Source organism: Vallitalea guaymasensis (assembly GCF_018141425.1).
In the GTDB taxonomy this organism is placed as follows: domain Bacteria; phylum Bacillota; class Clostridia; order Lachnospirales; family Vallitaleaceae; genus Vallitalea; species Vallitalea guaymasensis.
The window spans coordinates 1,038,087-1,095,757 of the sequence record NZ_CP058561.1 but is presented as its reverse complement, the minus strand read 5'-3'; the positions used below and the strand labels follow the sequence as shown (position 1 = coordinate 1,095,757).

Annotated in this window: 58 protein-coding genes and 1 pseudogene (2 of these 59 cut by a window edge); 29 read left to right on the top strand and 30 right to left on the bottom strand. The window is 29.2% G+C overall.

Going from position 1 to position 57,671, the window contains the following annotated elements; genetic code table 11:
* From HYG85_RS05005 to HYG85_RS04980, 6 genes are all read left to right on the top strand, one after another.
* Window positions 1-1,167: the 3' portion of a spore germination protein gene (locus HYG85_RS05005; protein WP_212692559.1), read on the top strand. 309 nt of this gene lie to the left of the window's left edge; 1,167 of the gene's 1,476 nt are visible here — the last part of the coding sequence; its start codon lies beyond the left edge, outside the window; it ends in the stop codon at window positions 1,165-1,167.
* 17 nt (window positions 1,168-1,184) lie between these two features.
* Window positions 1,185-2,354: a Ger(x)C family spore germination protein gene (locus tag HYG85_RS05000; RefSeq protein WP_212692558.1), complete on the top strand. Its 1,170-nt coding sequence runs from the start codon at window positions 1,185-1,187 to the stop codon at window positions 2,352-2,354.
* 221 nt (window positions 2,355-2,575) lie between these two features.
* The gene (locus HYG85_RS04995) at window positions 2,576-3,703 is read left to right on the top strand and encodes a GerAB/ArcD/ProY family transporter (RefSeq protein WP_212692557.1); all 1,128 of its coding nucleotides are present in this window, start codon (window positions 2,576-2,578) and stop codon (window positions 3,701-3,703) included.
* Window positions 3,704-3,739: 36 nt separating this feature from the next.
* Window positions 3,740-3,994, top strand: a complete 255-nt coding sequence (locus tag HYG85_RS04990) for a DUF6870 family protein (protein ID WP_212692556.1) — start codon at window positions 3,740-3,742, stop codon at window positions 3,992-3,994.
* Window positions 3,995-4,030: 36 nt separating this feature from the next.
* Entirely contained in the window at window positions 4,031-5,671 is a 1,641-nt protein-coding gene (locus HYG85_RS04985) for a recombinase family protein (RefSeq protein ID WP_212692555.1), read from the top strand.
* An 11-nt stretch (window positions 5,672-5,682) separates the two neighbouring features.
* Window positions 5,683-6,063, top strand: a complete 381-nt coding sequence (locus HYG85_RS04980; protein ID WP_212692554.1) for a polysaccharide deacetylase family protein — start codon at window positions 5,683-5,685, stop codon at window positions 6,061-6,063.
* Between the two features lie 11 nt (window positions 6,064-6,074).
* Here the strand turns inward: HYG85_RS04980 and HYG85_RS04975 are convergent, their stop codons facing one another.
* The 3 genes from HYG85_RS04975 to HYG85_RS04965 all read right to left on the bottom strand — a co-directional run bounded on the left by HYG85_RS04975 (window position 6,075) and on the right by HYG85_RS04965 (window position 10,221).
* The gene (locus tag HYG85_RS04975; protein ID WP_212692553.1) at window positions 6,075-7,577 is read right to left on the bottom strand and encodes a recombinase family protein; all 1,503 of its coding nucleotides are present in this window, start codon (window positions 7,575-7,577) and stop codon (window positions 6,075-6,077) included.
* A gap of 116 nt (window positions 7,578-7,693) precedes the next feature.
* The gene (locus HYG85_RS04970; RefSeq protein ID WP_212692552.1) at window positions 7,694-8,812 is read right to left on the bottom strand and encodes a hypothetical protein; all 1,119 of its coding nucleotides are present in this window, start codon (window positions 8,810-8,812) and stop codon (window positions 7,694-7,696) included.
* 236 nt (window positions 8,813-9,048) lie between these two features.
* Window positions 9,049-10,221, bottom strand: coding sequence for an IS110 family RNA-guided transposase (locus tag HYG85_RS04965; RefSeq protein ID WP_113671495.1), 1,173 nt, complete (start codon window positions 10,219-10,221; stop codon window positions 9,049-9,051).
* A gap of 273 nt (window positions 10,222-10,494) precedes the next feature.
* Here HYG85_RS04965 and HYG85_RS04960 point away from each other — a divergent pair, with 273 nt between their 5' ends.
* Window positions 10,495-11,562, top strand: a complete 1,068-nt coding sequence (locus HYG85_RS04960; protein WP_212692551.1) for a hypothetical protein — start codon at window positions 10,495-10,497, stop codon at window positions 11,560-11,562.
* 78 nt (window positions 11,563-11,640) lie between these two features.
* Here the strand turns inward: HYG85_RS04960 and HYG85_RS04955 are convergent, their stop codons facing one another.
* The 6 genes from HYG85_RS04955 to HYG85_RS04930 all read right to left on the bottom strand — a co-directional run bounded on the left by HYG85_RS04955 (window position 11,641) and on the right by HYG85_RS04930 (window position 18,122).
* A complete protein-coding gene (locus HYG85_RS04955; RefSeq protein ID WP_212692550.1) occupies window positions 11,641-13,488 on the bottom strand; it encodes a DUF262 domain-containing protein in 1,848 nt (615 codons plus the stop codon).
* Window positions 13,488-15,302 (bottom strand): AIPR family protein, encoded by a 1,815-nt coding sequence (locus tag HYG85_RS04950; protein ID WP_212692549.1) that lies wholly within the window; start codon window positions 15,300-15,302, stop codon window positions 13,488-13,490. Before HYG85_RS04950 ends, HYG85_RS04955 begins: the two co-directional genes overlap by 1 nt.
* Before the next feature lie 111 nt (window positions 15,303-15,413).
* Window positions 15,414-15,848, bottom strand: coding sequence for an ImmA/IrrE family metallo-endopeptidase (locus HYG85_RS04945; protein ID WP_212692548.1), 435 nt, complete (start codon window positions 15,846-15,848; stop codon window positions 15,414-15,416).
* A gap of 42 nt (window positions 15,849-15,890) precedes the next feature.
* Window positions 15,891-16,631, bottom strand: coding sequence for a hypothetical protein (locus HYG85_RS04940; protein WP_212692547.1), 741 nt, complete (start codon window positions 16,629-16,631; stop codon window positions 15,891-15,893).
* Between the two features lie 227 nt (window positions 16,632-16,858).
* On the bottom strand, window positions 16,859-17,533 hold the full coding sequence (locus HYG85_RS04935) for a hypothetical protein (RefSeq protein ID WP_212692546.1): 675 nt from the start codon (window positions 17,531-17,533) through the stop codon (window positions 16,859-16,861).
* A 196-nt stretch (window positions 17,534-17,729) separates the two neighbouring features.
* Window positions 17,730-18,122, bottom strand: coding sequence for a helix-turn-helix domain-containing protein (locus HYG85_RS04930; RefSeq protein WP_212692545.1), 393 nt, complete (start codon window positions 18,120-18,122; stop codon window positions 17,730-17,732).
* A 164-nt stretch (window positions 18,123-18,286) separates the two neighbouring features.
* Between HYG85_RS04930 and HYG85_RS04925 the strand changes: the two genes are divergently transcribed.
* The 3 genes from HYG85_RS04925 to HYG85_RS04915 all read left to right on the top strand — a co-directional run bounded on the left by HYG85_RS04925 (window position 18,287) and on the right by HYG85_RS04915 (window position 19,023).
* Window positions 18,287-18,475 carry a helix-turn-helix transcriptional regulator gene (locus HYG85_RS04925; protein WP_212692544.1) on the top strand — a complete coding sequence of 63 codons (189 nt, stop codon included), beginning with the start codon at window positions 18,287-18,289 and terminating at the stop codon, window positions 18,473-18,475.
* An 83-nt stretch (window positions 18,476-18,558) separates the two neighbouring features.
* Window positions 18,559-18,717, top strand: coding sequence for a hypothetical protein (locus tag HYG85_RS04920; protein ID WP_212692543.1), 159 nt, complete (start codon window positions 18,559-18,561; stop codon window positions 18,715-18,717).
* A 132-nt stretch (window positions 18,718-18,849) separates the two neighbouring features.
* Window positions 18,850-19,023, top strand: a complete 174-nt coding sequence (locus tag HYG85_RS04915; RefSeq protein WP_212692542.1) for a hypothetical protein — start codon at window positions 18,850-18,852, stop codon at window positions 19,021-19,023.
* 84 nt (window positions 19,024-19,107) lie between these two features.
* Here the strand turns inward: HYG85_RS04915 and HYG85_RS04910 are convergent, their stop codons facing one another.
* Window positions 19,108-19,350: a hypothetical protein gene (locus HYG85_RS04910; RefSeq protein WP_212692541.1), complete on the bottom strand. Its 243-nt coding sequence runs from the start codon at window positions 19,348-19,350 to the stop codon at window positions 19,108-19,110.
* A gap of 177 nt (window positions 19,351-19,527) precedes the next feature.
* The gene (locus tag HYG85_RS04905; protein WP_113671906.1) at window positions 19,528-19,713 is read right to left on the bottom strand and encodes a DUF4177 domain-containing protein; all 186 of its coding nucleotides are present in this window, start codon (window positions 19,711-19,713) and stop codon (window positions 19,528-19,530) included.
* Between the two features lie 97 nt (window positions 19,714-19,810).
* On the opposite strand from HYG85_RS04905, the gene HYG85_RS04900 reads away from it, so the two are divergent.
* From HYG85_RS04900 to HYG85_RS04885, 4 genes are all read left to right on the top strand, one after another.
* Complete coding sequence (locus HYG85_RS04900) at window positions 19,811-20,026, top strand: hypothetical protein (protein WP_212692540.1); 216 nt, start codon at window positions 19,811-19,813, stop codon at window positions 20,024-20,026.
* A 487-nt stretch (window positions 20,027-20,513) separates the two neighbouring features.
* Window positions 20,514-21,314 carry a hypothetical protein gene (locus HYG85_RS04895; RefSeq protein ID WP_212692539.1) on the top strand — a complete coding sequence of 267 codons (801 nt, stop codon included), beginning with the start codon at window positions 20,514-20,516 and terminating at the stop codon, window positions 21,312-21,314.
* 280 nt (window positions 21,315-21,594) lie between these two features.
* Window positions 21,595-22,611: a fibronectin type III domain-containing protein gene (locus tag HYG85_RS04890; RefSeq protein WP_212692538.1), complete on the top strand. Its 1,017-nt coding sequence runs from the start codon at window positions 21,595-21,597 to the stop codon at window positions 22,609-22,611.
* 573 nt (window positions 22,612-23,184) lie between these two features.
* Window positions 23,185-23,982, top strand: coding sequence for a hypothetical protein (locus HYG85_RS04885; protein WP_212692537.1), 798 nt, complete (start codon window positions 23,185-23,187; stop codon window positions 23,980-23,982).
* Between the two features lie 729 nt (window positions 23,983-24,711).
* On the opposite strand, the gene HYG85_RS04880 is transcribed toward HYG85_RS04885, so the two are convergent.
* The 6 genes from HYG85_RS04880 to HYG85_RS04855 form a co-directional block, all read right to left on the bottom strand.
* The gene (locus HYG85_RS04880) at window positions 24,712-26,154 is read right to left on the bottom strand and encodes a hypothetical protein (RefSeq protein ID WP_212692536.1); all 1,443 of its coding nucleotides are present in this window, start codon (window positions 26,152-26,154) and stop codon (window positions 24,712-24,714) included.
* A gap of 892 nt (window positions 26,155-27,046) precedes the next feature.
* A complete protein-coding gene (locus HYG85_RS04875) occupies window positions 27,047-27,295 on the bottom strand; it encodes a hypothetical protein (protein ID WP_212692535.1) in 249 nt (82 codons plus the stop codon).
* A gap of 292 nt (window positions 27,296-27,587) precedes the next feature.
* On the bottom strand, window positions 27,588-27,827 hold the full coding sequence (locus tag HYG85_RS04870; protein ID WP_113671901.1) for a hypothetical protein: 240 nt from the start codon (window positions 27,825-27,827) through the stop codon (window positions 27,588-27,590).
* A gap of 152 nt (window positions 27,828-27,979) precedes the next feature.
* Window positions 27,980-28,258 (bottom strand): hypothetical protein, encoded by a 279-nt coding sequence (locus tag HYG85_RS04865; RefSeq protein ID WP_212692534.1) that lies wholly within the window; start codon window positions 28,256-28,258, stop codon window positions 27,980-27,982.
* A gap of 105 nt (window positions 28,259-28,363) precedes the next feature.
* Window positions 28,364-28,852 (bottom strand): GNAT family N-acetyltransferase, encoded by a 489-nt coding sequence (locus HYG85_RS04860; protein WP_212692533.1) that lies wholly within the window; start codon window positions 28,850-28,852, stop codon window positions 28,364-28,366.
* A gap of 256 nt (window positions 28,853-29,108) precedes the next feature.
* Window positions 29,109-29,507: a helix-turn-helix domain-containing protein gene (locus HYG85_RS04855; protein ID WP_212692532.1), complete on the bottom strand. Its 399-nt coding sequence runs from the start codon at window positions 29,505-29,507 to the stop codon at window positions 29,109-29,111.
* Window positions 29,508-29,755: 248 nt separating this feature from the next.
* On the opposite strand from HYG85_RS04855, the gene HYG85_RS04850 reads away from it, so the two are divergent.
* Window positions 29,756-30,016, top strand: coding sequence for a hypothetical protein (locus HYG85_RS04850; protein WP_212692531.1), 261 nt, complete (start codon window positions 29,756-29,758; stop codon window positions 30,014-30,016).
* Between the two features lie 265 nt (window positions 30,017-30,281).
* Here the strand turns inward: HYG85_RS04850 and HYG85_RS04845 are convergent, their stop codons facing one another.
* Window positions 30,282-30,530 carry a hypothetical protein gene (locus HYG85_RS04845; protein WP_212692530.1) on the bottom strand — a complete coding sequence of 83 codons (249 nt, stop codon included), beginning with the start codon at window positions 30,528-30,530 and terminating at the stop codon, window positions 30,282-30,284.
* A 273-nt stretch (window positions 30,531-30,803) separates the two neighbouring features.
* Here HYG85_RS04845 and HYG85_RS04840 point away from each other — a divergent pair, with 273 nt between their 5' ends.
* The 3 genes from HYG85_RS04840 to HYG85_RS04830 all read left to right on the top strand — a co-directional run bounded on the left by HYG85_RS04840 (window position 30,804) and on the right by HYG85_RS04830 (window position 34,085).
* Entirely contained in the window at window positions 30,804-32,090 is a 1,287-nt protein-coding gene (locus tag HYG85_RS04840; protein WP_212692529.1) for a hypothetical protein, read from the top strand.
* A 36-nt stretch (window positions 32,091-32,126) separates the two neighbouring features.
* Window positions 32,127-32,594, top strand: a complete 468-nt coding sequence (locus HYG85_RS04835; protein WP_212692528.1) for a zinc ribbon domain-containing protein — start codon at window positions 32,127-32,129, stop codon at window positions 32,592-32,594.
* Window positions 32,595-32,759: 165 nt separating this feature from the next.
* On the top strand, window positions 32,760-34,085 hold the full coding sequence (locus tag HYG85_RS04830; RefSeq protein WP_212692527.1) for a sulfatase family protein: 1,326 nt from the start codon (window positions 32,760-32,762) through the stop codon (window positions 34,083-34,085).
* 83 nt (window positions 34,086-34,168) lie between these two features.
* Here the strand turns inward: HYG85_RS04830 and HYG85_RS04825 are convergent, their stop codons facing one another.
* The 4 genes from HYG85_RS04825 to HYG85_RS04810 all read right to left on the bottom strand — a co-directional run bounded on the left by HYG85_RS04825 (window position 34,169) and on the right by HYG85_RS04810 (window position 37,929).
* Window positions 34,169-35,176 carry a lipoate--protein ligase gene (locus tag HYG85_RS04825; protein ID WP_212692526.1) on the bottom strand — a complete coding sequence of 336 codons (1,008 nt, stop codon included), beginning with the start codon at window positions 35,174-35,176 and terminating at the stop codon, window positions 34,169-34,171.
* On the bottom strand, window positions 35,166-36,923 hold the full coding sequence (gene lpdA, locus HYG85_RS04820) for a dihydrolipoyl dehydrogenase (protein ID WP_212692525.1): 1,758 nt from the start codon (window positions 36,921-36,923) through the stop codon (window positions 35,166-35,168). Before lpdA ends, HYG85_RS04825 begins: the two co-directional genes overlap by 11 nt.
* Before the next feature lie 92 nt (window positions 36,924-37,015).
* Window positions 37,016-37,369 (bottom strand): carboxymuconolactone decarboxylase family protein, encoded by a 354-nt coding sequence (locus tag HYG85_RS04815; RefSeq protein ID WP_212692524.1) that lies wholly within the window; start codon window positions 37,367-37,369, stop codon window positions 37,016-37,018.
* Between the two features lie 134 nt (window positions 37,370-37,503).
* Window positions 37,504-37,929 carry a MarR family winged helix-turn-helix transcriptional regulator gene (locus tag HYG85_RS04810; RefSeq protein WP_212692523.1) on the bottom strand — a complete coding sequence of 142 codons (426 nt, stop codon included), beginning with the start codon at window positions 37,927-37,929 and terminating at the stop codon, window positions 37,504-37,506.
* A gap of 285 nt (window positions 37,930-38,214) precedes the next feature.
* Here HYG85_RS04810 and HYG85_RS04805 point away from each other — a divergent pair, with 285 nt between their 5' ends.
* From HYG85_RS04805 to HYG85_RS04765, 9 genes are all read left to right on the top strand, one after another.
* A complete protein-coding gene (locus HYG85_RS04805) occupies window positions 38,215-39,249 on the top strand; it encodes a LacI family DNA-binding transcriptional regulator (protein ID WP_244971280.1) in 1,035 nt (344 codons plus the stop codon).
* Window positions 39,250-39,390: 141 nt separating this feature from the next.
* Window positions 39,391-40,434, top strand: a complete 1,044-nt coding sequence (locus HYG85_RS04800; RefSeq protein WP_212692522.1) for an aldo/keto reductase — start codon at window positions 39,391-39,393, stop codon at window positions 40,432-40,434.
* Window positions 40,435-40,451: 17 nt separating this feature from the next.
* Window positions 40,452-41,489: a galactitol-1-phosphate 5-dehydrogenase gene (locus HYG85_RS04795; RefSeq protein WP_212692521.1), complete on the top strand. Its 1,038-nt coding sequence runs from the start codon at window positions 40,452-40,454 to the stop codon at window positions 41,487-41,489.
* Between the two features lie 15 nt (window positions 41,490-41,504).
* The gene (locus HYG85_RS04790; RefSeq protein ID WP_113671890.1) at window positions 41,505-42,368 is read left to right on the top strand and encodes a class II fructose-bisphosphate aldolase; all 864 of its coding nucleotides are present in this window, start codon (window positions 41,505-41,507) and stop codon (window positions 42,366-42,368) included.
* 9 nt (window positions 42,369-42,377) lie between these two features.
* A complete protein-coding gene (gene pfkB, locus HYG85_RS04785) occupies window positions 42,378-43,310 on the top strand; it encodes a 1-phosphofructokinase (protein WP_212692520.1) in 933 nt (310 codons plus the stop codon).
* A gap of 191 nt (window positions 43,311-43,501) precedes the next feature.
* A complete protein-coding gene (fucU, locus tag HYG85_RS04780; protein WP_212692519.1) occupies window positions 43,502-43,927 on the top strand; it encodes an L-fucose mutarotase in 426 nt (141 codons plus the stop codon).
* Entirely contained in the window at window positions 43,927-45,435 is a 1,509-nt protein-coding gene (locus HYG85_RS04775; protein ID WP_212692518.1) for a xylulokinase, read from the top strand. Before fucU ends, HYG85_RS04775 begins: the two co-directional genes overlap by 1 nt.
* A gap of 322 nt (window positions 45,436-45,757) precedes the next feature.
* Window positions 45,758-46,849 (top strand): helix-turn-helix domain-containing protein, encoded by a 1,092-nt coding sequence (locus tag HYG85_RS04770; RefSeq protein ID WP_212692517.1) that lies wholly within the window; start codon window positions 45,758-45,760, stop codon window positions 46,847-46,849.
* 730 nt (window positions 46,850-47,579) lie between these two features.
* Window positions 47,580-47,990: a helix-turn-helix domain-containing protein gene (locus tag HYG85_RS04765; RefSeq protein ID WP_113671887.1), complete on the top strand. Its 411-nt coding sequence runs from the start codon at window positions 47,580-47,582 to the stop codon at window positions 47,988-47,990.
* 85 nt (window positions 47,991-48,075) lie between these two features.
* On the opposite strand, the gene HYG85_RS04760 is transcribed toward HYG85_RS04765, so the two are convergent.
* From HYG85_RS04760 to HYG85_RS04745, 4 genes are all read right to left on the bottom strand, one after another.
* Complete coding sequence (locus tag HYG85_RS04760; RefSeq protein WP_212692516.1) at window positions 48,076-49,203, bottom strand: glycerate kinase; 1,128 nt, start codon at window positions 49,201-49,203, stop codon at window positions 48,076-48,078.
* Between the two features lie 34 nt (window positions 49,204-49,237).
* Window positions 49,238-50,581: a GntP family permease gene (locus tag HYG85_RS04755; RefSeq protein WP_113671885.1), complete on the bottom strand. Its 1,344-nt coding sequence runs from the start codon at window positions 50,579-50,581 to the stop codon at window positions 49,238-49,240.
* A gap of 151 nt (window positions 50,582-50,732) precedes the next feature.
* Window positions 50,733-51,884, bottom strand: coding sequence for a CdaR family transcriptional regulator (locus HYG85_RS04750; RefSeq protein ID WP_212692515.1), 1,152 nt, complete (start codon window positions 51,882-51,884; stop codon window positions 50,733-50,735).
* Window positions 51,885-51,902: 18 nt separating this feature from the next.
* Entirely contained in the window at window positions 51,903-52,742 is an 840-nt protein-coding gene (locus HYG85_RS04745) for an MBL fold metallo-hydrolase (protein ID WP_212692514.1), read from the bottom strand.
* Window positions 52,743-53,103: 361 nt separating this feature from the next.
* Between HYG85_RS04745 and HYG85_RS04740 the strand changes: the two genes are divergently transcribed.
* Both HYG85_RS04740 and HYG85_RS04735 read left to right on the top strand, forming a co-directional pair.
* The gene (locus tag HYG85_RS04740; RefSeq protein WP_212692513.1) at window positions 53,104-53,571 is read left to right on the top strand and encodes a hypothetical protein; all 468 of its coding nucleotides are present in this window, start codon (window positions 53,104-53,106) and stop codon (window positions 53,569-53,571) included.
* A 146-nt stretch (window positions 53,572-53,717) separates the two neighbouring features.
* Window positions 53,718-54,356, top strand: coding sequence for a single-stranded DNA-binding protein (locus HYG85_RS04735; RefSeq protein ID WP_113671881.1), 639 nt, complete (start codon window positions 53,718-53,720; stop codon window positions 54,354-54,356).
* A 315-nt stretch (window positions 54,357-54,671) separates the two neighbouring features.
* On the opposite strand, the pseudogene HYG85_RS04730 reads toward HYG85_RS04735, so the two are convergent.
* The 4 genes and pseudogenes from HYG85_RS04730 to HYG85_RS04715 form a co-directional block, all read right to left on the bottom strand.
* Window positions 54,672-55,529: pseudogene (locus HYG85_RS04730) on the bottom strand (nucleoside recognition domain-containing protein); the annotation flags it as partial.
* Between the two features lie 18 nt (window positions 55,530-55,547).
* Window positions 55,548-56,963, bottom strand: a complete 1,416-nt coding sequence (locus HYG85_RS04725) for a recombinase family protein (protein ID WP_212692511.1) — start codon at window positions 56,961-56,963, stop codon at window positions 55,548-55,550.
* Window positions 56,964-57,020: 57 nt separating this feature from the next.
* On the bottom strand, window positions 57,021-57,476 hold the full coding sequence (locus HYG85_RS04720; RefSeq protein WP_244971279.1) for an ImmA/IrrE family metallo-endopeptidase: 456 nt from the start codon (window positions 57,474-57,476) through the stop codon (window positions 57,021-57,023).
* A 34-nt stretch (window positions 57,477-57,510) separates the two neighbouring features.
* On the bottom strand, window positions 57,511-57,671 hold the final stretch of the coding sequence (locus tag HYG85_RS04715; RefSeq protein WP_212692510.1) for a helix-turn-helix domain-containing protein. It continues 163 nt past the right edge of the window; only the last 161 of its 324 coding nucleotides appear in the window; its start codon lies off the right edge, out of view; it ends in the stop codon at window positions 57,511-57,513.

Genomic DNA, 57,671 nt, shown 5'->3' with positions numbered 1-57,671 from the left:
ACGATTATACTAAATATATTACAAGGTAATACTGTTATATTTCTTAATGGTATTCTAGAAGCATTAGTAGTAGATACAAAAGGTGGACAAGTAAGAGATATTAAAGAACCAGAGGGAGAAAGCGTTATTAGAGGATCCAGAGAAGGGTTCAATGAATCTCTAGAAACGAATATATCATTGATAAGGAGAAAAATAATATCTTCACAGTTGAAATTTAGTTATAGGGAAGTAGGAAATGTAACTAAAACCAAAATCTGTATTTGTTATTTAGATAATATAGTATCTAAACAAATACTTGAAGAATTGAATAAAAGATTATCTACTATAAAAATAGATGGTGTTCTTGAATCAGGCTATATCGAAGAATTAATAAGAGACCACTCAAAATTACCTTTTAACACAGTAGGCAATACAGAAAAACCTGATGTGGTAGCAGCAAAATTGTTAGAAGGCAGGATAGCCATTCTGTGTGATGGTACCCCTTTTGTATTAACTATACCTTTTTTGTTTCTGGAAAATATTCAAAATGTAGAAGACTATAATAATAATTATATCTATGGTTCATTCAATAGGCTTATCAGGATTTTAGGGTTTTTTCTTGCTACTTCAGTACCAGCTATTTACTTAGCTGTATTAACGTATCATCAAGAAATGGTACCTACTCAATTATTATTAAGTATTGCAGCTTCTAGAGAATCAGTACCATTACCTATCTTTATCGAAGCAGTTATTATGTTATTGATATTTGATATTTTAAAAGAGGCATCTACGAGAATGCCTAAGACACTAGGGCAAACTGTTAGTATAATTGGAGCATTAGTATTAGGAGAGGCGGCAGTGCAGGCTAAAATTGTAAGTCCATCAATGGTAATTATTGTTGCTACAACTGGGATTTGTAGTTATCTATTACCTAAAATATTTATGCCAATATTAATATTGAGATATATTTTTATGATAGCAGCTTCTGTAATAGGGTTATATGGGTATTTATTTGCAGCTATTTGTGTTTCTTTTTATCTAACATCAATGAAATCCTTTGGAGTTAATTATATGTCAAAATTCATTAAAATAGACAAAAAATCTCTGTATGATACTAGTATTAGGTACCCCTTTTGGTACATGCAAAAAAAAGATAAATTTAATATTAAAAATCTATTGAATAAATAAGAAAGAAGAATAAGTAAATGAAGAAACTTAAAAAAATATTCCTTATACTTATTATTGTAACAAATACTAATATTTTAACAGGATGTTGGAATTATAAAGAGACTAATGATATGGGGATAGTTGCAGGTGTAGCAATAGATAAAGACAAGCATAACAATAAATATATACTTACAACAGAAATTATAAGTTTTACATCTGAAGGTGGTGGAAATACTATAACTTCTGATATTTATATTACCGAAGGGGTAACACCATTTGATTCGGTTAGAGATATTTTAATACAAAAAAGTGAAAAGCCATATTGGACTCATACAAAGATTATTATTTTCAGTAAGGATATTGCAGAGGATGATATAGTATCTATTGTTGATTATTTGTATAGAGATGCAGAAATAAGAGGTGATATTAAGTTCCTCATTTCCAAAGAAGATACAGCAGGAGAAATATTGAATATTAAGACTAAAAAAGATAACGATATTATATCCTTCAGTATTAATCAAGCGATAGAATTTCAGAAGAGTGTAGCAAAATATCCAGTGATAACAATGTGGGAATTTATAACTTCTTTAGGAACAGATGGTTCTTCACCTATAGTTACATCTATTGATAAGGAATTACTAAATGGAAAAGAAAGATTTAGAGTATTTGGGGGATACGCTTTCAAGGGAGATAAATTAGTAGGTTGGTTAAATAGTAATGAGTGCAAAAGCGCTTTATGGGTAACCAACAAAATTAAAGGTGGATTAGTACAGGTAGAAGGTGTAGTAAATGGTAATAAATATAAAAATGATTTGGAAATATTCAAAAGCAAAACCAAAATTAAGCCAATCATTAAAGATAATAAAGTAGCTTTAAATATTAATGTTGATATAGATGTTGGAATAGCTGCTATAAATGGAGATATCAATTTTATGCAAAAAGACAATATGAAGATATTACAGAAAGATGGAGAACAGTATGTGAAAAAATCTATAGAGTGTATTATTAATAAGGCACAAAATATATTTAAAAGTGATATTTTTGGATTTTCTGATATTATACAAAGAGAAATGCCAAAGGAATGGAAAAAAATTAAACCCTATTGGAGTTCTATTTTTCAGAGTCTAGATACTAATGTAAATGTGAAAATTAATATAAATAATGCTGCCTTGAACTCTGAAATTATTAAGGTGGGAGAATCGAAATGAATACATTTTTAGTTAGTATCTATATATTGGTTACATTATTTGAAAGTATTTATTTATATAGAAATAATAAAAAAAAGGAATTAAATCTTTATTTACCAACAATGATAGTGTCAGTCATATTAATAATTTTAATAATGAATAAAATAGAAATTCCCAGCCCAACCAAGATGATTGAAAGTTTGATAAATATTATATAATTCTTAAGTCTCAGGAGAGGATATATGAATAAGGATACTGTAACTACAAAACAAGCTGTAAGTCTAATTATACTAACTTTCTTAAGCAGTTCAATTGTTGCTTTTCCAGGAATAAATGCAGGGAAAGATGCATGGATAGTTAAAATCATAGCTGTACTTATAGCATTAATATTCACATTTATATATGAACAGTTAATGCACATTTTCCCCAAGAAAAATCTGTATGAAATACTTATTGAAGTGTTTGGAAAAGTAATAGGGAATATAGTTATCATGTTATATACGATTTATTTTTTTATTTTAGGTTCTTTGGTGTTAAGGAGATTTGGGGATATGGTTAATGTAGTATCTATACCAGAAACACCTATGATATTACCTGTATTTTTGATGCTTTTAGTTTGTATATTAATATCAAAATACGGTGTTGAGATTATAGGAAGATGGTCTGAAACTACAATGCTTTTGTTTGCAGGTGCATTAAGTCTAATAATCATATTTTTGGTAAAAGATATGCGAATTAATAATCTAAGACCTGTACTATTTAATGGTATAAAACCAGTTTTAAAAGAAATTCCCTTGGCTTTTGCTTTTCCTTATGGCGAAGTTGTTCTTTTTACTACAATATTTACTAACATAAAAGGAAAAGGTAAATCTAAGATATATACTATTGGGATACTTATATCAGGTTTTTTGGGGGTAATATTATACTTAACTACCTTATTAGTTATAGGAGAGACTCTAGCTAAACAAGCATATTTCCCAATTCTTACTACGGTTAGTCACATTAATGTAGGGAAGTTTATTCAAAGAATAGATATTATAGCCCCGTTGTTATTTATTTTAGGAGGGGTAATAAAGGTAAGTATATGTATTATAGCAACAAGTAAAGGGATTGCAAAAATATTTAGTTATAAAACTTATGATTTCATAATAGCTCCTGTTGCACTTATGATGTTTAATGTTTTTATTATAAATTTTAAAAGCATTTTTGAAGCTACAAAATGGATTGATTATATATTTCCTGTTTATTCTTTACCATTTCAAGTTATTATTCCAATATTACTGTATATAATTGCATTAGTAAGAAAAAAATTAGCCGATAATAGAGGGGACAAAAAGGCTGATGATAATGTATTAGAGTATGATTCTTAGAATATAATTAAGTAAGATAAAATATGAGGTTGTTGGATGAGTCAAAGAGAAAAATCACCACCAGCAAAAGATGATTTTAATACTAAAGATGTTATTGACATAGATACTGTTACAATTAATAAAGAATTACCTATAAAACAACGAAACATGGAATATTTAAAGCAGATAAAAAACCCTGATAGATATATTTATCATAATAGATTGGTCATAAAAAAATATAATCAATCAGGAGTGAAATTTAAAAAAGCATTAGAGAATATAATCAAATTAAAAGTTGAGAAATCATATTGAGAATAATATTTTGATATTGGATAGGGAGGCGTGTAATTGGGTAGGAAAGGTAAATATAATAATATTTGTACACCTGCCAAAGATGAATGGAAAGTAGGGCTATATGTAAGACTTTCAAGAGAGGATGATGATAAAAAAGATGAGAGTAATAGTATTACTAATCAAAAATTATTATTAGAAAAATTCATGGAAGCTGATGAAGAATTTAAGCTTATTAAAATATATCAAGACGATGGAAAAACAGGGACAAATTTTAATCGTGAAGGTTTTCAACAGATGATGACAGATATTAGAGCAGGAAAGATCAATTGTGTTATTGTTAAAGATAGTTCAAGATTAGCAAGAGACTATGCGGGAGCTGGAGACCTAGTTGAGAAACAGTTAAAAGAATTAGGTGTCCGTTTTATTGCTGTTAATGATGGTATTGATACTTTTGGTGAAAACAATTATAGTAATGACATGATGCCTTTTAGATTTGTTTTTAATGAAATGTATGCAGCTGATATTTCTAAGAAGGTACGTTCATCATTAGATATAAAAAGAAGAAAAGGCGAATTTATTGGAGCTTTTGCACCTTATGGATATATAAAAGATCCAGGAGAAAAAAACAAATTGCTAATTGATGATAAAGCAGCTAAAGTAATTAGAAAAATATTTAATTTTTATATACAAGGATACAACCAATTAACTATAGCAAAAATGTTAAATGAACAAGGAATTCCATGTCCAAGCGAATATAAAAAAAGAAAAGGGTTAAAGTATAAAAATTGTAATCGATTAAAAGCCACTGTATATTGGACCTATTCAACTATTCATAGGATATTAAATAATGAGGTATATATTGGTCATATGGTTCAAAAGAAATCAGAAAAAATAAGTTTTAAGATTGATAAAAGGATAACCAAACCAGAAGAAGAACAGATTATCGTATATAATACTCATGAACCTATCATTGATTTACATACATGGGAAAAGACACAAATCAAATTAACCAAAGATACTAGAATATCAAATAAAAACAAACAAATATCACTATTTGCAGGATTTCTAAAATGTAATGATTGTGGTAGAGCAATGCATAGGAAAAAAGGTAAGAAAGGTAAGTATTATTATGTTTGTGGTACATATAAAACATATGGGAAAAAGCAATGCAGTAGCCATATGATAAAGGAAGATGAACTAATAGAAATATTATTGAAGGATATTCAAAGAGAATTGGTACTTGAGCTTATGAAGGAAGAAATTATTGAACTAATTAATCAAAACTCATATATTTGTACAAAAAATGAAAGAGGTCAAATATACCTTAATAAATTAGAAAATATAAGGGAAAAGTATTCAAAAAGGATTTTAGAAGCTTATGAAGATTTTAAAGAAGAACTTTTGACTAAAGATCAATATTTATCTATAAAAGATAAATATGATAAGTTGGAATTTGAAATTGATCAGGAGATTATACAAATTAAAGAAAAGATAAAGTATAGTAAAGATAATGAAGTGATTAATAATATATGGTTAGAACAATTAAAAGAAGGTAAAATATCAGAATTAAATAGAGAAGTATTAGAAGAATTGTTAGATGAGATTGTTGTTTATGAAGATGGAACAATAGAAATTCATTATTATTATAGTAGTATAATGCAAGATATTATTAAAGAACAAACAGGGGGGATTTGAGTCTATAAATATTGTCACGGTGGGGGAATGATGATACTGATAATTTATTAGAGATACTAGAAGAATATGATATTAAAACTACATTTTTTTTGGTTGGTATGTGGGTAGAGAAATATCCAGATGATGTTAAAAGGATATTAGATGCTGGTCATGATATTGGCAATCATTCAAATACTCATCCTCATATGACTCAATTATCAAAAGAAGGTATTAAAGACGAACTGATGAAAGCACATGAAAAGGTTAAGAATTTGACAGGATATGAAATGGAATTGTTTAGACCACCTTTTGGAGATTATGATGATAAGTTGGTGGAGACAGCTAGAGAGTGTGGGTATTATACAATACAATGGGATGTTGAATCGTGCGTTACAAAAGTAAAGGGGCTGTAAGCCCCTATTTATCAGTATTTCCAAGATATTTTAATTTCATCATTAGTGATGAAAACTTTATCAATTATTTTCTTAGTAATTACTTTCTTTTCTTCTAGGTCAAGGGTATCCCATACAGCAATCTTCTTCGATATCTCAAATAATGAATTAGATAAGTGCTCATTGATAGTATTTTCTTCAATGGTCTTTAATAAATCCGTTTTCATGGAATCCAACTCTGATATTTTCTTATTAATATAATCCATAACCACATCATTAGATAGAGCAAGTTTTTCAATTAATTGGTTGATCTGATTATCTATATCAATCACTTGCAGTTTAAATTGATTTACTTCAATATTATTAACATTATCACTAGCTTTAATAGTAACTGGGTCCATATCTGAGAATCTATCAATAATCTCTGTCTCTACATATTTTTCAATCTCATCAACATAATATGTCTTATGATCTGCAGTACATACTTTGTAATTAGTTTTACCTCTACAGTTGAGATATCTTATATCTTTGTACTTAGATACTGTCATAGCATAATTACAATAACCACATTTTACTAGACCACTTAACCAAGAATATTTACCTTTTCCAGTATTCTTAAGCTGCTTATTCTTATCAAGCCTATATTGACATGCTAACCAAGTATGGCTGCTAATAAAACCTTTATGTAAGCCGATTGATAACACATGATTCTTAAAATCAGTATATTTGGCAGCGCTACGATCCCTTTTACCGTATAGGTAACAGCCATTAGTACCAATAAATTCAGATATATCATTACTTATCTTACAACCTCTATTTTGAAAATAAGAATAAACATCAGCATCAGCCATGACATAAACAGGGTTACGAAGTATTCTCTGGATTTTCTGTCCTTCCCAGTTAACACCGCTAGGGGATTTATGACCCTCTTGATTCAATAGTGTAGCAAGTTTACCTAGTGATATATCGGTAGTAGAGTAGAGGTCAAACATCTTAATTAAAACATTATGTTCATCAGGATTAGGTTTTAGAATTGAAGTCTTAACACCATCTATAGTAATCTTTTCTTTTATACATCCATAAGGGGTTTTACCACCCATAAAAAAGCCTTTCTTTCCTCGGGCATAGTAGTTGTCCTTAATACGTCTCTGGATAGTCTCACGCTCTAATTGAGCGAATACCATAGTAATATTAAGCATAGCATTACCCATAGGAGTACTAGTATCAAATTTCTCAGTAGCACTAGTGAACTCCACGTGATTTTTCTTGAATAGTTCAATGATCTTAGCAAAGTCTAAGATAGAACGACTGATACGATCTAATTTGTAAACAATCACTTTGGAGATATCTTCACGCTTGATATCTTTTAGCATTTGTTCAAATTGGGGGCGGTTAGTGTTGCTGCCACTGAAACCTCTATCGCTATACACCTTGTACTTTTCTGTAGTAAATTCTTTTTTACAGAAATCTATTTGACTTTCTATGGAAATACTATCTTTCTTATCTATGGATTGACGAGCGTATATTGCTATCATTGGGTATCACCTCATAAATTACTTATGATAATATTATAAATGAAAAAAACGATTAAGACAATTAAAAAAGTAACCCAAATTGAGAGGTTACTTTTATAGCTTATATTAATCCTGATTTATTTATATTGGTTTAGATCCTCAAATCGTAAATCATAATATTTTTGAGCTACATTAGGATATCTAAGTCTAAAGGAATCTGCATACCTCTTAGCAGAACAAGGTCTAGGTGTTTTAGCTAATTCCTGATTACGGTCAACAAAATTATTAAAAGACATTTTCTTGAAAATATTAGGTTGATTACACCATCTACCTAAGTTTATATACATTCCCCGATATGGACTAGTTTTATATCTTTCATATCTCATTATATATGGAAGACAACCAAATTGCATCAAAATTTTAATACGTTCAAATGTATTAATAATATCGCTTACCCAGAAGGTTTCATCGTATGTATTAGTACTATCAAAACTACACAGTACATATAGTTTAGTCGTTTTATTAATATGTTTTCTCCATAGTTTAAGTTTTGATTGAATCAATTCTTTATCTTGGATATGGTCAAAAGCAAAGATAAAATCTCCTTTATATTTGAGTGTTTTTAATCTTTTAGCTTTTTCATCAGTCATTAATCTTATATCCAGTCCTTGACGAAATTGAAAATATTTTCCTGTAGCTTCTAATTCATCAAATACTTCATGCCATTTATTATATCCCATAATATTATCATCCCATAGATAAATATATTTTCTATTTTTATCTAGGAATTCTGTTAAAGGTGAATGCCTAAAAACATGATTATATTTTTTATTAACACAGAAGTCACATTTGCGAAAACATCCTCTAGTTGTAAAACCAATAGAATAGTCAACATAATCTGAATAGGTATTAGGTTTTGCACCTTGCGCTACTTTTGCAGCAATATATGGATCATATAACTGGTAATCTGGCATATGGTGTTCTATATCTTGGGGGAGATTTTCACCACCATCTTCAAAAAAACCAGTTCCTCCATATTCGATATCTGGAAACTGTCTATAATCTAAAGGAACATCTGTAAAAGAAAATACTTTAGACATATATATTTTTTCATAATTATACACATCATTATAGTTTAAAAGTAAACTAGTATCGTGTCCCATTTCTTTCATGTATCCACTTATTTTCATTAATGCAAGATTTGGATGACGAGTGCCATTATCTAGTAAATCTGCATCAATTATTCCGATATTCATAATGTACCTCCAATCATGTATTACCAATATATTATTATATCACATGCTTAGACAAAAAACGATCATTATTTTTGAACATATTAAATAAATATGTTATTATTATGTTAGTAAAATAAAATGGAGCCAGCTATACAAAAGTCAAGTAAAAAATGAAATAAAAGAAGAAAATATTGAATAGATAAAAAAGAACATCATAAATAAAGGTACTGCTAAGAATACCTAAATTATATTGTGAGTTATGTAATGTATATAAAATCCTCTTTACTGTTAAGCATAGCGAAAATGGTATTTATCATGTTTTTGGACACATTACAAAGTGCAGAATTATGATGCTTGCCTTGAAGTTTTTTCTTATGATATTTCTGACGGAATTGATTGTTCTTGCCTTTTCCTACACACGCAACACGTGTAGCTGTAAAAATGGAAGTTCTGAGGTATTTAGAGCCACGTTTAGATATGCGACACCGTTTACCTTTGAACTCTCCTGATTCATAGATGGAGGGATCAAGACCGGCAAATGCTAATAGTTGAGAAGGTGAATTAAAGCGTGAGATATCACCGATTTCACCAATGATAGAAGCACCAATAACGTTACCAACACCTGGTATTGTTGTTATAAAATCAAAATCAGCCATCAGAGCATCAAGATGTTTATCGATAATAGCAATCTGTTTGTTGTAGTGATTGATGTCATCGATGATAGACTCTATAAGAAGTGAGTTGGTAATAGAAGTATCACCAATTGTTTTTTTAGCAAGATTTTTGATTAATTGAGCAGCAGAAACACGATCCCCCTTGATTTTGATAATGCTTACAAGTGTGTCAAGATGCATACGAGCAATCTTAGCAGGAGCTGGATAAGAAGAGAAAAGATTCATAGCCCACTGAGAATGCTGTTTGAAGTGTTTGATAAACTCAGGGAAAGTAATCTGGAGCAATCGAGTGAACTCCATTTTGGCCTTTGCAAGGGTATGAAGTTTATCTAGACGTAATCTAGATAATGACTTAAGTTCAGAAGTCGTGTATAGTGTAGATATATAGGGTTTGAGATGCGTGAAATTATGCATGATATATCTACAGATTGCAAGGCAGTCAAGTTTATCAGTTTTTGTGTTTCTTAGTGAATATGCCATTCTACTGTGGTGGGTTAGAACGGGGTTAATCATATACACGTTGAAACCGGCAGAGTGCAAGAAGTCACGGATGTTACTGGAGTAAATACCAGTTTCTTCAAGCCCTATATGGACGTTATCAAAAAGCTCCGTATGGGAAGAAATTTCCGTATGGAGTTTTTTAAATCCAGCAGAAGAGTTTTCGATAGTAAAAGACTCTGAAAGGATTTCACCGTACTCTGAAATAATAATTACATCATGTTTTTTTGAAGCGACATCAATGCCAATAAAAAGCATGTTAAGACCTCCTAGATATATTTAAACATTGTGCGACCACAAACTAAAATTCGGATGACCTTGTAAATGAAACGTCAAGCGTTAACCAGCTAATTTATCCTTTGAATAATAGTTGTGGGTATACCCTCCATTCAACGGTCGAGCCGTAGGTAAAACATGGAATACTCCACAACGTTTATCTAAATATTATATAGGAAAATAATATAAAGCAGAAATAAGAAAGGAGAGTATACTGATGTATCAATCTGATATATTTAGTATACAAGGGTATATATGAATTATATTATAGATGATAAGATTAGTAAAGAATGGGTAAATAACAACAAACCTAAAAAAAGTATTATTTTTTATTGTAAATATATAAATGTACAATTAGCAGAAGCTATTATAAATACATTTAAGAATATTTTTAAAGATGAGTCTATTAAAATACAATTTGTGTTTGAAAATAATATCAATAATTTTTTAAACGGTAATTCTCAATTTTCAGCGATTGAATTAATAGATAGTTTTTCTAATATACATATAAAGACAAAAGATAATATTGAAACAAATGTATTAATTCTAGATGATGAAAGACTAATAAATGCATTTTCATATGAAACCTTTAAAAATCTATTTATTAATTGTAATAATACAACATGTGTAAATGGATATGGTATTGAAACTTCTGATAGAAAATTAATTGAACAATTTTTATCAAGATATATAAATAATAATACTAATGATCTTAATTATAAACAATTGGTAGATAGCTATATTAATAAAATTTTAGAATTAGATACTAGCATATTAGAGTATAACTTATATTCTGTTGTTTTTAACTGTCCTGAAAATTGTACTATTTCCCCCAATACTATACCTCAATTTAGTAAATTTAATAAAGCTGTATATGATACTCCTGAAAGTCTAGTGTCTTCAAATATTATTGGTATTACATATAATCAACTTGGACAATATTTGGAAGAAGTTGGTAAAACAGATTTTGCATATAAAAAATATGGAGAAAATCACGCTAAGTTTGCGCAATTAATGGATTTTGCTTATATTGATTGTGATAGACCAAGAAAAATTCATATTACTAGATTAGGTAATATATTTTATAATCTTCAACAAGAGCAACAACATAAGTTAGTATTATATCAGGTTTTTAAATTAGATATTATAAAAGTAATTGTATCAAAAGTTCTTAATGATTCATCATTTGACTTATCAGAGTATCTTAAAAATTATATATCAAGTTCCACAGTAGATAGGAGACGTTCTAATATAAGAAAAATATTTCAATTTATAGTAGATAGCGATATTGACCTAGCTAGATATATTCTAGAAAAAATATAGAAATATACAATGGTGAATCTATTACTTACTTATTAAGATTCACCATTATTATATAGTAAAAGTATATACTAATCTATATTAGTCATTAACAATTTTATTTAATTTATAAAACTTATCTTTTATAATATAAAATCTCTTTTCTAAAAAATTATAATAATCTTGTATTGAGTCATCTTTAAAATCATTCATGAATTCTAGATCAGTTCTTTGAGTAAAAGTTCTAGATTCTATATGTTCAATTTCTTCTTTAATTTGTTTTTCAGTAAATTCACCTTCTGTTTTACGTTCATCATAATATTGATATATTGTCTTATTGTTTTTAGACCTATTTAAGTCTTTTTCTATTAGACATAAATTACTAATACAACTTATTGGCAAACCATCTACATTTTTTGCTGCATTTTTCAATTTACTAACTGGACATAGATGTTCTATTTCATAAATTTCATGAGATAATTCTTCATGTGCACTGAATAAATGTGTATATATGAAACGTAATAAAAGTATTGATTGAGGTTTAATTGTTATTCTACTTTTTTCTTTTTTTGATATGTCATTTTCAAACCATTCATCAAATACTAAATCCCATTGAGATTGTTTTATTTCAGTTTTATATTTATCTGATTTTATCAATTCAAGTGCTTTATTATCTCCAGTACCACTCCAATAATTGCGTAATATATCATAAAGATAATGTAAAGGTATTGTACGCTTTAATTTATCAATAGATTGAGAGTAACCATTTCGAAGGTTTAAATTCTCATCATATTTACTTTTAAATATTTTACCTATAATAGATATTATTTGCATTTCAGTATGATAAATAACTGGATTTCCTTTGCTTTTGGTATTAGCTTTAAAACCAATAAAAGGGTTGAGTATTTTATTTGTAATTTTTACTGAATCTAATATGCATTTTTCATATTTGTTAAGGTCAATTTTTTGTAAATACGTTGGCAATTTACCCATTTTTTTCAAGTCATTACCAAGACAAATACAACCAAGATTAAATCCTATTGATTCTGTTTGATCCTTTTTGTTATTATTTTTGCCAAACAAATTGGAATAATTTTCATCTTCACAAAGTAATTTTCCTAGTCCAAATAAATATTCAAAATAATTAAAACTTGCAGTATTAAAATTTAGTGGGTCATAATTATCTATTTCAAGCCCTTCTTCTATCAAAGCTTCATATTTAGCTTGTATTTTTTTTATTATCTCTGTATTATTAATATCAAACGAATCATAAATAGACCATGTGGCTGCATATATTTGATACTTATTTAGTTGTGTACCTTTTGAATTAATTCTTTCAAATATTGTTGGTAGGTCTGATTTATTACCGTGATAAATTATAATGGGTACTTTTATATCATTAATATTGCTTAGTTGTTTGATTTCGTCCAAATATGTAATTATTGAATTTGTAGCTAACTTAGTTTGATTTTTATCTAATTTATTATCTGTTTTTTCATCAATATAAGTTATTGCTGAATATGAAGAAAATCCATCATTTTCATTAAATCCTTTTAGCGTTTGTACCCATTCAACAAATAGTTTAACAAGCTTTTTTTCATCATCTTTAAAAGTTTCAACTAGGATGTTTCTAAAATTTTTATCAATGTTGTCAGGAGAGAAAAATAGAGTAGGATTTTCATTATAATTTTTAATAGATGTAGATCTTTGAAGTCCATCTACTAAATGATATCTAATATTTCCATCTTCTGCACCTTCATTAAATAATAGAAAAGCTCCAATTGGCATACCACTTTTAATACTATCTATTAATAATTTTTTCTTAGAATTATTCCATACTAAATTACGTTGATATTGCGGTATAATAATCTTTTTCTTTTTTAATGGTTGTTGTTTAAATGCGTCTAATAGGTCATTAATTGTCCAACTTTCAACTTCTGTACAAGGCATTATAGGTCATCCTTTCTTTCTTCAAGTGATACTGCAATTAGTTCAGTAACCATTTCTGTTAAATTATCTATTATTTCATAATCAGATTTATCTTTATTAATGAATTCATTTGTTATTTCTTTTGTTAAAGCACTTGATTTAGCAATATTAATTATACTTCTAGTATCATCTAATTTATCTAATATCTGAACAAGATATAGTAGTGATTGATTAAATAATTTTTGGTCAATCTTATCTAAATCTAAATTAGCTAGATCAGTATCATTAAATCCGTAATTTTTAAAATATAAAATAGCAGTAATAAGCATAAGATGAAATGATAAATTTTTCATAGAAGCCCCATATTTTATATTTATTATATCTGAATCTAAAGGAATTTTTTTTATAAACTTACTTACTTTTGTATGGAGTAAGCAAGCTTTTAAATAGCTATCAATGTTAAAATCGTAGCTAAAAATTCTGCTATAATTTTCATCTGTTTTTAGTAAGGAGGTAGGATTAGCTCTTGCTAAATTCGGTCTTTTAAATAGTAATGTTTCAATATACTGTGCGGTCTTAGCTATATTAAATATTTTAGAACGATCTTTATTCATATTTTTATAATAGTTTTTACGACGGTCATAATAGTAACCTTTACTAAGAAAGTAATTTTCAATATTTCTTTGTAATTCATCTGTTGCTCTTAAATCAGCAGCTCTTACCATTGTTTGGCTATTTGTGGAATAAATAATTTTATCCATAGTAGTTTGGTCGCTTGTTTTAATAATTTTAATTAGCACAGACCTTTTTTCATCTATAGTATCAATTCCTTTTTCTTTATAATGGTTATATATACAAAACGTAGTTTGTAAACCATTTACGATTTGAATATTTTTTAATCGTAATTTGTTATCGGGTAGAGGAACTATTTCAGGGGATAGTATAGTAATACCATTATTTAACCACCAGAACTCTATATCTTCACTATTTTTAAGGGTTTCATTTATACCTTTATTAACTGTAATACTACCTTGAAAATGACGTACATTATTTTCAAAAATGCTCTCTCTGATTGTTTTATCTTTTGTAACAAAGTTAAAATAGTCTTTTAGATTAACTGTAAGTACATATCCAACACTGCTTCCATCTAAGAAACTGGAACTGAAACTGTCTCTATAATTAAGAATTAATTCTGTTTCTTCAGGTTCAATAAATATTTTTCTTAATTCATTAGCTCCATAATATAAAACTTCACAGTTTGAAATAGATGACTTTTCTTTAAGTGTTTGAACTAGTAGTTGAGCTCTATTTTTTACTCCATTAGATATTTGAGTTGTATCTCCTTTAGAAGCATAAACTACATTTATTCTAACTTTATCGGTAGTAACCATAATTTGATCAATTGCTTCTCTTAACAAGAAAATTTTATCAACTAGAGAATGATTATATCTTGAATTTAAATCTTCTAATTCTTTAGTGTAGTCAAAAACATCTTGGAATGTGAGACTTAATGTATCAAAAACCCTTTCTTTAAAACTATTTGAATCTTTTGTTTGGATGATAAAAATTTCCAACTCAGTTTTTCTGTTTATTTCTAGTTCAGATAATTCTTCAATAGTATTAAGATTAGTATCATTGACTAATACTATAACACTATCTATTCCACCATCATTACCCCCATCAACAATACTATTCTCAATATCAACAAAATCAATATTTTTACTTTTTAGAATTTGTGAGATTGAAAATATCTCAAAAAGAAATTGATCATCTAAATCATTTTCTTTTTGAAATCTTGTTATTGTAGAGTTTATTAACCTTAATTGATTATTCATAATAAATTCCTTTCTAACTAAACTAGTAGTTTAAATATTATATAACTATTTAAATGATAATATATCACCTGTTACATAAGAATAAATACATGAATATATAATTGACACTTACTAAAAATATAATTTAATATTAACTAATTCTATAGGCATACCAACTAATCCAGAAATTTGGTTAATACTCATTCCTTCAAAATCAACATCTTTTTCAAATCCATCTGGTAGAAGTAGGTTAGCTACAAAATAGTTAGCCTGATATTCAAATTTATCTCTTGAATAATATGTATTATTCTCTAAGTAAGCCATATTAAGATTACTATGGAGTACAGCATGTCCTAGTTCATGAGCTATAATTACACGTTGGTCATAATAATCTAAGTTTTTATTAACAACAATAAACTTACAACCATTCTGATTAATATATAATCCATTGTTATTACCTAAGTATTCGTAAATTATTGCTATACCTAAGTAATCGGCTAATTCAGTTGGTTCATTTGTACCATATTGTTCAAGCAGATTATTTATTTTATGTTTTATCCATTGCATTTTATCAATCTCTCTATAAGTTAATGTTTAAGTTAAGCATAATTAAATAGTGTATTCTACATATGTTTCAATGAATTTAATATCATTCATTGGTCTTTCTATATATTGCTTTTTTATAGCATTATCTTTATCAATTTCTAAAACTACTCTGTCATTTTTTTCGGTAATATTAATACATTCAATACATGTATTGTCAATGCTATCTTTAAGATATACTTTGAATTTAAACTTAGGTAAATATTGTATATAAAAATCTTTTGAATATATCATGCCTATTAATATTAATATAATGCTAGTAATCAGTAAGTATAATCCAATTCCTTCATTGGTAGGAATATAAATTCCATAATAATATATAATTCCAATGTATAATATAAGAGATAGTGGAATATTTGTTAGTAATAATAGAATTTTAGTTTTTTTAATTGACTTAATGTCTGTATCGGATATCTTATTTTTGGCTTTTATTTTTGGTAGGAAAATAATATATATTGCACATTCTAAGAAAAACAATATATAAATTATAGTCTTAAAAATTGTTAGTGGAATTTTATTTAAATACAAAATTAAACTGAATGAACTATATATAAATATTGGTAAAACAATAGATAAACAGTTAAAATTTATCCATTTCATTGTATTAATAAAAGGATCTCCTTTATATTTGTTGTATGGTTTACACCTAGAATACTCTTTATAACCAAATCTTGTTTTTATTATTTCTGATATAATAATAGAAATAATTGGAACTATAGCTCCCAAAATAGGAAGTAATGTTTTCATGATTTTTCTCCTTTTATGAATTATAGTAAACTCTATACTTACTGTTTAGATATTTCGACATTCATTGTCAAAATATACTTATTAAAAAAGCACAGACGAATATTATGATTTATTATCCTTAAACTTACCAAATAAACTTTTTATGTACATTACATTAAAAATAACAAAAGGTAATAAAAACATTATTATAAATTCGAGTCTACCATTACAGACTTGTGTAATAGCTATTAAATAATATATAGATGCACTATCATCTTCCATTTTATACGTTTTCTAAATCTAGGAATATAAGCCAAAAATGAAGTAAGTTTATTAAATATTGGGATTCTACTTGTCCTATTTATAATATTAGTTTTTGTATCTAAATTATCTAATTGTTCATGTGCATCAATAGTTAGAATATTGTATAAAGGTAAGTTTTTATGATAATCTTTAAACTTTATTCCATAAGGTTTATCATATTCATCATATAGATAATCAAAAGTATCGTCAATTAATGGATTTATAGTATCTGGTAAATTTTCAATGTTAGACATAATTTCATTCATATCTAGGGCAGGACAATATTGTAAATCAATATTTAATCTATCAATAATAATTTCTCTGATTTTTTCTTTATCAACATGAAATATGTTGTTATCATCTAAATTTCCGGGTAACCAACCATTAAAACAATTGTTAGTTAAACTATACTTGCAACCAAAAATATTACTATTAAATCTATTTTCGTCTAACGATTCAAAGCAATAATTAGATGGATTAGTAGATATACACTTATTGCGATAACAGCATAATCCTTTTCTGATTTTTGATAGAAAATATTTTTGATTATCAACTATAATATAGCTTGATTTCCTGTAACTAACATATTCATGACATTCTTTTTGTTTTAGTAAATACATAATCAAAATTATTAGATGTAGATTTATTAAAGCATAACGTTATAGTTGGGCTAACGTTCTTAACAGGTTCATACATTTAAACTCCTCCATAGTATATATTTAAACACAAAAAAGCAGTGGATAATTATCCAACTGCTCATCTAAAATGCCTTTTTCGTAGTCGTTTGAGCTGTATAAGATTAGAATAAATGTCTTATTATTTATTATTTTCATTCATTTTTTTTGCCATATCTTTAGTAGTTCTTAACATCTTTAAAAGAACATCTTTTGTAGATTCATCCATTGGTTTACCACTAAACATAAGTCCATCAATTTTTTCTATTTCTTCAATAAAATTATCTAATTTTTTATCTACTTCATTATTGGTTTTATTATTTGAAATAGGTGTAAGTTTATCAGATCTACCAGATATATAATCTACCGAAACGCCGAAAATTTCTGCAAATTTAATAATCATATCAATATTAGGTTGTAATTTACCATTTTCATATTTAGAAATAGCAGCTTTTTTTAAATTTACTTTTTTACCAAGTTCTTCTTGAGTCATGTTATTTTTGATTCTAAGAGCTTTTAATCTATTACTAAACATATATATTTTCCTTTCTTTGTAACTATTTATATTATACTCTCCATAATGGATACTAACAAGCTAAGTATAAGATTTGGAAACAATTTGAGTGAAACTCTTGACAATTTCCAATAAGGAAACTATAATAAAAATATCCTCATTGGAAACTGATAGGAGGTGATAATTTGTATGCAAAATTAAGGGAAGAGCGACTAAGACAAAATTTTACTGCTCAAGAAATGTCTAAACTATTGGGTTTAAAGACTACATCAGCATATTATAAAAAAGAAAATGGCAAAATAAAAATTTCAATTGATGAAGCTTTAAAAATATCTAATAAACTAAGTAAGAAGGTAGAAGATATTTTTATGTAATATTTGTTTCTTTTGAGGAAACATAATGAGAGTAATAATGTACAAACAGTACCTCATAAAATTCATTAGAAGGAGTTGATTTTATGCCTTACAAAGTAGTTAATATTTATCCAGACATTTCAGATGAAGAAAGAAAAAGACGTGAAAAAGAGGTAGCTGAATTTGTATATAAGGTATTAATGAAACATGATGAAAGAATCAAAAAAGAAAAAGAACTAGCGAAAAAGAATGGTGCTAAATAGAAAAACTATCTATCATTCTATAAAAAAGAAGGAGGAAACACAACAAAGGATTTAATCGTGAATACAATAATGTACCCCTTCCAGATATCGAAGCCCTCCCTCTAAATGTCGAAAACCCCCTTTGAGAAAACTGTGAAAAAAGATAATAATACAAGTAATAATAATATATATACAAAAACAGATGAACCATATCAAGTTCCAGAAAAGAAAAAGAACATCTGTCAGGAGATTGTAGATAAGTACAACGAAACATGTACCTCTTTACCAAAGGAGTCGAAAATCAGATATAGCAATACTGGGGATTGAGTGTATTGCTAAGATGACAGGGGATAAAGTGTTTGAGAGAGAAAATATGAGGAAATTAGTAGCTTTTAGTGATGAATAATAGGATTAAATATTAGTTTTGTGATTATCATCGTTATCATGTGAATGTAGAGAATCCTTAAGCTCATTAATCTTAGAAATAATTAAATATGTACAGCATATAACAATAGTACCTACTACAATTATTGCATGAAAGTCATCATCAATTGGATTATTTCCCATAGCAATATCTACTAATTGTGCTAGAAGGTCTAAACCAAAAAAAGAAAAGAAAGCAATAATTATAAAAAAAACAAATCTTTGTAACATAACAATACTACCTCCTACTAAGTTATAGTATAAATTATACATTAAAACCTAATAAGTGGGAAGGAAAATTATATTGATTTAAGCACTAGAGATTATTACGAAGAAGTGAAGTAAAGCTTGGTTTAGGAGGGATTAGAAGTGAGTTTAGTATATATAATCAGCAAATTGTATATATTATTAGAGTTTACGTTCAAATATTAGTTCATAAAATTTAGCAACTCCATAACCTGATATGGGAGGAGCAAATATTTGTTTGAGTCTCCATCCTTGATGCGCATGTTCTGTTATCACTGCATGATAATCTTGATCTGTATTTTTAAGAAAACTACTTAATTTTAATTTAACGAATTTATATTCATACAAGAGAATACCTCCTTATGTAAATTACAATTTGCCGATTATTAATTATACCAAAATCATTATAATAACAAAAGAACTAGTTTTGGAATAGAGATATAATATGGGAATAGATATGAGCAACTATAAAATGATTTATAAAGAACAAGTTTTTAATGTTTTGAGTATAGCCTTATTTTTTAATCATAACAGCGAAGAAAAGAAAGTTAATAAACCTACATTTATTGAAGCAGTTTATATTGATGAAAGCATCGAGATTAAAACAATTAAAGATGAAGCATGGACATTTCAATTTATAAGAAGGCAAGCAAAAGATTGATTTTGTATAGAGTTGGAAAGGGTGAAGAAATTAAAAAAAGAGCAAGTAGAAAGAATGAATAAAATACAGGTACAAAAGTTATAGTTACATGGGAAAAGCCTACAATAATAGGTAAAATATACCGAATAGATATATTTGATATTGTTACTGCTGAGGGTGATGTATATTCAGATATGATGATACGTTTTGGTGGGGCAGGAGATTAGGGTTAATGTAATCAGCTAGTTTAATTATAATGATTCTTTTTTTGTTATATTGGTAGATTATAGGACAATTATCTGTATCAATAACACAAAGTGTGAAAAAATATAAAAAAATACATATTATAATAATAAATATAATAAATTCTGATAAAAAATAATTAGACAACAAGTTTCGACATATGTTAAAAGAATATTCTGTTATAATATGCAATGTAAAGGAATTATACTGTGCACAGATCTTTACAACTATCTGATTAACAAGAATATATAAGGAGAGAATGAAAATGAAAAAAAAATTAATAATGAGTATATTATGTTTATCTATGGTTTTAACCAATAGCTTTTTTGTAATGGCTGCTAGTGATTCTTATGAACCTAATAATACCTACGGTACAGCTGTAGAGGTACCATTGTTAAAACATGGTGTACCAGTAAAAGCTACAATAAATGGAAGCGGAGATCAAGATTGGTATAAAACTGAATATTATAGTGAAGGATATGAAACATTGACATTAACTCCTCCAGCGGGTAAGAATTATGGAATAATTGTTCATTATAAAAATCCACAGGGTGATATAGTACGAATTGCAAAATCCACAAGTGCTGGACCTGGTCAAGCAGAAACTGTTAGATTCCCTGTTACAAAAGATCATGAATACTTAATTTTCGTATATTCCCCTACATATGACTATTCAACAGAGGAATATGAATTAAGGCAAGACAATTTTGAAACAACAGGTGATGCTGCATATGAACCTAGTGATTCTTTTTCAGAAGCTTTTGAAGTGGATTTCTTAAAAGGGAATGTGAATGCAACCATTTCTAGTAGTTCAGATGTAGATTATTATAAATATATATCTGACTATACAGGAGATGTAAGAGCAAGATTATTTTTTAATCCACGAAATTATAAAATTATAATATATGATAATGATAGAAATGAAACTGTTGGACAAGGCAACTGTTATGAGGACATTGATTTTAAATTAGTTGAAGGTACAGAGTATATGGTAATAGTACATGGGGTAACATCAAACGATTATTATTCAGGCATACCATATACAATCCAAATGTATAAGAAATAGAATAAGTTTTATTAAATATAAAATAATTAGAAAACAAAAATTAAATATAAAATTAAAGCTATAGATTATATTATAAAGTCTGTAGCTTTTTTTTATACTTTGTTATAGGATATTTATGTGTTAATTATAAGAATTTGTTGATGATACATATGAATAAATATTATGTCGAAAAAAGCACAATACTTAATTGTACTATGTAAATTAATTAATTATAAGGCTATATATTGAGTATGTAATATGGTATAATTTGGCATAAATTATTAGGAAAGGACGATATATAATGAAAAATATTAAGAAGTTGGTTGTATTTATTACAATGATTATAGTAGTTGGCGGAATTAATGTTTATGCTGCAGGTGTGGGTGATCAATTATTACAACCAGAAGCTGGTTGGAAAAGGTATGATGATGATAATAAATGCATTAATTACGTAGGAGATGAATGGAAAGTAGATTCAAGTGGATTAGCATACGGAGGCATTCAACATTATATACCAAGCGGTCTCTCAAATAATGAAGTAATTAAGTGCAAAATTAACTTTAAATTTGTTGGTACACAGATTCGTTTTATAGGTTCAATATTTGATGAATATACTAAGCAGGTAGGATTAAAAATAGATGGAGAGTTTATAGGAATTTTTAGTGCTTGGCAAAGTGATTCTTATACACAACAATCAATAATAGCAGAAAAAACAGGGTTAGAATATGGTACACATGAGGTTGAGATATATTCCGTTGATGGAATAAGATTTAGTTGTGATGCTATTGATATTGATGAATCTGGAGAACTGATATATATAATGCAACCAAATGAATTAGTGGCAAAACCAGATAATGATACAATAAATCTTACATGGAAGGAAGTTTCTGGTGCAGATAGCTATACTATTTTAAGATCAACAATATCAAGTTCTATAGATACTGTAATAGCTTCTAATGTAACAGACACAACTTACATAGATAATAATGTTGAACCAGAAGTTACTTATTATTATGTAGTTCGTGCAGTGAGAAATGATGTAGAAAGTGATAATTCAAACATTGCTTCAGCAATGATAGAAAATATAAATACAGCAGTAATACAAATTAAATTATCTACAACAGATGTATACGAATATAGAATTACAATGAATGAAGTTGATAATTTCATGAAATGGTATATTGATAGAGCAAATGGTACAGGATTACCATTTTATAGTTTTTCAGATGAGTCAAAAATTGAACCTTATACATATATAAATGAGTATCTGATCTTTGATAAGATAGTATGGTTTAAAGTTAAAGAGTACATAAAATAAGATTTATTAATTAAACTAAGTTTTAGTATATGTGTAGTCCTACTTTCTTGATTGGAAGTAGGACTATTTTGGTTTAATTTGTAATTTTAATAACAGATGAATATAATGAAATAATATTATGAATTAAAGGTATATTTGATATAATTACAAAATTTACTTAAAAAGATAAGTTGTTTTATAATGTGGAATTTTTTATGATTAAGGAAATAAAAGTAAATATAAATATTGCATAAATTATATTATTTGCATATAGAAATGTTAGTTGTAAATATAAATAAAGAATTTGTAATAAATTCAGTTAAAAGTAACAAAAATAAAATTTTTTGTAACCTTATAAGATAATTTGACCTTATATAAAGTTAGAGTATTTTATTAAAAAATAAAAAATAACGAAAATTAAAAATATGATTGAATAGTTAAATAGAAATAGTATAATAAACATTAAAAAGATTAACAAATATAAAGAATTTAGTAAACTAATAGTATAAGTATATTATTTTAAATCGTTATTAATGCTGCAGCTTTAATATATAATAATTAGTAAATATTATTAAACAGTGAAGGAGATATAAGATGAATATTAAGAAAATAAGTACTTTATGCTTAGCGTTAATTATGGTAATGTCCATATCTATAAATGTTAAAGCCGCTGATGAGATGGAACCAAATGATTCATTAGCACAAGCAAATATGGTTGAATTGACATCAGTTACTTGTGGAATAGCAACTGATAATCAAGATTATGATTATTATAGAACTAAGATTCTTAGTGAAGATAGAGATGTACATTTTTTATTTATACACCAAGGAACTAATGACGGATTTGTAGCTTGGATATATGATGAAACTACAGGAGATTTATTATCTGCTGAAATCATGACTTCAAAAGTAACTGAAAAAGATTTTCGTTTTAAAAAGGATCATAGATACTATATAAGAGTGCTAGGATTAAATGGTTCATCAAACACAACTTATCAATTATCACTTACAGATGAGGAGATAGGTCATTTAGTTTTAAAGTCTAGTATGGAAGAAGAGCCTAATAATACTCAAGAAACTGCTAATATATGTCCAGATATGAAGCAATATATTGGATCAATAAAAGATTCTAGCGATGTCGATTATTTTGAATATACTGCTACAGAAAGCCAACAAGTAAGATATCAGTTTTTATCATCAGGCACTGAAAATGCGGTATTTACATATATGGTAGATGATGCAACAGGTGAAATTATCCATCAAGGTACAATTACTGGAAATACCTATACACCTTTTTACATGATAGCAAATCATAAATATAGAGTATATGTAGAATATGTAAGAGGGAATAAACAAAGCTATGCTTTTCAGTTTAAACCAGTAAATAATTAAATTGTAGCAGAAAATAAAATATCAATTATTTTATAGTTGTTATTACTTATTATAAAGGGGCTGTCTCATCAAATAGATCAATAAATCTATGGTGAGACACCCTTTTTTGATTTCTTAATAAAAAGCAGCAGCAGTTAGACATTACATTTGTCTATGGTAAAGGCAAACGAAAAACTTCCCTTCAACGCCATATTAAAGCGTTCAATGAATACCTTGAAAATCAGGGTATAAGGCAGAGATTAAAATTTACGAATGTGAGACGTGTGAGGACTGTGAACATAAAATTTTATTCATGAGATCAAAGCATAATAGGCGAATTTATGTATAATTCGCTTAAAGATATAGCAATATTAAGAGGTTCTATGAATATCTAATAATGATGCAAAAAAACAAGTGAGTCCCCATTGTTTTACTAGAAAACAGAAGGTGACTCACTATATTTTTAAGTTAGAGGTTTGTCATTTTGGAAAAGTCCATGAGACAGCCCCTTTATTTTATTTATTTAATCTAAATACAATCTTTGCTCTAATTCTTGTTGCAAAATATTATTTAAGTCTCATATTATTAATCTCCTAGGATATATTTAATGCTTGGTCTGCTTAACTCTATTGAACTGTTCTACTATTGTTCTAACCCATATTCTTTCCAATCCAAGATATTTCTGTGAATTATAGTAGTAAAGTATATTTTATAAATAAAACAGCTCAAATTACTTACTTTTATTAAGTATTATTTTAAATACTCTTTAACTTTAAACCATATTATTTTATCGAAGATCAGATACTCATTTACATCTGTATAAGGTTCTATTTTTGATTCATCTGAAAAACTATAAAATGGTAATCCTGTACCATTAGCTCTATCAATATACCATTTCATAAAATTATCAACTTCATTCATAGTAACTCTATATTCGTATACATCTGTAGTGGATAATTTAATTTGTAATACTGCTATATTTGTATTTTCAATCATAGCTGATGCAACATTAGAGTTTTCACTAACTATTGTTCCTTTCACAACATTTACTACATAATAATATGTTACTGCTGGTTGTGCTGTTGTATCTATATAACTAGTTGATGTTACATTATCTGCAATTGTTTGAAATGGACCATTTTCAGATGTTGCTCTTTTTACTATATATTTTTCTGCATCTGCAACAGCATCCCAAGAAAGATCTATATTAGTATCGTTAGGTATTGCGGTTAAATTGATAACATTTAAAGGTAATAATGCCCCATCTTCATCTATATCTATTGCATCAAAAGTATATCTTATATTATCATTACTAAATATTTCAACAGTATGCCTTTCATATGTTAAATTATTAATTTCAGCTATTAACATTTGATATGAATGATCACCGTACTGGCTGAATGTATATTCCTTACCATCAACATTAACTACAAATGCTTTTGAGTATTGGTTAAAAACAGTGCTAATAATTCTTAATTTACTTCCTAAGAACTCAAATTTTATTTTAGTATCATCTACAACTGGAGTAGCTTTTACCCAGTGTAAAGTATCATTATAATAATCACCACCATACTGATCAGAAGTTCCAGATAAAAAATCTCCTTGATAACTAAATCTTGAATCTGCATCATCATACCTCTTCCACCCAGTTTCTGGCTCTAGTAATTGATCACCTACTTTTGCCTTTCCTATCAGATAACCATCTTCATCTATATCAATCGCTCCTAAATACATATGTTTTCCAGTATAACTAGCTTCTCTTGTAATTGTCACTGTATGTATATCCTTATTAAGATCTAATTTTTCAAATTGCAATATTTCAAGATCATAATTACTAGCAATCTGCGAAAATTCATATTCAACACCATCAATTATTATTTTAACTTTCCCTCTATGTGATTCCAAATGTGTTGTCCCAATAAATCTTATTTTAGTACCATAAAATTTAAAACTAATTTCTGGAATCAGTTCAGAATCTCCAGTAATTCCACTATAATAATAATTACTATTAGAGAACTCCGAATGAAATACATCACAATTAATATATGTTATTTCTGATGCATTATCATCATATCTTTTCCATCCTTCTTCTGGTGATGTTAATTTGGCTCCAATATTTGCTGCATAAACATTAACTCCACCAACCACTATAATCAGTGTAATAAATAAAACTAATTTCTTAATATTTTTCATTGTATATCGTCCTTTCTTATTAATTATGCCAAATTATACCATAATACATAGTCAATATATAGCCTTATAATCAATGTATATAAATAGTATAATTAAGTGTTGTACTTTTTTCGACATAATATTTATTCATGTGCATCATCAATAAAACTAAAATAAATTATCTCATATAAAGAATATGATAAGTATAACTTATAAAAATAGATAAATTATTTAATAATAACTTTTATTTCGTGGCTTGTCCAAAGCAATTTATATATACACATAATGATATAAAAACTTATACATATTAAAATACAATCTCTGGTTAAATAACCAGAAATTGTATTAATAATATATGTATCTATTCTTTTTTTATTTGTTTACCCGTGTGGTCCATATAATAATCGTCTCTAATAATCAATTCTGATATAGGAACAATTTCATATCCTTTTTCTTTTAGAGCATCTAATATTGGTCTTAATGCTTCTGGTGTATATTTAGCATCGTTATGGAAAAGTATTATTGAACCATTTGATAAGTGTTTATTTTGAACAACTGTTTTTATTTCGTGATCTACACCATATTCTTTCCAATCAAGGCTATCATCGTTAGTTATAAAAGTAAATTAATTTTTATAGATAGAATATCTTCATTGTTTACTTTGTTTCATTTCGTTGCTGTCCTCGTGCGCTATAAAATGAAAAAAGGGTTTTTTAAAGGGGCTGTCTGGCGGACTTTTCCAAAATGACAAACCTCTAACTTAAAAATATAGTGAGTCACCTTCTGTTTTCTAGTAAAACAATGGGACTCACTTGTTTTTTTGCATCATTATTAGAGATTCATAGAACCTCTTAATATTGCTATATCTTTAAGCGGATTATGTAATTTTTAATGGATAAAAGTGTTACCCCTTTTAATCTAAAGGGATAATCTGAACTTCTCCTCCAATTGCTGGATCGGGGAATGGTAAATAATTTGGTGGGTAAGAAGGGAACCATATATCATCACTAGAAGAACCGCCATTGGGTACCATATCTGGAGGAATCATATCAGCAGCTGGGCTACCGTATCTTGTAAGTGGTGGGGGAATTATTCTCCGATAATAATTAGGATTATCATAGATAACATCATCATAATAAGGTAAAGGTATTAAGTAAATCATAATTAATCTCCTTTAGGTATGTTAATATATTATATGCTTGTTCATAATAATTTGAAACAAATCAAAAGTGAGTAAAGATCCGGAATCAAAAGCTATAATAATAATTCATTCTTGGAGACACCTATAACAGTACTTGTTAAAATAAAACTAGCAAAAAAGATTATCAATAATTAATAATGGAAAATGAGGTATTTCTAAATAATAGTTGTAACTAAAAAATTATGTTTATCTATCAGTTATTTATGGTATATAAAAAGGGAGTTTATACTCCCAAGAAAAATAAGGTTTAAATTTAATCAACATCTAATTCATCATCGTCGTCATCATTAATAAAGATATATACGAATTGATAACTTTGTCCTAGTATTCCAGCTTGTTTAAATTGTTCAAAATCGTAATCCTGCTCTTCAAGTCTTCGTATAGTTCTAGCAATGGAATCTCCTGAACTTATAATAGGACTAGCATTAACTGGACTTTGATCTACTGAAATTACTTCGTTGTGATCTGCAAGAATAACTTTAACGCTTGCCAAAATTTACACCTTCTTTCAATATTTTTTAACAACACAGAATGCATGTCCATGTTTTAATGCATGTCCACGTTGTTACTATATATTATTCATAAAGCTTATAATTGGTGAATGCAAAAAATCAGAATTGTACATAAAAAATTATATATAATCATTTAATCATTAACTTTAAACATAGTAGGAATCTCTAAAGTAAAAGGTTCACCTACAATTTCAAAAAGCATACTACCTTTTGATGATTTTTCTTTACTAAACATTTTAGCACTAATACATCTACCACCACTTATATAAAAATTATAATGATTATTAGATAAATCCAATATTATCATGTAGTTAGTAAGAGTATCATGCTTATCATATACAGATAAGCCATGATTAAACTTAAATTGTTTATAAACTTTTTGTTTAATAGTAAGATCTATAGATAAATTCAAAATAACAAAAATAAGTTGTTAATAATATTATTACACCTAATAAAACTAAACCTGATATTTTCTTTGCATTTCTCATTAATTTATTCCTTCTTTTAAAAAAAATAATTATTTTGACTGGGTTATACCTAACTCATAATAAACAGATTCAATTCCATCTTCCACAAATGTTTCAATTTCAGAGAATCCAGATTTTTGTAATAGACCTCGTGATCTATTATTGGAAGAGTAGGTGAAAGCTCCAATTTTATCTACCTTATACTTATTAAAAATATCTTGGATGAAAATTTTAGTAGCTTCCGTTGCAATACCTTTTCCCCATAAATCTTTTTCAAAAATCACGATACTTAACATTGTCATTTTTTCATCGGTTTCATCTATACAATAACACCAGATATCTCCTATGTACTTTTCATCACAATAAATGACTTTTCCATAGCTAGAAGCCCCATCTTCGAGTGTTTCTTTGTACAATTTTAGTGATTCTTCTAAAGACTTAATACTAAATGGGAATAATTTTTGAATTTCTTCATCCTGTGTTTTATCCCAATAAATTTTAACATGATCTTCTGTTCTTGACTTCAGTGATATAGTCATAATATCAATCCTTTCAATACCTTATAAATAATAATACTGTTTTTTAAATTTAATATAAGTTAACTTCTTAACTCAATTATAACATATTAATTATATGGAAAATATACACTTAATGACAATTTTATATTATAGATTTTCTGACTTTTATATATCACTAATTTCCAGTAATGAAAATAGCAGTGGATTAATAACCCGACTGCTTTTTCATATTCAGTGAATAGTACTATGTATTAAATAAAATAAGGCTAAATTTATTCTAAATAAATCTATTATTATTTCGTTTATTAGTGTTTTGTACTATTTCCTTAGTAGTGTTTAACATTTTAATAAGAATTCTTTTAGTTTCTTCATCAAGGGAACTATTATTTAATGTGGTATTTTCTTCAAGTTGTTTAAGTAAATCATTAATCTGTTCGTCGATTCCTTTCGTTTTTTTTACTTGACCTATTGGAGTACAATTATCAGTTCTACCTATCAGATAATCAATAGAAACATTATATAAATCAGCTATGTTACTTAAAGTACCATAGTCTGGCTGTCGTTTTCCTATTTCATAATGTGCGTAAGTGCCTCTTGGGATATTTAGTTTGGTAGCTGTAACTAATTGTGTCCAATTATTTTGTTTTCTTAAAATTTTTAATCTCTGAGGTAACATATAGTATCAAATCCTTTCTGAATTATTATAACGTTGCGCAATGTAACATTCAATAAAATGTAGCAAAATGTATATTAATTACTTAAAATTACTTTAACCTATCATTTAATGAAGTAATATTGTGCTTAATATAATCAAATTTTAATATAAATCAAATAATTGGTTGTTGAAATATTATTTCAATACTTCCAAAATGGGAATCGTTAGTTAAAGATAGTGAACAATACTTAACTGATATGTTTAAAATAATGATTAAGTTAGATGAAGAAATATTTAAAGAGTGCGGATATCCTTACTTAAAAGGTGGATATTTTGAATGTACACCACCATTTAATTATATTATATTCAAATTAATTAATAAAAGATTTGCTTCTGGAATAATTTATAACAAAGATTCACAACCATATGGGTATATTCAAGGTGAATTTAAAAATGGTGAGTTTATTGGTAAATGGGATATTAGGAAAAAAAGAATATTAGAAAAGTTTATAAGCTATAAAAAAGCATAATGAAGCAAAACTAAGTAGTATTGCTGGAAAGTAATTACCCACTATTAATTGTATTATACTAATTATAAGAAAAATTAAAGAAAAAAATATAGCAATAAATTTTTGTTTGTTCATCATTATAAAACCTCTTTTTACTATTATATTATTAATGAATCAAACAAATGTTTATAAATATGTATTTTAGTATTTTTTTGTATATGTGTTGAAAATTTTACCCTGAGGTTTACTCCCCCAGGGGATATTATTTTGTAGATAAAATTAGTCATTAAAATTCTTGGTCTTCATCACTATCATTATTTTTTAGAGGATGTTCTTGCCTATATAGTGTATATGCTCCCATAAAACTTACAAACATACCAGCTACTGCTATAATTCCAGTCATTACACCAAATCCTATTACATCTTCACCAGATTTAATATACATCAAACATGTTATAAAAGGAGTTAATAAAAGGATAACAAAAGAAAAAATAAGCACATAGCAACAGTAATGAAAAATATTTTTCTTATACATGTTAGTACACCTCCTAAGCTATATACACAAATTATATCATATTAATTAGAATTATAATAAATATTATTTATAATTACAATTAACTGAAATAATATGAATTAACAATAAATTTTGACATAATAATTATATAATAGTATTATTAATAAAGGGTTTGAAATAAGGTTTTATATGTAGTTTATCCGATATATCATGCAGTTTATCAGAAATGCTTGCATTATGGATTTTAAATAGTAATATAAATTGTATCAAATGATACTATAGGAGATGATATTAATGAGTAAAATATGCCTGGATATAGGAAAACTAGAAAGAAGTAAATATGATATTGAAGGAATAAAACGTAGGACAAGCGAGATAATGGATATGTTTATATCGATAACTAACTCAATGGATGAAGATATTTGTAGAAGGGGTATATATAAAGAGCTCAGAATTATAAGGAATAGACTTAAAAATATAGATAGAAAATCTTATCAAATGCAGTTCGTATTGGCAGATGCAATCAAAGAGTATAAACAAACAGAAGTTAAACTAAAAAACTTAATGGATCAATTTGTAACTGATTTAGATAATGAGTTAACGCATGAGAATAAAAAATCTTTTATTAGTGATGGTATAAAAGGTATATTTAATAAAATAAATGATTGGTACATATGTAATATATCTAATATAAAGAAATATTTTAAAGACAATAATACTATAATTAATAATAAATTATATGTAGATGATTTACAAGATGCTCAAGAATATTTGAATCCAGATTCTGAGGAGAATAATATAAATCAAATATTAAATTCAATACCTGACTTAAAAACTAGAATTAGTATGGTTCCTTACAGTACTGAGGGAAAAATTATTGAAATACAAAGATTCCTTAATGAAAAAGGGTATAAGACTGATAAGACTGGAGAGTTAGATAATCAGACAAGGAATTCATTGTTATTATATACTAATACTATAAATTCAAGACAATTTAAAAATATAAATCAAATAATTTTACCAGCAAATCGCTATGTAAACAATGAGAATAAAAGTAATAACAAAACTACTTTACATGCTGATGGATTCGGCAAACGTGGAGATAATTATTATCTATGTAATCTAGGATATGAGGATTATTTTAATGTATATACTGTTAGCGCTGAAGCCAATATAGTAAATACTATAGAAAAAGGTAATGTTAATTTAAAAGCTGTTGTAGGTGCATCAGCTCTTGATGTTGAAGCCACCTCAAAAAATATAGGTTGGGATAACTTTTATGGAAATGTTGGTGGAGAAGCTGAAGTTTTGACTGCAAATGCTTATGGAGCTTTCAAATTTGGAAAGAGCGGTTACGGTGTATCAGGAAATGCTATTGCAGCTGGTGCTAGTGGACAAATCAAAGGTAAAATTTCCATATTTGGAGTAGATATATCTGCTATTGGAACAGGCTATGCGGGAGCTTTTGGGGGTGGAGTAGATGCAATGTATGAATATAAAAATGGTAGAAGAGAACTAAAAGTGGGATTAAATCTTGCTGCTCTATTTGGGTTTGGAGGTAAAATAGTTGTATCTTGGTAAATATTAATTTTATAATAACAACGAAGGTGGATGAAAATGGAAAGGATAGAATACAATTTTAAACTAAAAGATATAAAAAATATCTTTAAAAAGAAGAAATGTCCATATTGTGGAAATACAAAATTAACAAAAAGAACAGTTAAAGAATTTAGAGGCAAAACAAAAAGTCAATTAGATGGTATGGAATTTAATACAGATGTAGATTTATATGCTGGAACTATTGTATATCAATGTGAAAAATGTAAGAAAGAATTTGTTCTACAAGCTCTATCCGATAAAACTAAATTGATGGAATCTATACCAAAAAATAATATTAATGATAATGAAGATACATTTCAAAATAATACTAAAAATCATGTAAGCATATTCTTTAAACTGTTAACTATCATTATGCTGTTCAGTGTATTATCTGTAGCAATTTCAGATAAAAACATAGTACTGTTTTTAGTAGCTACCCCAATTATTTTGATTACATATTTTCTGACAAAAGTATTTACAAGATAATAGATTTCATTGAAAAAAATCAATCTACACTATATATTAGAGTTGATTGATTTTTACTAATGTATAATGAACTAAATATATTTTCATATTGAAAGTAAATACCCAATATGTTAATATACTAATAACTAATCAAGCGTAATTCAACTAATATAGGAGGTATAGCAGATGAACATTATTTATTTTAACACCCATGATTCAGGTAGATACATTTCACCATATGGCTACAAAGTTCCAACAGAAAATATTGAAAAATTCGCAAGAGAATCAATACTATTCAGACAGGCTTACAGTGCTAGTCCTACTTGTAGCCCTAGTAGGGGAGCTCTATTATCTGGAATGTATGCACATAATAACGGTTTAATAGGTTTATCCCATCGTGGATTTAAGATGAATGATTATACAAAACATTTGGGTAGTTATCTAAAAGAAAATGGTTACAGAACAGCTATAGCCGGCACTGAACATATAGCTAATCATGGATTATTAGAACAGCACAACATGAATTATGATGTTTTGCCATATGATGACATTCTAGGACCAGCCAGTGACGACAATGACATGGAAAATGCCAAAGCAGTTGCAGACTACATACTTAACTATACTGAAGATAGTAATTTTTTCATTTCATTCGGCTTATGGAATACACATAGAAAATATCCAGAAGATATAACAGAAGGATATGAACCTGATTACATTAAAGTACCTTCTAAGCTAAAAGATACAAATATGAACAGAGAAGATTTTGCTCATTACTGTACCTCTGTGAAAATAGCTGATGACTGTTTTAAGATGGTTTTAGATGCTGTAAAGGAAAAAGGTATTTATGAGGATACAATAATAATATTTACCACAGACCACGGATTACCTTCGCCATTTATGAAGTGTACACTTTTTGATAGTGGAATGGGGGTATCCTTAGCTCTTAGGGTACCTGATTCACCAATGAATGGAAGAGTAGTGGACTCTATGCTTTCTCAGATAGACCTGTTTCCAACAATATGTGAATTATTAAACTTGGAAATACCTGAATACATACAGGGAATCTCACAAAAGAGTGTAGTAATGAATGAAAAAGATAAAGTCAGAGAAGAAGTTTATGCTGAAATTAATTACCATGCCTCATATCAGCCTATGAGATGTGTAAGAACAGAAGAGTATAAATATATCAGAGTGTTCAATAACTATAAGAAGCCAATGCTGGCGAATATTGATAATTCTAATCCAAAACAACTATTAATAGATAATGACTTTGACAACTATGAAATAAAGGATGAATACCTATTTAATATAGTTTTTGATCCACAAGAAAAAGAGAATCTTGTAGGTAATAAAAAATATGATAAGGTATTAACCGAGATGAGAAAAAAATTAGACGATTTCATGGAAGAAACCAACGATTTCCTATTGAAAGATGAGATAGAAGTACCAAAAGGTGTAGTAGTCAATGACCCATCAGCTGATACACCAAAGGACAAGCGTATTTTTTATTGATACTACAAAAGGGCTTAACTAATAGTTTTATTGCCATATACTATGATACAATACTTATTAATTAAGCCTTATAAAAATAACTTCTATATACTTTTGGATTTTTCAATGAGCCAATGTGTTACATCATCTATAATCAGTTTATCTGCTTCATCTGTAGAAATACTACCAATAGTATTAATTATTTTATCCATTATAAAAGGAATATCCAGCAAACAAGAAGACATCTTTTGTATTAAGTGACTGTTCATGGCATCAGAATATATTTTGGCTTCTTTGATATGACCGTTCTTAAGAATCAAACCTAACTCAAAACCGCCCCATGAAAATCTTTTATCAAAAGTAATATCAAATTTTGGAGCTTCTCCATAACGCCATTCCCAAGAGGCATATTTATCATATAATTCTTGAATGTTATAAGTATCATTATCTACATTAATTACAGTACTAGATTTACCATATATGTTTTCAAAGCTATCAATCAAACTTCTTTTCATTCCTTCAGTAGTTAAAATATCACTAAGCTCACTTAAGTTAATGACTCTAGAACGAACTGAATCAATTCCTTTAGAATTAATTTTCTCCTTAGAGACTTGTAGATAATCAGTAAGCTTATTAAAATCAGTATCTACAAGTATGGTACCATGATGATAAGATGATTTATCCAAGAAATAAAAAGCATTACCAGAGAATTTCTTACCATGTACGGTTAAATCATTACGACCTGAAAACTCTGCATCAATTCCAAAGCTTCTAACAGCCTGTAAGATTACATTTAACTGTCTATCCAGATCATACAAATTTTTATCCATAACAAATGTAAAATTGAGATTCCCTAAATCATGATAGACAGCACCTCCACCAGATAACCTTCTAGCTAATTTGCCACCCTCATTCTCTAATTTTTTACATTTGCATTCTTTCCAAGGATTTTGATTTCTGCCTATAACTACAGTATTATCATTTTGCCAGAGATACAATATTATTTCATTTTCATTGATATCACGTAACAGGTATTCTTCAAGAGCTAAATTGTACCAAGGATCCGTGGAGTTAGAACATATCACTTTTACATTAATATCATTATTTGGCAAAATGTAACGCACCACCTTCAGTAGCTAAAACAGCTTCATGTATGGACTCAGCTGTAGTTGGATGAGCGTGGATGGTTTCAATAATTTCATTTGTTGTCAATCCGTTTTTAATTGCTAAAGTTATTTCTGCAATCAAATCTGTTGCATGAGGTCCGATTATAGAACCACCAATAACCTTTCCAGTTGATTTATCCTTAATGATTTTAACAAAACCTTTGCTGTCACCTAGAGTTAAAGCTTTACCATTAGCCGAAAACGGGAATTTACCTATTTCAATGTCAATACCATCTTTTTGTGCCATACTTTCACTTACTCCCACCATAGCAATTTCAGGATTAGTGAATATAGCACTTGGGACTACATTGTAATCCATCTTAGTTTCTGTCCCTAAAATATTTTTAACTGCTACAATACCTTGATGTGAAGCAACATGAGCAAGTTGGATTATGTTGGTCACATCACCAATAGCATAAATGTTAGGTATATTAGTCTGCATTTTGTCGTTAACTTTGATACCTTTTGTTCTTTCATCCATTTCTATATTTAATTTCTCAAGACCTATGTTTTTATAGGATGGTTGTCTGCCAACAGCCATAAGTACTTTATCAGCAGTTATAAACTTGGTTTCCTTATCTTCAGTAAATGAAACAATACATTTATCATCTTCGCTTTTGATGATAGATTCTACTCTAGAACTTGTATATAGTTTAATACCACTATTCTTGGCTATTGTATTAATCTCATCGCAAACATCTTTGTCACATGCCAGTAAGGTGTTTTCCAAAAATTCTACAACAGAAACATCAACTCCAAAACTAGAGTATATAAAAGCAAATTCCATACCTATGATACCACCGCCAACAATAACTAATTTTTCAGGTAGTGTATCAAGTTCAAGAGCTTCTTTGCTTGTAATAACATTATCAAGGTCTATTCCTTTAATAGGAATCATTGATGTCTTAGAACCAGTTGCTATAATAATATTTTTACTATTTATAGTAGCTTCCAGTTTGTTATTCTTAGCAAATACTTTGTTTTTGTCAATTATTTCTCCAGTACCTTTAATCACTTTTACATTGTTTTTTTCTAGGAGATATTCTATACCACCTACTAGTTGATTAACGATATCTGATTTTCTGTCAATGACTTTTTTCATATCTACTGAAATGTTATCAGCATGTAGACCGAATTTATCAGCTTCTTTTAATTCTCTATATACTTCTGATGAACGAACAATAGCTTTAGTTGGTATACAACCATAGTTGAGACATGTACCTCCAACTCTTTCTTTTTCCACTAGAACAACATTAGCTCCTAATTTAGCAGCTTGAATAGCAGCTACATAGCCTCCAGGACCACCACCTATAATAGTTATATCACTTTCCAACTGTTGCTTTTGGGGTTTTAATAATCCACCAAAATAATTAAAACCACCTGAAGATTTACTAGCAGTTTTATTAGTATTCATATTCTTCGATGGCGCTTTTTGTTCTATGACCTCCTCAGGTGCTTCACCGTCAATTATTGCTAGTAGAGAACCTATAGCAACTGAATCACCTTCATTGGCTTCAATGCTTTTGATTGTTCCATTAGCAGTTGCCTTAATAGGCATATTTCCTTTATTTGATTCAATATTAAATAAAATATCTTCAGTAGTAACTTTATCACCAACGCTTTTATGAACTTTTCCTACTTTGCCATCTTTTGCATGACCTGATAATTTATCTAACTTAACTTCAATGTTCATGAGATCCTCCTTGCTGTAAATATAATGTTATTAAAACTAATGTATTTAAAAATAAGAGGCAGTACCAACTGCCTCCGATGCTTATATTAAATTTATTTGAAATCGCCTTCAAATGTATCAATTGATTTCTTCAATAATGTTACAGTGTATGCCATAGAAGGTCCTCCACCAAATGCTACTGCTACCATAGCTGCTTCTAGGATTTCCTCACGTGTTGCACCTGCTTCAAGAGCTTTGTATACATGGAATACTATACAATATTCGCAACGGTTATAAGCACCGATTGCTACACTCATCAATTCTTTTGTTTTAACATCTAGAGCACCAGGTTCATAAGCAGTACCTAATAAATTCATGAATGAACCCATATGAGATTCATTTGTTTTGCCTAAATCTTCTAATCCTGACATAAAGTCATTTAACATTTGTCTTGGGTCTTTTGCCATCTATGTTACCTCCTAGTAGTAAATTAATTGCATATGCAATAGTTAGTATAGCACATATTATTTTAGATATCAACATCTATCAATAATTAATTGATGTTATTGTCCAGATATCTAGAAAGTCTATCTAAAATAAATTATTCATTAATATTATCTACCATTTTCTTTAAAACATTCACAAAAACTTCAAGTTCTTCATCTGTAATGTTCCTAGAAAAAACTTTACTGGCTTTTTCACCTTCAGGAAGTAATTGTTTTCTTAGGTTAAGTCCGGAATCAGTTAATTCAAGAGTGGTTATTCTTCTATCATTAGAATCTTTTACACGTTTTACATAACCATCTCTTTCCATTCTGTCAATTAATCTTACTACTGTAGAACTTTTTATATTCATTTTTTTGGCAAGATCAATTTGACTAATAGATTTATTTTTCCCTAGATAATATAATGCAATCCATTGAACTCTGGTGCTACCTAATTGAGTCAACCTTTCATTAAAATAATTCTCCATTTGTTTAGAAGCATTATTAGTAATAAATGCAACACAATCATCAAGATTGAACATTAAATCACTCCCTATATTATTAAGTAATTATATTAGTTTATTAAAAGAATATTTTTATAAAAATATCACGTAATTAATTTTAGCAATCAATTAAATTATATTAAAATTATATTAAAAAGAAAAGTCTTTTTTCATAAAAATTAATTTTGGGTAATAAATTTATTAAATAAGTATACTTTTTTATATTATCATAATTTAATAGGTGATTACATAAAGCAAAAACAAAAAACTAATGTGATATAATAAAAAAAACTTGTATAAAAAAAAATCTATGATATAATTAAGATGACGAAACGTTTCGTGATGGAGGTGTATAATATTTCAACTATTAAAGATGTAGCAAAATATACAGGATTATCTATAGCAACCATATCAAAATACATTAATGGTGGTAATGTCCTAGATGAGAACAAAAAAATAATCCAAGAAGCTATAGAAGTCTTAGATTATAAAAGAAATGAAATGGCTAGGGGATTGAAAACCAATAAAACGATGACAATAGGGGTGTTGTTGCCATCTTTGGAAAACATATTTTTTACCTCAATAGTATCAATAATTGAAGGTATTCTACAGGAAAAAGGTTATGGTACAATAATATGTGACTTCAAAGAAGACAAAGAATTAGAGCACACCAAACTTGAATTTCTCATAAATAAACACGTTGATGGTATTATCATGGTTAGTTATAGTGGAGAAAAAAAACATATACAGAGTCTGATAGATAAAAAGATTCCTGTTATATTATTAGATAGAATGATAAAAGGGCTGGATTGTGATATAGTCATTGCAGACAACTTGAATGCCTCATACCAAGCTGTAGAAGAACTAATTATGAGAAAACATAAAAGGATAGGTATAATATGCGGACCAGAAAATACTTATACTGCCGATGAAAGAAGAAAAGGATATATTAGAGTCCACGAAGACTATAACGTTGATATTGATGAAGAGTTAATTAAGAACGCAGATTATACTGTAGTAAGTGGATATACAGCACTTATTGATCTTTGGAATATGGACAAACGTCCTTCTGCAGTATTAGTAACCAATTATGAAATGACTATCGGTGCAATAATGGCAGTTAATGATTTGAATATTACTATTCCGAATCAATTATCTTTGATCGGATTTGACAACATACAAATGGCAAGGATAGTAAGACCACCACTATCTATTGTGGAACAACCAATGAAAGAGATTGGAGAAACAGCGGCCAATCTTATGCTCAAAAGACTTAGTGACGATTATTCAGATTTTCCTTCAACTTATAGATTAAAAACAAAAGTTCATATCAAAGAGTCTGTATCGACCAATATATAGATTTAACTATATTTGGTTGATATTACTTTATGCTAGAGCTAAACGTTTAGCTTTAATATTTTAATAAAAAACTAAACGATATGCCAATTAATAAAGCAACAATTATTAAACTATAAATAATATAAAGGAGAGTAATGAAAAATGGAAAATAATCTAAGAAAAAATTTTCAAATTGCTTCAGATGGAGTAGACCCTAATATTATACCAAAGAAAAAATTATATACAGGGGATGAAATGCCAGCTGTAGGGCTTGGTACTTTTGGTTCTGACAGATTCACTGCTGAGCAGATATCAGATGCTGTTTTGGGAGCAATCTCAGTTGGTTATCGCCACATCGACTGTGCTTCTGTATATGAAAATGAAAAAGAAATTGGTGAAGCTCTAAAGATAGCTATGAAAAATGGAATTAAAAGAGAAGACCTATGGATAAATTCCAAAGTATGGAATGATATGCATGGAGATGGTGACGTTTTAATATCTGTAGCAAAGACATTAAAAGACCTAAAGCTTGATTACTTAGATTTATATTTAATTCATTGGCCATTTCCTAACTACCACGCTCCAGGTTGTTCAGTTGATTCAAGAAGTGAGAATGCTCACCCATATATCCATGAAGAATTTATGAAAACTTGGAGACAAATGGAAAGATTGGTAGACATGGGATTAGTAAGAAATATCGGTACTTCCAATATGACAAAAGCGAAATTTGAATTGTTACTTAAGGATGCAAGGATAAAACCAGCAGTAAATGAAATGGAGCAACACCCTCATTTTCAACAACAGGAGCTATTTGATTTTTGCATAAAAAATAATATTCAGCCTATCGGTTTTTGTCCTATTGGTTCTCCAACTCGTCCAGATAGAGATAAAACAGAGAATGATACAGTAGACATAGAAGACCCAGTTATTCTAGCAGCAGCAAAAAGACTTGGGGTACATCCAGCAGTCGTATGTATAAAATGGGCAGTTCAAAGAGGGCAAGTGCCTATTCCATTTTCAGTAAAGAGAAATGAATATCTTAGCAACATAAAATGTGTAACAGAAAACCCTTTGACTGATGAAGAGATGGAAGCTATATCTAAGATTGATAAGAACTGTCGCCTTATCAAAGGTCAAGTTTTCTTATGGAAAGATAACCAATCATGGGAAGACTTATGGGATTTAGAGGGAATCATAGCTAAATAGCGAGGAGGGCAATATCAATGAAAGCTGCTGTATTATATGCACAAAAAGAAATTAGAATAGAAGATATTGAAAAGCCTGTTATTGAAGATAATGAAGTGTTGATTAAAGTAAAGGCTTCTGGAATATGCGGTTCAGATATACCAAGAGTCTTGGGAACAGCTTCTCATTATTATCCCAATGTATTTGGACATGAGTTTTCAGGTGAAGTAGTTGAAATGGGAAGAGAAGTAAAGAATGTACATATTGGAGACAAAGTATCAGTAGCACCTCTAAAACCTTGTCATTCATGTGTAGATTGTCTTAGTGGTAATCATGCATTATGTAAAAATTATAGTTTCATCGGTTCAAGAGAATATGGAGCTTGGGCTGAATATGTAAAAGCCCCAGAAGTTAATATAGTAAAACTACCAGAACAAGTTTCTTATGTCCAAGGAGCATTTCTTGAACCTATAACCGTAGCATTACATGGACTGTTAATCATGGATTTCAAACCTATGACAAGTGTAGCTATAACAGGCATGGGTACTATAGGTTTATTGACCTTACAGTGTGCCAAGATAATGGGTGCAAAAGATATTACAGTATTTGATATTGATGACGAAAGATTAAAAATTGCCTTAGAATTGGGAGCGGATAATGTAATCAATACCAAAACAGATGATATAGCTGAACAAGTTAAAAGAATCACTAATGGTAAAGGTTTTGAGATGGTTCTTGAAACAGCAGGAGTGCCTTTTACAGAATTACTATGCTTAGAGATTGCTGGTAACAAAGGAAGTGTTATGTATATTGGTACACCTCACACTCAATTTGTCATACAGCCAAAACAATTTGAATATATGAATAGAAAAGAATTGACGGTAAAAGGTTCTTGGATGTCATATTCAGCTCCTTTTCCAGGAAAAGAATGGACTCTAGGTGCAAACTATCTTGGAACAGGACAGATAAAAGTAGAAAAATTGATAGATAGGGTTATTGATATTGATGATATAAAAAAAGCTTTTGAAGATATAGAGGCGAAAAGAGTGTCGGGTAAAGTGATGATGAAATTTTAATAAGGAGGTATAGCTATGCCATTAGTAAGTTCACTAGAATTAATTAAGAAAGCAAAAGAGAAAAAGGTAGCAATAGCGGCGTTTAATATACATAATCTAGAAACCATTCAAGCAGTTATTGAAGGTGCTAGTGAAGAAAGAGCTCCAGTAATTATTCAGACAACACCAGGAACTTTGAAACATGCAGGAATAGAATACATTGGGGTTATTGTAAAAAAGGCAGCAGATATGTATAATATTCCTGTAGCACTTCATGTTGACCATTGCCCATCTTTTAATACTATTGTACAATGTATTAAGAATAACTATACATCTGTAATGATTGATGGGGCTAATCTTGAATATGAAGAAAATGTGAAATTGGTTAAGCGTGTTACAGATATGGCTCATGCTGTAGGAATACAAGTTGAAGGTGAGATTGGAAGGATAGGTGGAGTTGAAGACGATATGTTTGTCAACAGTGATGAAGCTGCCTTGACAATTCCTTCTGAAGCTAAAAAATTTGTTGAAGATACAGGTATTGATACATTAGCAATAGCTATAGGAACTGCACACGGTATGTACAAAGGAGAGCCTAAGTTAGATTTTGACAGGTTGTCTGCAATTGAAGCAATAGTAGATGTACCACTTGTTCTACATGGCGCTTCCGGTGTACCAGATGATAGTATCAAAGAGGCCATAAAACGTGGAATAGCAAAAATAAATATAGCAACTGAATTGAAAAATCCTATGGCAGAAGCGATTGCAGGTACATTCGCTAAAAATAAAGATGAAAATGATCCAAGAAATTATATGGGAGCTGCTAGAGAAGCTGTAAAAGAAGTAGTCAAGAAAAAGATAAGGCTTTGTGGATCAAGCGGCTTAGCTGACGAATTCTAGAGGTGTATAATGATTCTTACAATTACTATGAATCCAGCTATTGATAAAGTCTATATAATAGATAATTATAAACTTGGAGAGGTACATCGTCCTATCAAGACGGTTGCCTCTGCAGGTGGTAAAGGGCTTAATGTAGCTAAGGTTGCAAAAACAATGGGTGAAAAAGTTGCTGCAACAGGTTTATTAGGTGGTTCTAATGGAGATTTTATTAATAATAAAGTTAAAGAGCTGGGGATTGAAAGTAGATTTATTAAGGTAAGTGGAGAAACAAGAATATGTGTTAACGTATCTGATACTGTTAATCAGATTAGTACTGAGATATTGGAAGCAGGACCAGTTGTATCAGAATATGAAGTTGATAAATTTATCAAGGCATATGAAAATATGTTGAATGATGTAAAAGTGGTTACTATTTCTGGGAGTTTACCAAAGGGAATATCTAATGATTTTTACAAAGTATTGATTGATATTGCTAAGAAGCATGATAAAAAAGTTATTTTAGATACAAGTTCAAAAGCATTCATAGAGGGTATAAAAGCTATACCTTATATGGTAAAACCTAATACTGATGAGATTAAGCAGGTTTATAATGGTGATGTTAGTACATTGGAAGGACTTGTAAAGGCTATTGAGCATTTTAAGAAAATGGGTGTTGAGGTACCTGTAATCAGTCTAGGAAAAGATGGATGTATTGCGGGACTTGATGAAGGTATATACAGGTTTACTATTCCACCTGCTAGGGTTATAAATACAGTTGGTTCTGGAGATTCTTTTATAGCTGGGTGTGCTATTGGGTTAGAAAGAGAAATGAGTCAGATAGATATGATTAGGATGGGTATGGCTTGTGGAACTGCTAATACTCAATTTGCTCAGACTGGTTATGTAGAGAAAGAATTGGTGGATTTGTATTTTAGTCAGGTAGAGGTAGCTGTGATAGGTTGATATTATGGTAGGAGGGGGCAGGGTAAATTGTAATAATCACTTGCCTTACTCTGAGAAGCGATCGGTCTGCGTGATTATTACAATTTACCCTTTTGCCCGTGATATTAATGTTAGGTAGATAAAAAGATTACAGTTAAATTGTGTAGTAAGTAATAAAATAATATATATAAAAATTATAGGAGATGATTAGTATGTTGAAGAAGATTCCAAGTATTTTATCACCAGAGTTGTTGAAAATATTGATGGAGATGGGGCATGGGGATGAGATAGTTATATCTGATGGTAACTTTCCTGCGGCTTCTATGGCTCAGAGATTAGTTAGATTAGATGGACATGGTGTACCTGAAGTTTTAGAGGCTGTTTTAGAATTGATGCCTTTGGATGTGTATACTGATGAACCTGTTGGATTGATGGAAGTTGTAAAGGGAGATACTTATGTTCCTGAGATATGGGATACATATAAGGCTATAATCAAGGAAAAAGAGGGAGACAAAAAAATCTGTTATGAAGAAAGATTTGCATTTTATGAGAGAGCTAAGAAGGCATATGCGGTTGTAGCTACTGGGGAGACTTCGTTATATGCAAATATCATTCTTAAAAAAGGTGTTGTTGTTTAATGGGAGAGTTGCTATTAGCTATTGACCAAGGTACATCGGGTTGTAAGATGACTATTTTTGATGTAATGGGTAAAGTAGTTTCTAGTATTACTATGAGTTATGAGACTTATTATCCTAGTAAAGGTTTTGTGGAGCAAGATCCGGAGGATTGGTGGCAAGTAATTACTGAGGGAATTTCCCAGATGTTAAGTAGAGATAATATTAATCCGAAAGATATAAAAGGTATTGGTATTGATGGGACATCATGGGCTTGTATTCCTATTGATAGGTCAGGTAATGTGCTGAGTAGGGCTATGATATGGTTGGATAGAAGGGCTGAAGAGCAGGCGAAATGGATGAAGGATGCAGTTGGTGAAGAAAAGTTGATTAGCATCAGTGGTAATCCTGTTGATTCAGCTTATATAACTCCTAAGATGTTATGGTTAAAAGATAATATGCCTGAGGTATTCAATAGGACTTATAAATTTTTGCAGAGCAATGCTTATATAGTATATAAGCTTACTGATAAAATTTCACAAGATTATTCTCAGTGTTATGGATTCCATTTTTTTGATATAAACAAAGGTGAGTGGGATTTTGAGATAGCTGATAAGTTAGGGTTATCTATAGATTTGATGGCACCGTTGATGCATAGTCATGATATTGTTGGTAGTGTTACAGAGAAGGTAGCTAAGGCAACGGGGTTGAAAGAGGGTACACCTGTTGTAGCTGGTGGTCTAGATGCTGCTTGTTGTACTTTAGGTGCTGGTGTAATTAATGAAGGAGAGACTCAAGAACAGGGTGGTCAAGCAGGTGGAATGAGTATTGCGTTAGGTAAGCCTGTGATACATGAGAAATTGATTCTTGGATATCATGTTTTACCTGATATGTGGTTGTTGCAAGGTGGTACAACAGGTGGAGGAGGAACTCTTAATTGGTTTAATAGAGAATTTGGACATGTAGAGCAGGAAGAAGCTGATAAGAGAGGGAGTAATCCATTTGTTATAATGAGTGAAGAAGCTGAGAGAATACCACCAGGTAGTGATGATATAATCTTTTTACCTTATATGAAAGGGGAAAGATCTCCTCTGTGGAATAGTAAGGCAAAAGGTGTTTATTATGGATTGTCTTTTGATAAAACAAGAGCACATATGATCAGAAGTACAATGGAGGGCGTTGCATATGCTCTTAACCATAACTTGGAGACTGCTAAAGAAGCAGGAGTTGAGGTTGGTACTTTATCAAGTGTAGGTGGAAGTGCCAATAGCAGTGTATGGACTCAAATCAAAGCAGATGTAACTAACCGTACTATTCAGGTACCTTATTCAGACCATGCGACTACTCTAGGAGCTGCAATTCTTGCTGGAGTTGGTGTAGGTATATATAAGGACTTTCAAGAAGCTATAGATAAGACTGTAACTATCCAAAAGACTTATCAACCTAATAAAGAGAGTGTTAAAATATATAAGAGTTGTTATGAAGAATATATAAGACTAAGTGAATTATTAGTAGATTCATTTTGGTCGTAAATAGTATAAGAAAATATAATTATATACTAAGATGAAGCAGGGAATAGGATAATACTATTCTCTGTTTTTTTGTATAAAAAGTTAGAGAAGAATATGAAAAACGTATTAGCTTTACTGAAGGAATTTGTTTAGTTGTTTAGTAATTATTCCATATAAAAATTAACCAACAGTTATATTTTACTGACTATAATTAACTATATCTCTATTGGTATATGGGTTATTACGCTGTATACTAGAAGAAGAATATTCTATTTAATAAATGTTTTAAGATGGTAATTATCCAGATTTATTTATTGGTTATAAAATTAAGGAGTGTAATATTATGAAAAAATTACAGATTGGACAAATAATATATAGATTAAGAAAAGACAAGGGCATAACTCAGCAACAACTTGCAAAAATAATTGGAGTATCAACTGCTGCCATATCAAAATGGGAAAGTGGAAATTCATATCCAGATATAACATTATTGCCTATATTAGCAAAATTTTTCAATGTTACTATTGATACATTACTTAACTTTGATAAGGATTTAAGTGATGAGAAGGTGAAGGAGATATATGAAGAATGCGAAGAGCTTTTTAATAACTCGGATATGAGTATAGCCATTAAGAGGACAAAAGAGTATTTGAACAAATATCCGTCAAGTTATTTTCTGATGAGTAGGATAGCGTTTTTATATACTATTTATTCTTGGAAAACTGAAAATGAAGAAAAATGCACACAAATGTTAAATGAGGCTGTAGAATTATATGAAGAAGTGATTTCAAATTGTAATGATACTAAGCTGGTAGAAGTTTCATTATTTGCTTTAGGTAGTCTATACGCAACATTGGATAGAGAAGAGGAGGCTATTAGTACACTTAATAAGATTAATATAAGTCAATGTGATCCTGATGATATTATGGCAAGTATTTATATAAAGCAACAAAGATATCAAGAAGCTAGAACATTACTCCAAAGTAAATTGTTCAAGAGTATTAATGATATATCTAATATCTGTTTGAGTTTGGGAAATACCTATTGTAATAATGAACAAGATTATGATGTAGCTGAAAAATATTATAATCTGAGCATAAATATAAAAAATCTATTCCAATATGATGGGGAAACAGTTTTTCTGTTAAATGAATATCTGCAGTTAGCTCAATTATTCATAAATATTGGTAATAATAAAAAAGCTATAGAAATGTTAAAACACATGATAGATTCTTATAAAAATCATGACTTCACTAACATTGAAGGGTTAAAGAAATTATGGTGTTTTGATGAATTAAAACAAAGTGAGTATCCAATAAGAATTAATATATATGAAAATATATTGGTACTACTAAAACAATCAAGTTTTGATTCCATAAGAGAGGAGGAAGAATTTAAGAAGATATTTAATGAAATAGAAAAGTTAAATAAATAGCGTTAACAATTGAGTAATATAGTGTAAAGTTAATAAAAGTAAAATAAAATGTGATATAATAAGGGTGAAATATCTAATATACTCCAAATTCTAGATATTTCACCCTTTTAAGGATCGTTCGCATAATAGACATATGTGTTGAAGATTCTAATCTAGTTAGGATAAGGGGAGTATGTATATATAATTAATCATGTAAGGGGAAGGGGAGTTAAAAATAAACAGCTATCAAATTGAGCATAAAATGGCAGAACAGGACTACATATAGAATAATCCTATCTATCATACCCTTAACAATGACAATTATTATATTAAGTATATTAAATTGTATTTTGTTATGTGTTTAATATACAATGTCGATATTACAAGTATTAATAAATTGTACTACATATTAAATATTTTTCATTGCAATATAGCTTACTTACTTGCCCTTTAGTAAAATAAACTATATTGCATTTGCATAATCCAATTATGCATTTTTGAATTGTTAACACTAGTAAAACATTAACAAAACAGTGAGGTATTAGAATACATTATATATAAATGAAAATAAGTAATAACTGAAATGGATATTATATTGATTTGATGTCAATAATAATAACCAAATCGTTAACTACATTATAATACACATATTGGTTACTGTCAATACCTAATTTTGCATTAAGTTGTCTTGTTGGTTATTGCTATTTACAGTGATATTAATGGATTCTAAAATAAATGTGAGGTGATTAGAATGCCAAATTTTAGCAATAGATTAAGATTATTAAGGAAACAGAAAGGAATGAAACAGCAAGAATTAGGAGATATAGTAGGAAAGACTAAAAATAACATTTCACAATATGAAAGAAATGCTAGACAAGCAGACGATGATACAAAAATGCAATTTGCAAAATTTTTTAATGTATCAATGGATTATCTGATGGGATTAACAGATGACCCAACTCCTATATCAGAACTGAGTCATTTCGTAGATGTTGATAAAGAACTTCATAGATTTATTAATAATGTAGAAAATCTAGATGGACTTCGTTTTGGAAATAAACCAATGCTTGACAGAACAAAATTGATCATATCAAAATCATTGAAGCATACTAATGACTTAGCATTGGATTCAATAAAAAATATTAAAAATAATAAACAATAGAATACTTAGTTCAATTGAATTAATTAAACTAGGTAAGTTTAGTAAATAATAAGGGACTGTCCATAAAGAACAGTCCCTTAATTGGTTATACTACCGATACCAGTCTAATAATGGATTCGGTTGTTTTTAATAAGTTTTCTTCAGAATAATTCTTAGCAACTTCAAAGGCTTCCGGTCTTTGATTAATACTGAATATAGAACTGATTCCTCTTTCATAGAGTGCATCAGTCTCATCACCAATAGCACCTACAATAGCAATAACAGGCTTGTGATATTTCACAGCTCTATCAGCTATACCTACAGGTACTTTACCTCGTAAGCTTTGCCCATCAATCTTGCCTTCACCTGTTATAATTAAATCAGCATCAGCTACAAGATCATCAAAATCTACAGCATCAAGTAATATATTGATACCTGATTTCAACTGGGCATCAACAAAGGCAACAAGACCTGCGCCTAATCCTCCTGCGGCACCTGAACCCTTATATTTCTGCAAGTTTATTCCTAAGTCTCTATTAACTATACCAGCATAATGCTTAAGGTTCTCATCAAGAATCTTTACCATTTCTGCATTGGCACCTTTTTGTGGAGCGAAAACATAAGCGGCTCCGTTAGCGCCATATAATGGATTATCAACATCACAAGCTACGATAAATTGACAATCAGTTATTTTGGAATTTAGATTACTTGTATCAATAGTAGCTAAAGAACCTAAGCCTTCACCAGTTAGATCTATTTCACTATTATCTTCTTGTAGGAATCTTACACCTAATGCAGCAGCCATTCCGACACCGCCATCATTAGTTGCGCTTCCCCCAATACCGATGATTATTTTACTACAGCCTTTTTCTAGAGCATCCTGAATTAGCTCGCCTGTACCATAAGTAGTTGTCTTCAGAGGATTTTCTCTTCCTTCTACTAGAGGCAGTCCTGAGGCTTGAGCCATTTCAATGACTGCTGATCCATCATCTAATATTCCGTAAGTTGCTTCAATTTTGTCAAAAAGTGGACCTGTAACTTTTTTGGTTACTTTTATACCGCCAATAGCATTTAAAAAAGCATCTACAGTTCCTTCGCCTCCATCAGCTATAGGTATCGTTATGGTTTTAATTTCTGGTCTAATGTTTTTAATACCTTTTTCAACTATATTACAGACATTAATAGAGTCCATAGTACCTTTGAAAGAATCTGAGGCAATAACTATTTTCTTCAAGTAATCAACTCTTTTCTATGTTAGTCAGTCTTTGTTAGATGAATATTACTCCAAGTATCATTATCATCACAATCGCTACAATACCTTGGACAAGGGTAACACCCGTTTGACATTTATAAGCCGTGGATGTATCCATATCACTGAACTGGGAGACAACCCAGAAATAACTATCGTTGGCATGAGATACTGTCATTGAACCAGCACCGATCGCTAGAACTACAAGTACTTTTGCCATTTCACTTGTCATACCCATATTAGCCATAAGTGGTGCAACCATTGCAGAAGTTATGATCATAGCAACTGTGGAAGCTCCCATAGCTGTTTTAAGTAACATGGCTATGATAAATGGTAATAATAATCCAATGTTATATTTAAGTAATGAATCGCTTAATGCATCAGCAAGTGGTAATGATTGTAAGATAGCACCAAGAGCACCACCAGCACCTGTAATCGCTAAGATTGATGCTGAATTATAGATACCTTTTCCAATCCATTTAAAACTATTTTGCTTTTCAGACTTTGGTATTAAAGTCATAGCTAGGAAGATTCCTAGAATCAAAGCAGTAACAGGATTACCTATAAAATCAAAGAATGATTTAACAATACCTTCACCAAATGGTGCAGATGGGAAATCAGCTATTGATTTGAAAGCAATAAGAATAATAGGTAAAATGATAGGTGCAAATGATTTAAAAGCACTTGGAAGTTTACCATATTTTTCTAATAATTCTTCTACTGTTGTTTCTGGATTAGGGTCGATAGGGAATTTTGGACCAACTTTAATTGCATATATGTAACCTGCAAGCATAACAGGGATGGATACAACTAGACCCATTAGAATAACTAAACCTAAGTTAGCTGATAATGTACCAGCCATTGCTATTGGACCTGGTGTTGGTGGAACAAGACAATGCGTTGCATATAATCCTGAGCTAAGTGCAGTAGCCATAACAGCTAAAGATACTTTTGATTTTTCTGCTAGAGCTCTATTTATAGGGGATAAAATTACGAAACCAGAATCACAGAATACTGGGATACTTGCAACATATCCAGTTAAACTCATTGTAAGAGGTGCTCTTTTTTTACCAACTAGCCTTAATATACTGTTAGCCATTGTAAGAGCCGCTCCGGTTTTTTCCAGTATCGTACCAATTATTGTACCAGCAATGATTACAATACCAATGTTACCTAGGATATTACCGAAACCTTTTTTAATTGTTGATATTATAGAATCAGCAGGCATTTTTGTACATATACCTATAAAATACGCTGCCAGCAGTAACACTATAAAAGGATGCATTTTGAATCTCGAAATCAAAATGATTGTACCCACAATTGCAATTATAACGATAATAAATAGTCCTATGCCACTTGTCATAATATTTCCTCCTAGTATTTTTAAGTATTAGATACCACTATCTACACATATTGAACTTAAACATCAATATTCATTTTATTAAGTTCAATATATGTCCTTGACTTTTATAAGCCTAATAGAACTAAATAATTGCTGGTTCTATAGCAATCATCTAATTCGATTTATCTATATTGTTTATATAGGAATATAAACAATATAGAAGTACTGAATGATAAAAATTATTTACATTCAATCCTGTTATCTGTTCAATCTTCTTTAAGCGATAAACAAGGGTATTTTTGTGAACGAATAGAGCTTCCGCCGTTTCGTTCAAATTAAGATTATGTTCAAATAATGAATCTAATGTTTTATAAAACCATTCTGGAACTTTATTATTTTCATTCAGTATTGACAAATACAACTTCTTAATAAATGGTTCAGATGCATCTGTCTGTATTTTATGGAGAAGGTATTTGGCTTGCGTTTCAAAATCGTTAATATCAAGAGGAACGTTTTTGCTTATGGAAATAAGTTCAACAGCTTCGTTAAATGATTTTTTATATCCATACAAGTCGTTATAAGAATTACCTAAGCCTATTCTAGTATCAAATGGTTGTTTATCTTTAAGGGTGTGTAAGATGTTATCTATATATGTAGAGCGTTTTTCATCAGCAATATCTTTGAAAATTATAAAATAATGATTAATGATACCAAAAAAATCATTATTGGTTATATAATTATTACTTGTTAACAGTTTTTCTATCTCTCCCATAGCATTGACAGATTCATAAACTTCATCATTAGAAAATTTATCTAATTTTATTACCACAGCACATCTTCGCAGCTTAAGATCCACATGTGATACTTTTGATAAACATAATATTTCTTCCTCTGTTTCAGATATAGGATTAAATATTAACTTTCTTATCATTTGATTGTTCAGGTCTTTAACCAGGTTGACCTGTTCAGATATAAGATATTGTTCAAGAGCCAGCTCTACAGAATTTTTAACAAGCTTGGCAACCATTCTAACTTCATCAGGGTGTCCGTAGACTCCTACAACGCCGATAACCTTTCCTTCAATATTGATGGGAAGATTAACACCTTGTTTAGCACCAGGGAATTTTTCAACATCACCTGGATATATTTCAATACTTTTTCCAGACTTAATAACATCATCGGCACCTTTATGATAGGTGGAGACTCTGTTAGGTTCACCTGAAGCAAGAATAAAACCATCACAATCCATAATATTAATATTACGGTAATCAATAACTTCCATCATTAAATTAACAATTCTTTGCGCAATATCTTTTAAAAACATACCTATCTCTCCATATTTTTATTTATCAAAATATAGTACTGTTCCAGTTGTATTATGAAAATATTTGTCACCAAATTCTAGCTTCAACTGATTCATGGCATTTTCTCCCGTACAATGTGAAATGCCAAATTTTTTTATGTCCATAGCTTTAAAATTCTCTATGGTTTGACGAATTCTATCCTCGTCAGCCCTAACCAAATGTGTTCCACCGATGATTGTATTAATGCTTTTACCAGTACGCTTAATCAAAGTCTTAAGCATATTGATTACTCCAGGATGAGAACAGCCAAGAATTACAACTAGACCATCTGGTGTATCTATTGCTAACATAATTTCATCATTAAAATCATCAAGAACATGTTCATCATTATTTACAAGATAAAATCTAGGGTTGTTTTTCTCGAATGAAGTAACACGTTCAAAATTAGAAATAATATAAATTCCTTTATCTATCTCTAATATATCTTCGTCCACAAGATGAGATTCAACATTATTATCCTCTAAAAATTCTTTGTCAAAACTGTTTCCTAAAAATTTGTAATGAGTATTATCAAAGCTGTATTTTTTTCTAAATGCATTCTTATGAAAATACAGTTTAAAATCAGAAGTAACAGTTTCTACAAAACGTCTAAATCCACCTGTATGATCATAATGTCCGTGACTTAAGACTACCATATCTATATCTTTTAAGTCTTTACCAAGAGTAGATGCATTTTTAATAAAATCACCACTTTGACCAGTATCAAACAGTATTTTCTTATTATTCACTTCAATCAAAAAGGAAATACCATGTTCGTTCAATAAGCCTAGATGCTCTCCTTTAGAATTTTCTATAAGAGTTGTTATAGTTAATTTCATTGACATCCTCCTTTCTATTAAGATAAGCAGTTGCATAATATCAACAAATTCATTCATTTAATAAAGATGTTATTATGCGTTTTTACTACTTTTTTATATTATTGATTACAATTATAATTATAATTTATCTAAAATTAATATTCATTATGTATAAAAACAATAAATAGTGACATAATGTCTATTTTTTTGTGTTTTTTAATAATACGAAAAATTATTTGCGGTTCATGTATTATTATACAACACATATAGCTATTTATGTTAGATAATAATTATTTTTTTATTTTAAGGATTATTAATTACTAAGTTAGACAATAATAAGTGATATAACTATTTATATATTTTCAAAGGCAGGTTGCTATATATGAAAAAAATTATTATAACAGGTAATGATAAGTTAAGTAACTTAATATTCATTTTTGAAGATATCATGAAAAAAGTTAACGTGAAATATGAGATAGAAGAAGAGAGTCATTTGGTGACTATTAATGTATTTGATAATGGTGAAACAACCTATTATGCTATTGCCAATGTGGATCATGAATTGAAAGATATCAACCTTGATATCCCTCTATGCAGATTTATTACTCTTGGATTTAATAAGAAATCTAGCGTTACTATATCAAGTTTAGGTGGTGATTTGGATACAAGTAAAACTCTGATCTACTGTATTCAAAGAGAGATAGACGAAGATGATACGATAATTGAGCCACAAGAATTTCCAGTATTCATTAAATCGTCTTGGGGACACGATATATATAATATAATGTCTGCTGTAACAGCTGTCATGTTAATAGATAGGAGTATCAGTGATAAATTAAATTCCATGTAAGAAGAATTAAAAATCTGCTTCTAAAAATCAATCATTTTGAATAAAGATAAATATAGATAAACATTAAACATATGAATATATATTGAATGAGAATTTTTCTAAGGAGAAGGGTTAGCGTTTAATATAATGGAAGGGAGATAAGTATCATGGAAGATAATGTTATCAGAAACAATCAAGTCAATTTAATAGGGAAAATACATTCTACATTTGAATTCAGCCATGAAGTATATGGAGAGGGATTTTACAATTTTGATGTAGAAATATCAAGACTAAGTGATAACTCCGATATAATACCTATAATGGTATCCGAACGTCTTATTGACACAACTAGTGATTTGAGAGGTAAGATAGTAGATGTTCAAGGACAATTCCGTTCTTATAACAGACAAATTGAGGGTAAAAATAGATTAGTTTTAACAGTTTTCGCTAGAGAAATCTCTATTTTTGAAGAAGAAGAGATTAAGAGAAACCCTAATTACATATATTTAGATGGTTATATTTGTAAGCCTCCAATGTATAGAACAACTCCTTTTGGAAGAGAGATTACAGATATTTTATTAGCTGTCAATCGTCCTTATAACAAATCGGATTATATTCCATGTATCTGCTGGGGAAGAAATGCAAGATATGCAGAAAAATTCAATGTTGGTGATAGAATAAAAATATGGGGCAGAATACAGAGTAGGGAGTATCAAAAAAAATTAAGTGAGACTGAGTCCATAAGTAAGGTTGCATATGAGGTTTCAATTTCTAAGATAGAGGTGCATGAGGAAGAGATTAAGTGAGTTAGGGGAGTTATGTATAAATTAATGGTAGTATGTTAAACCATATGTAGTGATAATCACTCTGGTTACGTTTGTTGTTTTATCTGTTTTTAAGGTATACAACAAGTCGTAAAAATTGTGATTATCACTATATTTTTTATGTTTTTTACAGTTCTATCATTTAGAGTGAAGAATTAAACCAGATTTAAATATCGAGCGAATATAGTATAGGGGAATATGGAGCAGTGAGCCATGGACGGCGAATTCAGCCTTTTAAACACGGACGTTTAACAGGCTGACGAAATATTCCCCTATATTATATTTGCGACTGTACTCCTAATAAAATCCAAACAATCTAGCTGTTTGAGCTACAATAAAACATATCACTATCCCTGTTATGGTAGGTATAATAAATGATGCAAAAGTCCATTTTTTACTTTTAGTTTCTTTATATATGGTTAATAATGTAGTTCCACATGGAAAGTGATTCAGTGAGAATAACATAGTACATATGGCAGTAAGCATGGTCCATCCATTATTAACCAATAAATCTTTTAGAGCTTGGAGACTATCAAGTTCTAGCATTGCACCAGTTGACATGTAACTCATAATAAGTATCGGTATAACAATTTCATTGGCCGGGAAGCCCAATATGAATGCCATTAGTATATATCCATCTAGACCAATCATATTGGCAAAAGGTTCTAGAAAATTAGCACAGTGGGATAGAATACTTATATCTCCAACAGTGATATTCTGTAAAATCCATATGATTACACCAGCGGGTGCAGCTACAACTATAGCTCTACCTAATACAAATAATGTTCTATCGATCAATGATCTAATCAATATCTTACCAATCTGTGGTTTTCTGTAAGGCGGTAATTCTAATGTAAAGGATGAGGGGATTCCCTTAAGTATAGTTTTTGACAGCAATTTTGATATTCCAAAAGTTAAAAATACAGCTAAAACGATGGTAAGTAGAATTACTAAAGTGCCAATTACAGATGAAAATTTACCGCTAATTCCAGCAATGAAGATTGTGGCTAGTGCGATAAGTGTTGGAAAGCGTCCATTACAAGGTACAAAATTATTAGTTATTATTGCAATAAGACGCTCACGAGGAGAATCTATTATCCTACAGGCAGTTATACCAGCTGCATTACATCCGAATCCCATGCACATGGATAAACTAAAACTGTAATATAAAATTTATACAAAACTCCAATGAATTTGTATGCATTCATCATCTATCTCAATATAATCAATTAGGTTGCTAACAACCATTCTTTGCTGAGATAAATCACCATTTTCTAATATTATGGCTGCTCTTGATAATATTCCTTTTGCTTCTGCTATAGAAAGCTTTGTTTGTTTTTTATCTACAAGTTGGTCTGAAATAGTATCTTTTTCTTTTTTCAATTTTACTATTCTGTGAGATATTTGTTCTATAGGGATATCACCAACTTGATATAAGTCCATCATTCTAACGATTTGTTTATCTATTTCATCTATACGCTTCTTCATTTTTTTTGTATTATCAACTGGTACAATTTCTTTGTTAGATATTATTTTATTGAAGTATTCTTTATTCAGTGCAGCTTCTAGTATTTCATCTTTTATAATCTTATCTAAAGCTTGTATATTCCATTTTTTATTTTTACAATTAGGATCTATAATTTTTCGCTTATCGGTTTTTCCTCTGGAATAACAAACATAGTTTCCATGATTACCACAAAATCTTGCACCACAATTTTTACAGTATATTAGACTAGTTAATAAATTATTAGCTTTAAATGGGTTTTTCTGAAAAATAGTCTTAGAATCTTCTCTTTTTGTGCTAGTTAATATTTTTTGAACGTCATTAAAAATATCAGTTGATATTATTGGCTTATGTTTCCCAGCATATGCTTTACCTTTAAACTTCACTTTACCTATATATACTTTGTTTTTTAATATATTTAAGACTAGTGTATGACTGCTCCAGTTTCCATATTTGTTAGTATAATGTTCACTCATGTATTTTCGTATAGCATTGATGCTCTGACCATCTAAAAAACGCTTGAAAACTTCTTTGACTTGTAATGCTTCGTATTCATTTACTACAAGTTCACCATCTATATAGTCATAGCCTGTTGGGGCTGTTGGTCCACCATGATAATATCCGTTTTTAGCTCTACCAATACGTCCCATGGTAAAACGTTCTGTGATCTGATCTTTTTCTAACTGAGCAAATACAGATAATATACCAATCATAGCCTTGCCAAAGGGAGTAGAGGTATCAAAGTTTTCACTCATTGACACAAAATCAACATCGTTTGATAGAAATTCATCTTCAATTAATGTTAGAGTATCTTTTTGTGATCTACTTAATCTATCTAATTTATATACTATAATCATATCAATATGCTTATCCTTAATATCTTTTAACATCTGTTGAAGTCCAGGACGGTTCATATTTCCACCTGAATAGCCTCCATCAGTATAGAACTTGACAATACTTAAATCTTTGGCTTTACAAAAAGCTTTTAAACGGTCTGTCTGTTCATCTATACTATAATTTTCAAGCTGATTTTCTGTACTTACTCTAACGTAACAAGCTACTCTTTTTTCTAGGTTCGCTGACATAGAGCACCTCCTTTTCTTCAATCAAGATTTATATTATGTTAATACCAATTTTAATTATTATAGTCTTTCTATTACTCCAAATGGTTCAAAATATATAATGTACTTGTCAATATTAAATAATATTCCGAATTTCCTTTTATAGTACTCAATAGCTTCATCCAGAAATTCTTCAGTCACATCTAAGTATTCAGCTAACTCATATTTATTACGCACTCCACTTTTATATGCATTTATTATATCGACTAACCCTATCAATTCTTCGAAAGCCCATGCTCTTGCTTTGTTTTCTTGCTTTATGTTGCTAATATTAGATTGATCTAAAATATCCCCTGTACTTGTATAATAGTGCCCTATTTCTTCAGCTAAGATGCATTTCTTTCCAACTGTAGTAGCTATTTTCTTATCAATAATGATTGTATTATCATAATATAGACCTTTAAGATTTTTAATTGGTATATCTGTTTCAATAAGTTCTATATTTTCCTCTTCAATATATTGTAAAAGTTTTGTCATTTGTATTAACCCCTTTAAGTTATTAAATATGGGTTTATTTTCTTTGTGACTTTATAAACTTTATGTATTTAATAACTTTTTCTTGTTCTTCTTTAGTTAAATCTGCTGTAGCATCAGTTGCTATTGTTTTAGTTGTATCTAACTTAGTGTTACTAGAATCTTCCCAACCCATAATGTAAGAAGGGGTTACACCTA

Bases quoted from the DNA above. Each gene is read 5' to 3' on its own strand.
- HYG85_RS05000 (WP_212692558.1), top strand. From the start codon at position 1,185: ATGAAGAAACTTAAAAAAATATTCCTTATACTTATTATTGTAACAAAT.
- HYG85_RS04995 (WP_212692557.1), top strand. From the start codon at position 2,576: ATGAATAAGGATACTGTAACTACAAAACAAGCTGTAAGTCTAATTATA.
- HYG85_RS04990 (WP_212692556.1), top strand. From the start codon at position 3,740: ATGAGTCAAAGAGAAAAATCACCACCAGCAAAAGATGATTTTAATACT.
- HYG85_RS04975 (WP_212692553.1), bottom strand. From the start codon at position 7,577: ATGATAGCAATATACGCTCGTCAATCCATAGATAAGAAAGATAGTATT.
- HYG85_RS04970 (WP_212692552.1), bottom strand. From the start codon at position 8,812: ATGAATATCGGAATAATTGATGCAGATTTACTAGATAATGGCACTCGT.
- HYG85_RS04965 (WP_113671495.1), bottom strand. From the start codon at position 10,221: ATGCTTTTTATTGGCATTGATGTCGCTTCAAAAAAACATGATGTAATT.
- HYG85_RS04960 (WP_212692551.1), top strand. From the start codon at position 10,495: ATGAATTATATTATAGATGATAAGATTAGTAAAGAATGGGTAAATAAC.
- HYG85_RS04955 (WP_212692550.1), bottom strand. From the start codon at position 13,488: ATGCCTTGTACAGAAGTTGAAAGTTGGACAATTAATGACCTATTAGAC.
- HYG85_RS04950 (WP_212692549.1), bottom strand. From the start codon at position 15,302: ATGAATAATCAATTAAGGTTAATAAACTCTACAATAACAAGATTTCAA.
- HYG85_RS04945 (WP_212692548.1), bottom strand. From the start codon at position 15,848: ATGCAATGGATAAAACATAAAATAAATAATCTGCTTGAACAATATGGT.
- HYG85_RS04940 (WP_212692547.1), bottom strand. From the start codon at position 16,631: ATGAAAACATTACTTCCTATTTTGGGAGCTATAGTTCCAATTATTTCT.
- HYG85_RS04935 (WP_212692546.1), bottom strand. From the start codon at position 17,533: ATGTATTTACTAAAACAAAAAGAATGTCATGAATATGTTAGTTACAGG.
- HYG85_RS04930 (WP_212692545.1), bottom strand. From the start codon at position 18,122: ATGTTTAGTAATAGATTAAAAGCTCTTAGAATCAAAAATAACATGACT.
- HYG85_RS04920 (WP_212692543.1), top strand. From the start codon at position 18,559: ATGCCTTACAAAGTAGTTAATATTTATCCAGACATTTCAGATGAAGAA.
- HYG85_RS04910 (WP_212692541.1), bottom strand. From the start codon at position 19,350: ATGTTACAAAGATTTGTTTTTTTTATAATTATTGCTTTCTTTTCTTTT.
- HYG85_RS04900 (WP_212692540.1), top strand. From the start codon at position 19,811: ATGGGAATAGATATGAGCAACTATAAAATGATTTATAAAGAACAAGTT.
- HYG85_RS04895 (WP_212692539.1), top strand. From the start codon at position 20,514: ATGAAAAAAAAATTAATAATGAGTATATTATGTTTATCTATGGTTTTA.
- HYG85_RS04890 (WP_212692538.1), top strand. From the start codon at position 21,595: ATGAAAAATATTAAGAAGTTGGTTGTATTTATTACAATGATTATAGTA.
- HYG85_RS04885 (WP_212692537.1), top strand. From the start codon at position 23,185: ATGAATATTAAGAAAATAAGTACTTTATGCTTAGCGTTAATTATGGTA.
- HYG85_RS04880 (WP_212692536.1), bottom strand. From the start codon at position 26,154: ATGAAAAATATTAAGAAATTAGTTTTATTTATTACACTGATTATAGTG.
- HYG85_RS04875 (WP_212692535.1), bottom strand. From the start codon at position 27,295: ATGATTTACTTAATACCTTTACCTTATTATGATGATGTTATCTATGAT.
- HYG85_RS04860 (WP_212692533.1), bottom strand. From the start codon at position 28,852: ATGACTATATCACTGAAGTCAAGAACAGAAGATCATGTTAAAATTTAT.
- HYG85_RS04855 (WP_212692532.1), bottom strand. From the start codon at position 29,507: ATGTTACCTCAGAGATTAAAAATTTTAAGAAAACAAAATAATTGGACA.
- HYG85_RS04850 (WP_212692531.1), top strand. From the start codon at position 29,756: ATGATTAAGTTAGATGAAGAAATATTTAAAGAGTGCGGATATCCTTAC.
- HYG85_RS04845 (WP_212692530.1), bottom strand. From the start codon at position 30,530: ATGTATAAGAAAAATATTTTTCATTACTGTTGCTATGTGCTTATTTTT.
- HYG85_RS04840 (WP_212692529.1), top strand. From the start codon at position 30,804: ATGAGTAAAATATGCCTGGATATAGGAAAACTAGAAAGAAGTAAATAT.
- HYG85_RS04835 (WP_212692528.1), top strand. From the start codon at position 32,127: ATGGAAAGGATAGAATACAATTTTAAACTAAAAGATATAAAAAATATC.
- HYG85_RS04830 (WP_212692527.1), top strand. From the start codon at position 32,760: ATGAACATTATTTATTTTAACACCCATGATTCAGGTAGATACATTTCA.
- lpdA (WP_212692525.1), bottom strand. From the start codon at position 36,923: ATGAACATTGAAGTTAAGTTAGATAAATTATCAGGTCATGCAAAAGAT.
- HYG85_RS04815 (WP_212692524.1), bottom strand. From the start codon at position 37,369: ATGGCAAAAGACCCAAGACAAATGTTAAATGACTTTATGTCAGGATTA.
- HYG85_RS04810 (WP_212692523.1), bottom strand. From the start codon at position 37,929: ATGTTCAATCTTGATGATTGTGTTGCATTTATTACTAATAATGCTTCT.
- HYG85_RS04805 (WP_244971280.1), top strand. From the start codon at position 38,215: ATGACGAAACGTTTCGTGATGGAGGTGTATAATATTTCAACTATTAAA.
- HYG85_RS04800 (WP_212692522.1), top strand. From the start codon at position 39,391: ATGGAAAATAATCTAAGAAAAAATTTTCAAATTGCTTCAGATGGAGTA.
- HYG85_RS04795 (WP_212692521.1), top strand. From the start codon at position 40,452: ATGAAAGCTGCTGTATTATATGCACAAAAAGAAATTAGAATAGAAGAT.
- HYG85_RS04790 (WP_113671890.1), top strand. From the start codon at position 41,505: ATGCCATTAGTAAGTTCACTAGAATTAATTAAGAAAGCAAAAGAGAAA.
- pfkB (WP_212692520.1), top strand. From the start codon at position 42,378: ATGATTCTTACAATTACTATGAATCCAGCTATTGATAAAGTCTATATA.
- fucU (WP_212692519.1), top strand. From the start codon at position 43,502: ATGTTGAAGAAGATTCCAAGTATTTTATCACCAGAGTTGTTGAAAATA.
- HYG85_RS04775 (WP_212692518.1), top strand. From the start codon at position 43,927: ATGGGAGAGTTGCTATTAGCTATTGACCAAGGTACATCGGGTTGTAAG.
- HYG85_RS04770 (WP_212692517.1), top strand. From the start codon at position 45,758: ATGAAAAAATTACAGATTGGACAAATAATATATAGATTAAGAAAAGAC.
- HYG85_RS04765 (WP_113671887.1), top strand. From the start codon at position 47,580: ATGCCAAATTTTAGCAATAGATTAAGATTATTAAGGAAACAGAAAGGA.
- HYG85_RS04755 (WP_113671885.1), bottom strand. From the start codon at position 50,581: ATGACAAGTGGCATAGGACTATTTATTATCGTTATAATTGCAATTGTG.
- HYG85_RS04750 (WP_212692515.1), bottom strand. From the start codon at position 51,884: ATGTTTTTAAAAGATATTGCGCAAAGAATTGTTAATTTAATGATGGAA.
- HYG85_RS04745 (WP_212692514.1), bottom strand. From the start codon at position 52,742: ATGAAATTAACTATAACAACTCTTATAGAAAATTCTAAAGGAGAGCAT.
- HYG85_RS04740 (WP_212692513.1), top strand. From the start codon at position 53,104: ATGAAAAAAATTATTATAACAGGTAATGATAAGTTAAGTAACTTAATA.
- HYG85_RS04735 (WP_113671881.1), top strand. From the start codon at position 53,718: ATGGAAGATAATGTTATCAGAAACAATCAAGTCAATTTAATAGGGAAA.
- HYG85_RS04725 (WP_212692511.1), bottom strand. From the start codon at position 56,963: ATGTCAGCGAACCTAGAAAAAAGAGTAGCTTGTTACGTTAGAGTAAGT.
- HYG85_RS04720 (WP_244971279.1), bottom strand. From the start codon at position 57,476: ATGACAAAACTTTTACAATATATTGAAGAGGAAAATATAGAACTTATT.